Origin of the sequence: Natronococcus sp. CG52, from assembly GCF_023913515.1 — an archaeon.
GTDB classification, from domain to species: domain Archaea; phylum Halobacteriota; class Halobacteria; order Halobacteriales; family Natrialbaceae; genus Natronococcus; species Natronococcus zhouii.
Genome location: NZ_CP099391.1, coordinates 1,112,582 through 1,167,940 on the forward strand (window position 1 = coordinate 1,112,582; position 55,359 = coordinate 1,167,940).

Sequence of the window (55,359 nt, forward strand, 5' to 3'; positions counted from 1 at the left end):
GGCGAACCGATCCCGCAACTGGGGCCGGAGGTCGCCTTCCTCCGGATTCATCGTCCCGATCAGCGTGAAGTTCGCGGGGTGGGAGACGCTCACCCCGTCTCGCTCGACCGTGTTGACGCCGCTCGCGGCCGAATCGAGAACGACGTCGACGAGGTGGTCGTCGAGGAGGTTGACCTCGTCGACGTAGAGGATTCCGCGGTTCGCGCGGGCCAGCAGGCCGGGATCGAAATCGGCCTCGCCGGCCAGCGCGTCCTCGACCGAGAGGGCCCCGACGACCCGGTCTCGAGTCGCCCCCAGGGGGAGGGTGACGAGCGGAACGGGACGCGTCTCGATCGGCAACGCTTCGAAGTCGCGCTCGCGGCAGTCCTCGCACTGCAGGCTCGAGTCGTCGGGCGCACAGCCGTACCGACAGTCCGCGACGGCCCGCTGGGTAGGCAGTAGATCGACGAGTCCGCGGACGGCGGTCGACTTCGCGGTTCCCTTCTCGCCGACGATCAGCGCGCCGTCGAGGCCGTCGTTGGCCGCGACGGTCAACAGGACTCGCTTCAGTTCTGACTGCCCGACGATCGCCGGAAAGGGGATCGACGACAGTTTTTTGCCCCCGGCGTTTGCAACCATACTTGCGCTAATACAATAGAGGTTTAAAAAATCGATGACACGCATCGGGATCTACACCGCGACGGAGAACGAACTCGGCTCGCTCGGCGAGGCCGCCGAGCGACTCGAGGGTATCGAACTGGTCGTCCGATCGGAGAGCGACCTCGAGGACGAAGCCGAAATCGAGGCGTTCGTCGAGGAACTGCGCGACGCCGCGGCGGCGATCTTCTGGCTGCACGGCGCCGAGGACAGCATGCCGGGTTACGACTACGCGACGGGGGCGCTCGAGGAGGCGAACGTCCCCCTGATCGTGAAGTCGACCGGCGACGCCTTCGCCTTCGAGGACACGACGGTCTCGGCGGACCACCGCGAGCAGGTCTACGACTACCTCGAGAGGGGCGGCACGATCAACGTCGAGAACTGCTGTCGGTTTCTCGCGAGCGAGTACGAGGGCCGCGACCTCGAGTACGCCGACCCGACCGAACTCCCGACGGAGGGCGTCTACCACCCCGACTACCCCGGGGCGGGGTACGAGGAACTGCTCGAGAGCCACGACCCCGAGAAGCCGACGGTCGCGGTCTGGTTCTACGAGTCCCACTGGACCCACGAGAACACGCGGTACGTCGACGCCCAGGTCCGGGCGCTCGAGGAGCAGGGCGCGAACGCGCTGCCGATCTTCTGCAATCCGGCCACCGATACGGAGGAACAGGAGGATGCCGAGTGGGTAACGGAGAACTGGCTGCTGGATGACGCCGGACGATCGGTCGTCGACGCCGTCCTCTCCTCGTTCATGTTCTCGCTCTCGATGGACGAGCGCGGCCGATCGGCGAGCGACGAGGGCAACTCGGCCGAGGACGTCTTCCTCGATCGCCTCGGAGTCCCGGTGCTTCAGACGATCACCACGATGCGCTCCCGGTCGCGGTACGAATCAAGCGATACGGGCGTGATGGGCTTCGAACTCGCGCTCTCGGTCGCGCTGCCGGAGTTCGACGGGAACGTGATCACGCATCCGATCTCGGGCAAGGAACGCACCGACGACGAAGCCGGCATCGGCTCCGCGCCGAAGCACCACTACCCGATCGAGGAGCGGGTCGACCACGCGACCCGACTCGCGGTCAACTGGGCGAAACTGCGGCACACGCCCAATCGGGAGAAGCGGGTCGCCGTCGTGCTCCACAACTACCCGCCGAGCGACGACGGAATCGGGACCGCGTTCGGGCTCGACTCGCCGGAATCGACGGTCAACCTGCTCGAGGAACTCGAGGCTCGGAACTACGACTTAGGCGGCGAGACGCCGGACGACGGCCAGACGCTCGTCGAGAAGCTCACCTCGCAGCTCACTCTCGAGGACCGCTGGGTGGCACCCGAAGACGTCCGCGACCTGTCGGTCGACGTGGTCTCCTCCGACACCTACGCGGACTGGTTCGCGAAGGCCGACGAGCGATTTCGGGAGCGCGTGATCGAGGAGTGGGGAGAGGTCCCCGACCGTCCGTTTGCGATTCCGGGCGTCGAGTTCGGCAACGTCCTCGTCACCGTCCAGCCCCCGCGCGGGTTCGGGATGGATCCCTCGAAGGTCTACCACGACTCCGACCTGCAGCCGCCTCACGACTACTACGCCTTCTACGGCTGGCTCCGGAACGAGTTCGGGGCCGACGGCGTCGTCCATCTGGGCACCCACGGCAGCCTCGAGTGGCTCCCCGGCAAGACCGTCGGCCTGAACGGCGAGAGCGCGCCGGATCAGCTGATCGACGACCTGCCGAACGTCTACCCCTACATCGTCAACAACCCCGGCGAGGGGACCCAGGCGAAACGGCGCTCCTACGCGGCGATCGTCGACTACCTCACGCCCGTCATGCGAAACGCGGGGACGTACGACGAGCTTTCGGAACTCGAGGAACTCGCGAACCAGTATCGCGAGGCCGGGATGGAAGATGCGCGCGCTGACAGTGGCGAGCACCTTGAGGATCTCGTGCGCGAGACGGTCGAGGAACTGGATCTTGCGGTCGAGCTGGGTATCGAAGGCTCCATCGACGAGAAGGCGGACGTTCGCGGCCCTGACGAGGCTGGGTCGACGCTCGCCGAAGGGGACATCGATGGCGACGAGGTCGATATCGACGAACTCGTCGAGCGGATTCACGAGTACCTCACGGACGTGAAGACGACCCAGATTCGACTGGGGCTGCACACGATGTCGGAGCCGCCGGCCGACGAGCGCCTCGTGGAGTATCTCGTCGCGCTCACCCGGCTCGAGAACCCCGGCGCGCCGAGCCTCCGGGAGAGCGTCGCCGGCGCGCTGGGCGTCGATTATCAGACGATGCTCGACTCCCCGGGAACCTCCGACGACGACCTGGGAATGACCTACGCCGAGGCCGCCGACGAGGTCCACGAGACGAGCCTCGAGCTGGTGGAGGCCCTCGCCGAGCACGAGTTCGACGTTCCCGAATCGGAGCGAGACGCCGGTCCCGAGGACGAGGTCAACATGAACCTGCTCGTCGTCGACCTCGAGACGATCGGCGACGGGCGCGCGAAATCCGGCGCCCACGACGACCTTCGGAAGGCCCTCGCGTACATCTGCGAGGAGGCTCAGCCCCGCGTCCAGGGTGCCGAGGACGAGATTCCCCGCACCGCCGACGCGCTCTCGGGCGAGTACGTGCCGCCCGGCGGCTCCGGTGCCCCCACCCGCGGCGGCGTCGACCTGCTGCCCACGGCGCGGAACTTCTACACGCTGGACCCGCGCAAGGTACCCGCGAAGGCCGCCTGGCAGGTCGGGAGCGAGGTCGCGGAGGGCGTGCTCGAGCGCCACCAGAACGAAAACGGAGAGTACCCCGAGGAGATCGGCGTGGTCGCGTGGGGCACTCCCACGGTGCGGACCCGCGGCGAGACGATCGCGCAAGTGCTCGCGATGCTCGGCGTGGAGCCACGGTGGACCGACGCCGGCCGGATCGACGACGTCGAACCGATCCCGCTCGAGGAACTCGATCGTCCGCGGATCGACGTGACGACGCGCGTCTCCGGGCTGTTCCGGGACGCCTTCCCGGCCGCGGCAGGCGTCATCCACGACGCCGTGGATGCGGTCGTCGACCTCGACGAACCCCACGAGATGAACTACGTGAAGAAGCACGTCGAGGAGGAGCAGGCGGAACTCGAGGCGGACGGGCTCGACGAATCGGACGCCCGGAAGGCCGCCAAACACCGCGTCTTCACCACGAAGCCCGGCGGCTACGGCGCCGGGACGAACAAGGCCGTCGACGAGGGCAACTGGGACGACCGATCCGACCTGGCGTCGGTCTACGTCCAGTGGGGCGGCTACGCGATGGGCTCCCGCGGTCGGGTTTCCGACGCCCACGATGCCTTCGAGCGCCGCCTCTCGAGCGTGGACGCCACCGTCAAGATCGAGGACACGATGGAGCAGGACGAGTTCGACTCCTCGGACTGGTACGCCTTCCACGGCGGCTTCATCTCCGCGGTCTCCGAAATTTCGGGCGAGGAGCCCGCCTCCTACGTCGGCGACTCCTCGGACCCGGACAACGTCGACGTCTACACGAACGAGGAGAAGGTCCGCAAGGCGATGCGTTCCCGGGTGCTGAATCCCGACTGGCTCGAGTCGATGGAGGAACACGGCTACAAGGGTGCCGGGGACCTCTCGACGACCGTCGACGTGACGCTCGGCTGGGACGCGACGACCGGCGTCGTGAGCGGCACGCTCTGGGAAGACGTCGCCGAGAAGTTCGCCTTCGACGAGGATCGACAGGGGTGGATGCGCGACGTCAACCCGTGGGCGCTCGAGTCCATCACGGACGCGCTGCTCGAGGCGATCGAGCGTGACCTGTGGGACGCCGACGCGGAGACGGTCGACCGACTGCGGGACCTGAACCTCGAGGTCGAGGGCGATCTCGAGGCGCGGTCGACCAACCCCGCGGTGGAGGTGACGAACGATGACTGACGGCGAGCAGACCTTCGAGGAGGAGTACGCCGATCTCGGCGCGACGACGCAGAACGCGATGGACATCGCGGAGACGAGCATGGACATCGTCCGGCAGTTCGTCCCCGACGAGACGCTGGCCGACCGGATTCGACAGAAGTCGGTCCACTCGATGGGCGACATCGAGTTCCAACACTTGCTCGAGTTCACCGGCGGGGACGACCTCGGCGACGACGAGGACGCGCCGGTCCGCGCCGGCGCCCGCGCGGTGCTCGACGAGGCGACCATCGTGACGGACATCACGATGTCCGAGGCCGGGATCACCGGCCGCGGCCACGACTGCGAGAAGCGCAAGGCGATCGGCAACGGCGCCGAACTCGCGAAGGAGACGGGGATGACCCGGACCGCCGCCTCGGTGCTCGAACTCGACAAGCGGGGCGTCTACGACGGCGCGATCGCCGTGATCGGAAACGCACCGACGGCGGCGTTCGCGCTCGCGGACTGCGTCGAGAACGGCACCCGACCGGCCGCGATCGTCGCGACCCCCGTCGGCTTCGTCAAGGCCGAGGAGAGCCGCCAGCGCATCCGCGAGATCAGCGAGGCGTACGACGTCCCGGCCATCACCAACGTCGGCCGGCGCGGCGGCAGCGGACTCGCAGCCGCGCTGACGAACGAGCTGATCCACGTCGCGAAGGACGTTCGGACCGACGACCTCGAGTTGGATCTCACGGCCGAGACTCGAGCGGCAAACAGTAGTGACGGAGACGGCGAGGACCGATGAGCGGCGAGTACGACCTCGACGCGGGGCCGGATCCGGCGACGTTCGCGGCGGGGAGTCCGGAGCGGGACGTCGACGAAGAGACCGACGAGCCGGTCTACGCCGTCGGCGTCGGTCCGGGGAACCTCGAGTACCTCACCCCTCGAGGCGAGCGAGCCATTCGGGAGGCCGACGTCGTCGTCGGCTTCACCACGGTCGTCGAGTTCGTCGAGGACCTGACGGACGCCGACCTGCTGACCTGCGGCTACAGGGACGAGGCCGAGGCGCTCGAGGAGTTCGGCGAGCGCGTCGCCGCCGGCGAGTCGGGAACCGCCGTCGCGATGGGCGATCCCAACCACTCCGGCTACCAGTTCGTCGGAAAGGTGCAGGACGCCGTCGAGCACGGCTCGACGAGCCCTGACTCGCACGCTCGTCAGGACGCCGGAAGACGCGACGCGTCTTCCGAGCCCTCGGTCGCTGGCGCTCCCGAGGATGCGGTCGAGCGTGCGGCCCCCGATCGGCCGGTCCGAATCGTCCCCGGAATCTCGTCGCTCCAGATGGCCGCGAGTCGGGCCCGAACGCCGATGGAGGACGCCGAGTTCGTCACGCTCCACAAGAGCGGCGACCTCGCAGCCGACATGGACCGCCTCGCCTCCGCCGTCCACGACCGGCACCTCCTCGTGTTGCCCCGGCCCTACGATCGGATGCCAGGCGATGTCGCCGCGTTCCTGCTCGAGAACGGTGCGGAGCCGGACCTCGAGGCGTTGGTACTCGAGAAGCTGACCCACGAGGACGAGGAGATTCATCGGTTCACGCTGGCCGAGCTATCGGAGCACGCCGGCGGGGACGGACGAGCGGAGACGCCGTTCTCCGATCTGGTGGTGCTCGCGGTGCGACAGCCGGTGTAAGTTTCACTGCCGCTCGACTCGGCTCGTGTTACCCGTTCGAAATCGGTTCGACGTGGAAGACGTAGTCGTCGTAGGCACCCTCGAGGTTCGCCGGACTCTCCTCGTCGGTGTGGTCCCGGCACAGGGCGGCTTCGGCCTCGACGGCACCCTTTCCGGTCTCCTCCTGGTATCGCTCGAGGACGACGAACTGCGCGCGTTCGTCGCAGCCGCGACGGTGGCACTCGCGTGTCGACCCCGGGACGTCGCCCCTCTGCTGGTCGCCACCGTCCGCATATTCTCGCTCCCCGTGGCTGCCCTGATTTCGGCGCTCTTGCTCGTCGGTCATATCGTGGTAGAGGGGAAGGGTCCGGATAACGCTGTGGCCGACGATCCCGGGTCCGACGGACGGTGTGCAGTCGACGAGCGGCGCCGCACCTGCGGCGAAAAGAACGGACCGTCGCTATTCGTCCTCGGTGTGTTCACGAAGGACCGTCGAAACGGTGTTGAGAACCTCTTCGATGGCGGCGGCGTTCGTCTTCCTGAGGTCGCCCTCCTGTGCCTCACTGAGGTGTCGAATCGCCTCCCGAAGGTGGTACTCGGTCCGGTCATCGGTTTCCTCAGTCATGGGAACCAGCGGAGACGACGTAGCGGATTGCGTCTATTAAGTTCGTCGGTGGTTGCGGTCGACCCGATTACTCGAGCGCGCTCCGGATCGCCGCCCGGCGCTCGGCGAAGGCCACGTCGTCCAGCACCGGCGTTGCCGACGCGCGATCGACCTCGACGTCGTCGACCAGTTCGATCCAGGCGCGACAGCCGCGGTACTCCCCTCGCTCCTCGACGAGCCGCGGCGACTCGAGTTCGGCGACCCGGAGCAACAGCACGCGCAGTTCGCCGTCCGGATCGTACTTCTCTCGCAGTCCGTCGGGGCTGTAGACGTAGTGTCGGGCGAGCGCCTCGAGGTCGTCGCTCGAGACACGGTACTCCTCGCGGACCTCTGCGACGGCACGGATCGGAACGCCGCCGTCGGGTTTGGTGCTCGACCGGTGGTAGTACGCCTCGCGGTCGGGCCGATAGCGGTCGGGCTCCTGGTGGCTGTAGGCCGGATAGAGGACGAACCGGTCGTCGATCGTACCCGGGTCGAGGGTCGGATGGCGAACGAGCGCCGTCTGTGTACCGTCGGCGAGCGCGTTGACGACGCCGGCGCGTTCCTTCAGTGCGGGTATCGCAGCCGCGTCCGCGGCCTCCGTAGCTTCGCTCACGGTTGTCGTTCGAGCCGACGCGAGCGATCCCCAACTTGGTTTCCCTTCGCGCGGACGCGGCCGGCTACCACCGATGTCTTCAAGTCGCGGTGTTCGAATCCCTACGCATGAACGGGTTCGTCCTCGGCGGCGTCAGCTCCGGCGTCGGGAAGACCGTGGCGACGCTGTCGATCGTACAGGCGCTCGAGGACGCCGGATACGCCGTCCAGCCCGCGAAGGCGGGACCGGACTTCATCGATCCGAGCCACCACGAGGCGATCGCGGGTCGACCATCTCGCACTCTCGATCTCTGGCTCTGCGGTGAGGAGGGCCTCCGCCGTAACTACGCACGCGGTGAGGGAGATATCTGCGTCGTCGAGGGAGTCATGGGCCTGTACGACGGCGACGGCTCGAGCACGGCGATGGTCGCGGAGGCGCTCGACCTCCCGGTCGTCCTCGTCGTCGACGCGAAGGCCGGCATGGAGAGCGTCGCGGCGACGGCGCTGGGCTTTCGCGAGTACGCCGATGCGATCGGACGTGACGTCGACGTCGCGGGGATCGTCGCCCAGCGCGCCCACGGCGGCCGCCACGAGCAGGGAATCCGGGACGCGCTCCCCGACGACCTCGAGTACTTCGGCCGGATCCCGCCCAACGGCGACCTCGAGATTCCCGACCGCCACCTCGGCCTCGAGATGGGCGAGGAGGCAGCACTCCCGCGAGAGGCGCTGCGAGAAGCGGCCGAGACGCTCGAGGCCGAACGGCTGGCCGCGGTCGCGAGCGAACCGCCGACCGCGGAACTGACGGACGCCGAATCGGAGCCGGTCGACGCTCGAATCGCCGTCGCCAGCGACGCGGCCTTCTGCTTCCGGTATCCGGCGACGATCGAACGGTTCCGCGAGCGGGCCGAACTGGTGACGTTCTCGCCCGTTTCCGGCGATCCGGTACCCGACTGCGACGGCGTCTACCTTCCCGGAGGGTACCCGGAACTGCACGTCGCCGACCTCGAGGCCGGCGGAACCCTGTCGGAACTCGGCGAGCGCGCGATCGAGGGGCTGCCGGTGTTCGGCGAGTGCGGCGGCCTGATGGCCATGTCCCGGTCGCTGACGACCGCCGACGGCGAGCGCGGGGAGATGGCAGGCATCCTCCCGGCCGACGTGACCATGCACGACCGCTACCGGGCGCTCGATCACGCCGAACTCGAGGCGGTCGACGGGACGCTGACCGCCCGCGCCGGCGAGTCGATCCGCGGCCACGAGTTCCACTACTCGAGCGCGGACGTCGACGACGACGCCAGATTCGCCTTCGAAACCGTTCGCGGCGACGGCATCGACGGCGAACACGACGGGCTGGTCGAGCACGAGTCGCTCGGCACCTACGTCCACGTCCACCCCGAGAGCGGGGCGTTCAATCGGTTCCTCGAGGAGATACGTCGCTGACCGAGCCGACCGATCGCTATCGGGATGCCGACCGCGGAGCTGCCGCTTCGACCGAGATCGGTAGCGGCCTATCGTTTGATCGTTACGGAGCGAATGTAGGTGGTATGGGAGGTGTCACGCCAGCAACCGTTATCCTGCCGACCACGGGGTGGAACGACGCTTGCGAGGAGGTCGCCGAACAGCTCCGACCGAGGGACGTACTCCTCGTCGTCTGCGACGGGCCGATCGAGTCGGTCGTCGAGCGCGTCGACGACTATCCCGACAACGTCAGGCTGGTCGTCGCCGGCGAGCCCGAGGGTTGTTCCGGGAAGGCGAACGCGATCGCGGCCGGGATGGAAGCGGCCGAAACCGATCGGATCGTCTGGACGGACGACGACTTTCACCATCCGTCGGACTGGCTCGAGGGGTTGCGCGCCGATTACGACCGGCGCGGTCCGACCTCCGAGCTTCCGGTTTTCATCGGTCAGGACCCCCTCGCCGCGGTGCTCGAGCCGACGTACGCCATCAGCGGAACGCTCGCCGTCTACCTCGCGGACATTCCGTGGGGTGGATCTCTCGTCTTCGAACGCGTCGATCTCGACGACGAGGCGGCGTTCCTCGCGGACCTTCGCCGAACGGTGAGCGACGACGGCCTCCTCATGGAGTACGTCGATTTCACGACCGTCAAGCGGACCCGACGCGTCGAAATCGGCGGCTCGATTCGCGATACGCTCGAAAATCAGGTCCGGTTCGCGCAGATCATCCGCCGACACGACCCGACGGGCACCGCCGTTCAGGCGGCCATCGGAGCCGTACTGGCCGTCGGATGCGTCCTGTTTCCGCTCCCTGCGTTGACACTGACAACGTTTTGGATGGCCGGCGTCTACGCCGCGTTCGGCATTCGGCGGTGGACGTTCCTCGCGGCGTACCCGGTGGTGTTGGCGGCGATCCCCCTTCTGGTGTACGGGCTGACCCGCCACTCGTTCGTCTGGGGCGGCCGACGGTACCGGTGGGACGATAAGTTCGACGTCACCGTCGAATCCGAGTAGGCATCCGAAAGCGACTCGGCCGATTTCTCGAGCGGACTCCAGACGTATCGTCCAGTCGATCTGAAACTCCTGTCGGACTCTACAAGCTCTGTTTCTCTACTACAACCAAAAATGGGCAATAGTACTTGATCTAACCCAACCAAAATTGTTTTAGTGGATGCGACAGTCATCCTCGGGTGATGCCACCCATCGCGCTGCCACACGACGCGAAGGCCGGGCCGACCAAGCCGGAGGTCCGCGCCGTCGTCCTTTCGAAACTCGCGCTCACCGGGGACGACCACTTCGCGGAGGTCGGCTCCTGTACCGGCGCCGTCACGATCGAGGCCGCACAGCGGGTCGGCCGCGTCACCGCGCTCGAGCGGAAAGGCGAACGACTCGAGACGACCGAGAAGAACCTCGCCGCGAACGAGGACGCGGTTCGAGCCGACGTCGAACTTCGCAACGCGGAGGCGCCCGAGGGGCTGCCCGCAGACGCCGACGCGCTCTTCCTCGGCGGCAGCCGCAACTTCGAGGCCGTACTCGACCACGCCGCGGAGACGGGCGTCGACCGCATCGTGATGAACGTCTCCCGGATCGAGGTCGCCGGCAGGGCGACCGAGGCGTTCCGCGAGCGGGACCTGCTCGAGGACGTCGTCCAGTTCCAGGTGAGCCACGGCTACGAACTGGCCGGCGCGACGAGTTTCGACTCCGACAACCCGGTCTACATGCTGGTCGGCAGTGCGACGCCGGCGGGAGACGACGACGAAGATGGCGGCGCGACGGTCGCCGCAGGCGGAACCGGAGGGGTCGACGGGTGACCCTTTACGGCGTCGGACTCGGACCCGGCGAGGCCGACCTCGTGACGGTCCGCGGGAAACGGGTACTCGAGGAGGCCGACGTGGTCTACTCGCCGGGCCGACTCTCCCGGACCGTCGCGCTCGAGCACGTTTCCGAGGAGCGCATCGGGGATCTCGACTTCCCGATGACGAAAGACGAGGAGAAGCTGCGAAGCGCGTGGAAGGAGGCTGCGGCGGAGATCGCACCGAACGCTCGCGACGGCGACGTCGCCTTCGTCACGCTGGGCGATCCGAACGTCTACTCCACGTTCGGCCACCTGCGCCGGACGATCGACGCCTTCCACCCCGACGTGGACCTCGAGATCGTCCCCGGCGTCAGCGCCGTGACGGCGTTCGCGACCGCGCTGGACGTCGAGATCGAGGCCGGCGCGGGCCTCTCGCTTCGGGAGGCCGCGAACGGCCACAGCCCGACGGGGCCGGACCGGATGATCCTCTTCAAGGTCACCGACGCGCCGGCGACCCACGAGGGGCTCGTCGACGCCGGCTACGAGGTGACCTACGGCCGACGGCTGTTCATGGAACAGGGTGAGACCCTGGTGACGGACGACCCCGCGGAGATCGACGAGCGCGACTACTACACGCTGGCCTACGCCGAGAAGGCGGATCTCGAGGTCGAGCAGGCGACGGCGGCGTTCAGGACGGACGACGACGACGCGGACGGCAGTTCGAGCGGTGGGAAGTCGAACGGGAGCGAGCCGGTCGCCGACGGTGGTGAGCCGAGTGAAACGAGGCGAACGTCGGAAGACCCGCGGTCTTCCGGAAGTGACCGGAGCGCGGACCTCGAGCGCGCCGAGGGCTGCGAACACGGCGACTGCGGAGGACACGATCATGAGTGACGAGACGACGGAGACGGACGGCGGCACCGGGGAGAACGATCCGCAGGACGCGATCGACGCGCAGGGGGATCGCCGCCGGGAGGAACTGGACGATCGAATATTCGAGCACAGCGCCGGCGACGAACAGGAGGGGGTCCCGTTCGTCGGCGCCGGTCCCGGCAACCCGCGGCTGCTGACGGTCGCCGGGAAGGAGCTTCTCGAGGAGGCCGACCTCGTGGTCCACGCCGGCTCGCTGGTCAACAGCGAACTCCTGGACGAGTACTGCGACCACGCCGAACTCGTCAACTCCGTGGGGAAAGACCTCGAGGAGCTGATTCCCCTCATGCGGGACGCCTACGAGGAGGGCCAGAACGTGGTTCGGCTCCACAGCGGCGACCCCGCCATCTACGGGGCGGCCCTCGAGCAGATGGACGCCTTAGAGTACGAGGGCGTCCCGACCCACTTCGTTCCGGGCGTCACCTCGGCGTTCGCGGCCAGCGCGACGCTGCGGACGCAGCTGACGCTCAACGAGGTCTCGAACCACGTCGCGTTCACCCGGCCGCAGGGCAAGACTCTGAGCCCGGAGGAGGACCACATCTCCGACTTCGTCGAGATGGGCGACGTGACGACCTGCATCTACCTCGGGACCCACGCGGTCCGGGACACGATGGATCGCCTGCTCGAGGACGGCCACGACCCCGAGACGCCGGTCGCGGTGATCTACCACGCCTCCTGGCCGGACGAGGACGTCATCGTCGGCTCGATCGGCGACATCGCGGACAGGGTCGAGGAGGCGGGCTACCGCGCCTCGGCGCTGGTCGTCATCGGCGACGCCGTGACCGGCGCGGGCTACGAGCGATCCTACCTCTACGGCGACTGGGCCAATCGCGGTTCTTCGGGAAGTTCGGGCGAGACGGAGGCCAGCGATGACTGAGATGTGGCGTAGTCGATACCGCGAACACGGTGAAAGCCCCTGCCTCGCTCGACCGGTTGCGACTCGCTGCGGTCCTCGCTCCGCTACGGTCCTTGCATCGCCTCACCGGATCGACCGAGGCAGCCCCTTTCAGTCCCACCCGGTCGGTGGACTGATCGGGTCGATAGAACGTGGACAGGACGATTTCGCTACGAGAGAGGTTTCACAATGAGTTCAGGCAGCAAGAACGCGGACGGGACGGACGACTCGAGCACAGATTCGGACGGCGGACACTGCTCCACGCCGGATTCGGACGGCGAGGTGGCCGAAGAGATCGCGATCGTCTCCTTCGGACGGAAGATGGACACCGCCGAGGAGATCAAAGCGGAGATCGGCGATCGCTACGAGGCGATCGAGATCCTCGAGTACCACGGCGACGTCTTCGAGGAGCACTGGGGCGAGTACGACTGCTTCATCGGTCTGATGGCCTCGGGAATCGCGATGCGCAAGACGGCCCACCTGCTCGACGACAAGTGGGACGATCCCGCGATCTGCGTGGTCGACGAGGAACTGACGTGGGCCATCCCGATCACGGGCGGTCACCACGGTGCGAACCAGGTCGCACAGGACCTGGCGACGATGGGTGCCGTGCCGGCGATGACGACCGCCTCCGAGGCCGCGGGCAAGCAGGGCGTCGAGTCCCGAGCGAAGGCGATGGACACCCACGTCGTCAACGGCGACTCGACCGTGAAGACGAACCTCGCCGTCCTCGACGACAACCTCGGTCCCGTCGCCCGTCTCGACGGACCGCGTGCGGTGCTCGTCGGCGACGACGTAACCGTTCTCAAACGCAACAAGGACGACGGCATCGTGCTCGGAACGGGCAGCGTCTCCGGGGCGAGCAAGGAGTCGTTCCTCGCCGCCTGGGAGGAAGCGCTCGAGGAGACGGAGTACGACTTCGACGACGTCGAGTTCGTCGGTACCGCGACCCGGAAGGAAGAGGAGGAGGGACTGCTTGAGGCAGCCCGGGAACTCGACCTCGGCGTCGTCGCCTTCGACAAGGAGACCCTGCTCGCACACGAGGGGCCGACGCCCTCGAAGTCCAAGGAGTTGATCGGCTGGCCGGGCGTCTCCGAGGCCTCCGCCATCGCCGGCGGAGCCGAGCGGGAGCTGGTGCTCGAAAAGATCGGGTACGAGAACGAGGTTACGGTGGCGATCGGTCGATGAGTTCCGACGCCGAACCTGCGGAGACGAGTGCGAACGCCGACCCGACGACCGGGGGCACTCCCGACGATCACGGGACCCTCTACGTCGTCGGCATCGGCCCCGGTCTGCCGGATCACATGACGGTGAAGGCCAAACGAGTTATCGAGTCCGCCGACGTCGTCATCGCCTCGAGTCTCTATCAGACGTTCCTCCGGGACGACGGCACGCTCCCCTCCGAGGAACGGACCGACGACGAGGGTATCGCCACCCGCGAGGACGGCTTCGAACAGGAGATCGTTCGCTCAACGATGGGACGCCAGATCGAACTCGCTCAAGCGGCGTTCGACTTCGTCCGCGAGGGGAAAGACGTCGCCCACGTCTCCGGCGGCGACCCGTCGGTGTACGGTAAGTCCGACCTCGTCTTCAAAATGGCCGAGGAGGAGGACGCAACGGATGTGCCGATCGAGATCGTTCCCGGCCTAACCGCAGCACTCGGCGGGTCAGCGAACGTCGGCGCGCCGCTGTGTAACGACTTCTGTACGATCTCGCTGTCGGACAAGTGGCGCGGCTGGGACGAGATCGAGGAGAAGCTGCGCGCGGCGGCGATCTCGGACTTCGTGATCGTCCTCTACAACTGCTGGCGCAACTACGAGCAGGCGGTCGAGATCGTCCGCGAGGAGCGGACCGACGACGCCCGCGTGGCGATCGTCAACGACGCCGGCCGCGCCGACGCCGGCCGGAACGGCGAGAGCGAGTTCATCACCACGCTCGGCGAGGCCGCCGACCACGACGACAGGGTGTCGGGGATGGGTACCTCGCTCATCATCGGCAACCACGAGACCGAGACCTGGAGCAACGACGACCGAACGTACCTCGTCACCCCCCGCGGCGGGCGTGACGTCGACGACTTCTAACGAGCCACAACCATGAGTACGGATACCAATGCAGACACGGACGCCGAATCGAGTTCGAAGTGCGGCGCATCGACGAGCGAAACCGAAACCGAACCTGAGACCGGGACGAACGCCTCCTCGGGATCGAAGTGCGGGGCCTCGAGTTCGTCGTCTTCCGGTTCCAAGTGCGGCGCGTCGAACTCCGACGACGAGAGCGACTCCCACGAGCAGGAGGTCGGCGCGACCGTCGCCGACTTCGACGCCGAGCCGGGACAGCTGACCGCCGTCGGGCTCGGTCCCGGCCACCCGGAGGGGATGACCGAGCGCGCCAAGACGGCGCTGCTCGAGGCCGACCACATCGTCGGCTACACGACGTACATCGAGCTGATTCCCGACGAGATCACCGAGCAGGCCGACGAGATCTACGACACGCCGATGTGCGGCGAGGTCTCCCGCACCGAGGAGTCGATCGACCGCACGCTCGCGGGCAACGACGTCGCCATCGTCGGCAGCGGCGATCCCAACGTCTACGCGCTGGCCGGCCTCGCACTGGAGATCCTCGAGTCCAAGGGCGCGACCGCGTCGATGGTCGAGTTCGACGTCGTGCCGGGCGTCCCGGCCGCCCAGTCCTGCGCGGCGCGGCTGGGCGCGCCGCTGGTCAACGACACCGTCTCGGTTTCGCTGTCGGATCACCTCGTCCCGATGCCCGAGATCGAGTCGCGGCTCCACTCCGTCGCGAGCGAGAACTTCACGATCACGGTCTACAACCCGTGGAGCCGCAAGCGCCGGGAGAACTTCCAGAAGTGTTGTGAGATCCTGCTGACTCACCGCGACGCCGACACGCCGGTCGGCATCGTCCACGGCGCCGGCCGCGAGGACGAACAGGTGATGATCACCGAACTCGGCGAACTCGAGGAACTCGGCGAGAGCGAGATAATCGACATGACGACGACGATCGTCGTCGGCACCGAGGACACCTACGTCTGGGACGACCGGATGGTCACGCCGCGGGGCTACGAGACGAAGTACGACTACTGATCATGCCGGCCTACCGGATCACCATCGAGAAGGACGCCTGCGACGGCATCTTCGCCTGCCTGACCCGCGACCCGCGGTTCGTCGAGGGAGAGGACGGCCTCGCGACGATCGACCCCGACGCGGACCCCGTCTACGACTGCGAGGGCGACGTTACGGATACCGAACAGCAGGTCGTCGCGACGTTCGACGACGACCGCATCGACGAGGCGAAGCAGGCCGCCGCGGCCTGTCCGACGGACGCGATTATCGTCGAAGAGGTGGACGAATGAGCGAAGCTAACCCCTCGCTCGAGATCGAGGTTCCCGCGGATCCGCTCGGGGGCCACCCTGCGAGCGCGTACCTCTGGGGTCACGTCGCCGGCAGCGGCGACGTCGGCGATACCGGTATCGAGGTCGTTACCAACGACGAGACCTCCGCACAGGTGCTGGCGGCCGTCGCAGGCGGCGACGTCGAGCACGACACGAGCAGTCGCGACTACGCCCACGACACCTCGATCACCCGGACGGAGGACGAGTACACGCTCTCGATCGGCGGTGACGAAAGCGAGGGCGGTGAGAGCGATGGAAACGGCGCTACGGGGCTGCTCGGCCGCAGCAGTGCCCTCGGCCTCCCCGTCGACGGCCGCGGCAACTACCGCTTCGGAGCCTTCTCGAGCCACGACCGAGAACTGCTTCGGGGGCTACTCGAGGGCTGTGGCACGATCTGCTTCAAGTCCAAGAGCGGCACCGTCGGCATCTCGTTCGTCCACGACGACCGGGACCTGCTCGAGCTAACCCGGGAGCTGATCGCCGACTGTCCGGTAGACGCACCCCTCGGCGAGCTTTCCGAGACCTCCTCCGGCGGCTACTGGTTCGGCGTCGACGACGACGCCGCACCCGCCTTCGGAACGTGGCTCTACGAGAACTGCGAGGAGACCGGCTGCTTCGCCCCGAGCCGCCGCCGAAAGCTCGAGCGAAGCCTCGAGCAGGCGGAGTCGTACGACTAGCGCACCACACCACGCGAATCGAGGACCCACCAATGCATCACACGACCGACGCCGACTCCGGGACCGACGCGCTCGCGGCCTTCGACGACGAGGCCGTTCTGCTGATCGGCCACGGCTCCAGGCGCGAGAAGTCGAACGAACAGGTGCGGGAACTGGCCGCCGACCTCGAGTCCCGGCTCGGGGTTCCGGTCGACGCCGCGTTCCTCGAACTCGCCGAGCCGTCGATCGACGAGGCGTTCGCCGAACTGGCGACGCTCGTCTCCCGGGTAACGGTCGTCCACTGCTCGCTGTTCGCCGCGAGCCACGTCAAGAACGACGTCCCGCTGGCAATCGAGCGGGGTCGCGCCGCGTACGATCTCGAGATCGATAACGGCGCACACCTCGGGATCCATCCGGCGATCCTCGACCTGCTGGACGACCGGGCGGCCGCGGTCGAGCGAGAACTCGGCGTCGACCGCGAGCGCGACGACGTCGCCGTCGTCGTCTGCGGCCGGGGCTCGAGCGATCCGGACGCCAACGGCGACGTGCACAAGCTGGCCCGATTACTTTACGAGGGTCGCGAGTTCGACCGGGTCGAGGCGTCGTTCGTCGGCGTCACGGAACCGACGCTCGAGGACACCCTCCACGGGCTCTCGAAGCACCGCCCGGAGGCCGTCGTCGTCCTCCCGTACATGCTCGGCGACGGCGTCCTCACCCAGCGGATCCGGGACTGGACGGCCGACTTCGACGACGAGTATCCCTACGCCGACGCGCTGGCCGGGGACCCGCTCGGCACGGACTCGCGGCTGCTCGACGTCTTCGCCGATCGCTGGCAGGAAGCGCGGACGGAAAGCGTCGAGATGTCCTGTGACACGTGCAAGTACAAGGTCGACCTCGAGGGCTACGAGGAGGACGTCGGCGGCGCGCGAGCCATGCTCCGCGCGCTGGCTCACCGGGATGCACACGCCGACCGCGAGGCAGTCGACGACGAGCCCCACAGCCACGACGCGCCGGGAAAGCACGTTTCGGTCTGTACGAACCGGACCTGCGCCGACACGGGTTCTCCCGCGGTGCTCGAGCGACTCCGTCAGGAGGCTCGCGACTCCGACCACTGCGACGCGCGCATCACGCGCTCGTCGTGTCTCGGGCGCTGCGGCGACGGGCCGATGGTCGCCGTCTACCCCGACGGCGTCTGGTACGGCGATGTCGGCGCGGACGACGCCGAGCGAATCGTCGCCGACCACCTCGACAGGGACCGCGTCGTCAGCGACCTCGTCGATCAGATCCTGTAGCGTAGTACCGTGCGGCAACCGACCGATCACCATCCGACCAACGACAACGAATCACTATGAGCTGTCACGAGATAGAAGCGGTACGACTCGGACTGATGAACGTCCTCGGCGTCGGGGACCGGAGCACCCGCGAACACGCGGAGAAGGAACTCGAGGGACACCTCGAGGGGCCGATCGAAGGCCTCGCCGAGGCCGAGAGTCTCTCCGGGATCGAACGCCACCTGGACGCCGCGCTGGTCGATCTCGAGGAGGAGGTCGCGGCGATGGACGCGGACGACCCCGAGTACGATTACACGCGAGGGCGTCTCCTCGAGGTACGAAACGCCGAACGGGCGATCCAGCGCCTGCGCGTCCAGGGCGAGAGCGTCGTCGACGGACTCGGCGAGTCCCACGACGCGCTCCACGAGACGTTCCCCGTAGAGGAGTAAGTATGGCAGAGGCAGACACCAAGCACGAACGGGATGCAGCGTTTCGACGGCACCCCCTCGGCGAAATCGAGAGCGCCCGCAGCCGACACATGTGGACTCGGTCGGCCGTCCACGCGACCGACGACGCCGTCGTCACCGGCCAGTGGAACGGGTCGGTAACGTCGTTCGATGCCAACTCGCTCGAGCCTCGGTGGTCCGTCGAGCATCCGGATCACCCGGTCGGGATCGCGACGATCGGAAACGGCGATGACGGAAGCGAGGACACGGTGGTCGTCGCCGGACGCGGCGAGACGGGATCGATCGCGGCTCTCGACTTCGAGACGGGCGAGACCCGCTGGCGCTACGAGGCGGCCGAAGACGTCGGAACTCCGGTCAAGGACTCCGTCTTCTACCTGCCCTACGTCGTCGCGCTCGAGACCGACGGTGGAGCGGACGACGACCGACTGTACGCGGCGGCCCGCCGCTACGAGCGCGACGGTGAAACGCGGCGGTGGTACAGCACGGTCCTCGCGTTCGACGCGGACGGGACGGTCCGCTGGCGCTACGAGACGGACGCCTCACCCATCGCACTCGACCTGAGCGACGACGGCGAACGGCTGGCGGTCGGCTACAACCGCTGTATGGGCGAGCACGACAACGGACTGGTCGTTCTCGAGGCCGACACCGGAGACCTCGCGTGGACCTGGGACCCCGGAACCGAAGGCGACCGCCGCGTCGGCGACGTCTCGTTCGACGGCGACTCGATCGCGGTCTCGAGTCACGGCGACAAGCGGGGCTACCTGCTCGGACCCGGCGGCGCCGAGCGGTGGGCCGTCGATCTGGCAGTCAAGACCGAGATCGACGGCGAGACGCTGTACGCCTACCCGAACCACGCGTACGCGAACGATGGGCGGGTCGTGTTCGTCACGGGGAACACCTACGCCGAAGGGAGCCGCGAGACGGAGAGCCGGCATCCGAACGAGCACCGGATCGCCGCCTTCGACGACGGCGGTGACGTTCTCTGGGACGCAGCAGCAGAGGGGTTCGTCCACGAACTCGCGACCGACGGTGCGACGGTCGTCGCTCCCTGCGCGCAGAACTTCCGGGTGCGGAACCCCGACGCGCACGCGATCCGCTGGTTCGACCTCGAGGACGGAACCGTCGGACGGAAACGGCTCGAGGGGATCGCCACCGGTGCGTCGGTCGACGGCGGGACGGTCGCGGCGATCGAGGAACCCGTCGCGTATCACGACGGAGACGTGACACACGGCGAGTACGCGGTCGTCCTCGGATGCCCCGAGTAGCCGACCTCGAGTTCTGACGGATCGACGTTCCGGTAGTTCTCGATTCTTGAATTAGTGGACTGCTGTTGAACGGTCGCATACGCAAGGCAAACCACCACAACGGACACTCTCGTGTGTTCTGTCGAATAATGACTGGGAGGCGAGAACCTGGCGGATCGGAAGAACGTTCGGATCCCGCATCGGTCGGATCTGGTTCAGGTCCGCTACGAACGGACGAGGACGAGACTCGAGAGGAACGCCGGATACTGACGGACGGAGGAGAGGTACAGGAAGAAGTCGAAGACAGCGAAGAAGCCGAGGAGGAACCAGACGAAGAAGCCGAAACGGAGGACGAAGAGACTGAAGAGGACGAGGAATCCGAGGAGGAACCAGACGAGACAGACGAGGAGGCCGAAGAGGACGAGGAAGCTGAAGCTGAAGACGAGGAAGCCGAAGAGGACGAGGAAGCCGAAGCTGAAGACGAAGACGAGGAAGCCGAAGCTGAAGACGAAGACGAGGAAGCCGAAGCTGAAGCTGAAGACGAGGAAGCTGAAGAGGGGGAAGAAACCAGCGAGCACGTCGAGGACGCGGAAGACGTCTACGAGGGCGACGACACCTCGAACGTGTTGCACCTCGACCTCGACGGGCTCTTCCTCGATCTGCTCGGCCTCGAGGTCAACCTGAATCCGGTCACGCTCGACGTGTCGGCTCGACCGGGCGAGGGAAATCTGGTCGGAAACCTGCTGTCGGCAGTCACCGGACTGCTCGACGGCTCGCAGGCGCTTCTGGGCGGCGTCAAGTCGCTGCTCGAGAAGCCCAAGGAGGCGATCAGTTCGGTGCTGGGCAAGTCCAAGGAAGCGCTTACGTCTCTGGTGAGCAAGCCCCGCGAGTTCGTCAGCGAACTGCTCGGTGGCGACGAGGGTGAGGAAGAGGAAGCCGAGGACGAAGGAGACGAAAGCGAGGAGGACGGCGAGGGCCGGATCGCCTCCGGACTCGGTTCGGCAAAGGACCGAATCGCCTCCGCGCTCGGCTCGATGAAGGAGAGCCTCCGCGGACTCCTCCCGAGCTTACCCGTCGAGGAGTTCGTCGCGACGGTGGTCCGGGAAATCCTCCAGGCACTGATCGAACAGCTTGAGCCGGACGAAGAGACTCCCGAAGAAACGTCGCAGTCTGAAGCATAACAATGAGTGAAGAATCTAAATCCCTGACACAGCAGATCGACTACGAAAAGATCACCGAGAACCTCGAACTCGAGGAACTCATCGAGGGGACCCAGTGGGAGGGCGAGATCGACGAGGACGAGCCACTCGGCGAGACCCTCGGCGGACTGATCGGCGCGGTCATCGGCCGAAAGATCGGTGAAAGTCTCGGGAAAACTATCGGCGGACTCGTCGTCGAGGAGCTGCTCAGTCCCGGCAAGGACGAAGACGAGGAAGACGAAAGCGAGGGTGAGGACGAGGCGGAAGCTGAGGACGAGGACGAAGAAGACGAAAGCGAAGATGAGGAAGCGGAGGGCGACGACGGAGCCGACGAGTCCGAGAGCGAGGAGTCGGACTCGGACGAGAGCGACGACGAAGCCGACGGGGCGGACGACGAATCCGAAAGCGAGAACTCCGTAGAGGACGAAGACGAGGACGAGGGTGGAGACTAGCCATGCAACCGAGTTCTCTCGTACGACCGGCTCGAGGTGGAGCCGATGAGTGAGGACTCCGGACTGAAAGAAATGGTCACCGACGAGGTCACCGAACAGGTCGACGTCGCGGATCTGCTCGGCGACGGCAGTCTCAAGGACAATCTCGACGGCGGCGACGTCGGTGCGGCCGTCGGTCGCAAGTTCGGCGAGCAATTCGGACGCGAGATCGGCGCCCAGATCGGCGGAGAGATTCAGGCAACGCTCAAACAGGGTATCGAGGAGGGCAAGAACCTCCGCGAAATCCTCTCGGAACTCGTGTCGGCGATTCGGACGGCGATCACCGAGGCGATCAGCAGCGTCGTCGGCGAGGACGCCCTCTCGTCGGTGGCCGGCAGCCTCACCGACGGCGAATCGGAAGAAGCCGAGGAAGCCGAAGATGAGGAAGCCGAGGAGGAGGACGAAACCGAGGCCGAAGACGAGCAGGAGACCGAAGCCGAGGAAGAAGACGAAGCGGCCGACTCCGCGGAGGAACCCGACGAGCCGTCCGTCGAGGAACTCGAGGATCTCCGACGCGGGACGCTCGAGGACTTCCTGGGCGTAATGTCGTACCAGGACCTGCAGTCGGTCGCCAAGGACGTCGGCGTCAAAGCGAACCTCAGCCGCGAGGAAATGACCGAACAGATCATCGAGACGGTTGCGGACGAGAAGGGCGACGAGTCCGACGGGGACGACGGAAACGAGGCGGAAGCCGAGTCGGCGTAACCCTCTCGACTACTCCGACCACCACCGAAACGGTATCGAACCATGACCGAACAACTCCACGACCGAATCACGGAACTCCTGGACGCAGCTAGCACCGAAAGCGGCTCGCTAGCGGTTCCGGACGAAAACGACGGCGATGACCGCGAACTTCTCAAACTCGCCGACGAGGCGGCCGACATCATCGAGTCGACCGACCCCGGCGAACTGCTCGAGGCGGTCGGCCTCGGAACGCTTTCTGACGGGACCGAGCCCGAGACGCTCCCGGAGGCGATCACCAAGGGCGAACCGGAGCACGTCGAGGAGCTCCAGCGACTGGTACGCCTCGCGAGGCTCACAGATCGGTCGGAGGAGGACGAACTCGAGGACGTGATCGACGAACTTCGAGAGACGACAACTGAGGAGGACGAGACGATGACGGAGGATACCGACGACGAAACCGACGAGACCGACGAGGCCGAACGGGACTCGACGAGCGATGACGAAGCCGGCGGTGAGGCGGGCGAGGATGCGACCGGCGAACTCGAGGACCGCCTTCGGTCGGCGATGAGTTCGTCGTTCGAGGAGTTCGGCGACGAGATCGAATCGATGAAAGACCGGCTCGAGGAGGCGACCGCCTCGGACGACGAGAGCGACGCCGGCGAACACGACGAGGAAGAGGAGGACGGAGAAGGCGAGACCGGGGAAGGAGACGACGATGACGGCGGACTCCTCGGATCCGGCGACGGAGGTGGACTCGGCGGCTCGAGCGGCTCGTCTCGCCACTCGACGATGGCGCCGCCGCCCTCCGAACGGGCGGATATGCGGGCGGTGAAGCGACACTCGACGATGCCGAAGAAGAACGAGTAGTCGCGGCGACCCGGAATCGGATCAGGGCCGCCCCGATCGGCGGTCCGCGTTCAATTTGCAGGCTGGGGCACGCTGAAGCCTTATTCGGGCAGCCGTGGACGGGTCCGTATGCTGACCCACGTGAGCGAAACGCAGGTGCGAGAGTGGCTGGACGACACGGCGATCAGTACCGTAACTCGTCACAGTGACGAGGAGACCGCGTTCAACTTCCAGGTCGAACTCTCACAGCTCCCGGTACACGTTATCAAAGAAACCGAGTTCGGGCCGGTCCGGATCGTCGGCCGGAGCGGATTCGACACTGACGCAGCCAGAACCCTGCTCCGGGACGACCAGCGCCGCAGCGAACTGCTCCAGTACGTCGGACCGATGCTCGCCGCGACGCCGGGGTTCTACACGTTTCTCGACGAGGAGGAGACGTCCTGCGAACTGCGGGACGCGGAGACGATTCAGGTCGAGTACCGCATCTATCCGGACGGAGCGAGCCAGCAGACACTGATGGACGGTATTATGTCGATCGCAACGAGTATGCGGTATATCCAGAACGTCATCGCAGCGGTGTCGGCTCGAGATCCGGTCACCGACGAGTGACGACTCGGTCGGCCCAGTAGCAACGACTGGGTGTAACTCTTTGCTGGGGTGGCCCGTAGGTCCGCGTATGTACGACTCGCTTCTCGTCGCGACGGACGGCAGCGACGCCGCGGTGCTGGCCACAGAGCATGCGATCGGTCTCGCGGAACGGCTCGACGCAACCCTCGAGGGAATCGCCGTCGTCGAGACGCGGACGGCCTACGACAACCACATCGTCGATCCGGACGAGACCGAACGGCGGCTTCGAGAGCGCGCCGAGGCGTCGCTGGCCCGACTCGAGGAGGCGGTCGACGACGCCGGGATCCCCGTCGAGACGGTTCTCCGCGCCGGCGTTCCACACGAGGAGATCGTCGCCTACGCGGACGAACGCGACGTCGACGCCATCGTCGTCGGTTCTCGAGGCCGTTCGGGGTTCAAGCGCGCGCTGCTCGGCAGTACGGTCGACGGGGTCACCAGACTCGCGACGCGGCCGGTGCTGGTCGTCGGGGACGGGTGAGAGGTTTTATTTCTTCTCCGAGTCCTCTTTCGACAGATGCACGACTGGATCGACACCTACGAGGAGCGGGACTGGCAGACCACGGAGGACGGAACCGTCCGCTACGCACTGATCGGACTCGGCTGGTGGACGGTCGACGTCGCTATCCCGGCCATCGAATCTTCGGACCTCGGCAAGGTTTCGGTGCTGGTGAGCAGTTCGACCGAGAAGGCAGCGGATATCGCCGAGGAGAACGGGGTCGAGCACGGGATCAGCTACGATCAGTTCCACGGCGGGGAGGCCAGCGACGCCTACGACGCCGTCTACATCGGCACCCCGAACGCGTTCCACCTCGAGTACGCCGAGACGGCCGCGGAACTGGGGAAGGCAGTCCTCTGTGAGAAGCCGATGGAGGCGACGGTCGACCGCGCCGAGCAGATGGTCGAGACCTGCGAGGACGAGAACGTCCCCCTGATGGTCGCCTATCGAATGCAGACGGAACCGGCCGTTCGGCGAGCGCGGGAGCTCGTCGAATCGGGCTTCATCGGCGACCCCGTCAGCGTCTACGGCGCCAACAGTCAGCCGCTACTCGAGATGATCCCCGACCACGATCAGTGGCGGCTCGATCCGGATATCACGGGGTACGGGACGTCGGTGATGGACCTCGGAATCTACTCGATCAACACCGCTCGATACCTGCTCCGGCGGGATCCGGTCACCGTCCACTCGCAGATGACCTCACACCACGAGGCGTTCGACGACGTGCCGGACGAACGGGCGTCGTCGACGCTGCTGTTCGAGGACGACGTCCACATGATCTCGACTGCGAGCCAGCGCGCCCACGAGGATACGCACCTGAAGGTCACCGGGACCGAGGGAACGATCGAACTCGATCCGGCGTTTCACGGCGAGGCCGCGCTGCGACTCTCCCGCGGAGAGCTCTCCGTCGACGTCGAACACGGGACGTTCGACGCGGAGCAGGAAGTACGGGAAGTGTTCGACTACTTCGCGGACCGCGTACTCACGGACGGTGAAATCTATCCCGACGGTCGGCACGGACTCGTCGACATGCGGGTCATCGAGGCGATCCACCGGGCTGCCGACGAGGGTGAGCCGGTCGACCTCTATAGTACCGACTGAAACGGTTTCCACACCGATCGCACGGACCGCGGTTCTCGCCCGTCGGACTCCGAACCGCGCTCCCGTCGTGCGATCGGGTGTGCACTGACGTTCAGTGGCTACTACAGCTGTCCTGTCGGCCACTTCTGCGACTTTCGACCAGTTCGAGTCCCCGCTCGAGGAGTCAATCGATCGCCTGCGACCGTCGCAGTTGACCTGACTCGATCGACGAACATCTCGAAAGACGAGTGACTAGCATCGGCTGGAATAGATGTACCAACCGTATACACTAGTCTGAATACGTATGTGTGGGTGATCTGTAGATCTCTCCTGTCGGTTCTTCCCTTTTCGAGACGGGTAATTCTCGCATCTATCGACCGCTGATTGTTGACAGACTTGTCCACTGAGTCCCTTTGAGGGCGCCCACTCCGCACCTTTCGGAAAAATTGCGGTGTATCAATGTTCCGCCGTTTGCGCCGTTCGAGCGGACTGTCAGTTAATCGTTCGACCAAGTCTGTTGCTTCACTACCTATTTGATATCTTTTGCTTCCGGATACGTATCGGAGTTCTGATTAATATCTGATCGGTACTGTTCGTCCGTCTCGGAGCATCGGCAAACTATTGTAAGAAAAATACATATGGAACCGCGGTCTCGAGAACTGTATGGGTTCTCCACCGGTGCTCGACGAACCGCGGGCGATCGATACGCACGCGCATCAGCCGACCAGCGAATTCCTCCACGACGCCGGCGGGCAGATGATGGAGGACGCCGCCGACCGGTTCGGCGCCGACCTCGAGACCGACACCTACGAGAACATGATCGCGGAGTATCTCGAGGCCGGCGTCGGACGGGCCGTGCTGCTCGGCTGGGACGCCGAGACGAATACCGGCAATCCGCCGGTTCCGAACGACTACGTCGCCGACGTTCGCGACGAGTACGCGGATTTCTTCGTCGGGTTCGGCTCCGTCGATCCGCTCAAAGAGGACTGCGTTGAGGAGGCGATTCGCTGCGTCGAGGACCTCGACCTCAGCGGATTCAAGTTCCAGCAGATCGCACAGGGGTTCGATCCGTCCGACCCCGAACACGAGGAGCTCTGGGCGACGATCGAGGACCTCGGCGTTCCGGTCGTGTTCCACGGCGGGAACTCGACGCTCGGCGCGTGCTCGCCCGGCGGCCGCGGCCTGAAGATCAAGTACGGTAATCCGATGCTGATCGACGACGTGGCTGCCGAGTACCCCGACCTGCAGATCCTCATCGCCCATCCCGCCTATCCCTGGGAGAAAGAACAGCTCGCCATCTGCCAGCAGAAGGGGAACGTCTACATGGACCTCTCTGGGTGGATGCCTCGGTATATCGACGATCAGGTGCTCCACTACGCGAAGTCGCTCCTCTCGGACAAGGTGATGTTCGGCACCGATTACCCGATGCTCGAGCCAGGGCCGTGGCTCGAGCAGTTCGCCGAACTGGGCTTCGACGAGGAGATTCAACGCAAAATCCTCTGGGAGAACGCGGAGGAGTTCCTCGACCTGTAAGGCCTCCCTCACAGACCGTACGCGTTCCGTACCGTTCCCTCTCCGTTCGAGCCACGGGAACGATGATTGAGCGAGAATTTCGACGGAGTATCGGTCGCATACGCGTAACCGTTCCCAATACATTACAGAGGTATGTTTGTAATACTGATCGAGAGAAGTCGATAATCTCGCGCGGAAGGCGATTCAGCCGCCGATTACGCGAATTTCGAGTGTTCGAATAACACGAACAGATACTCGTCTCGTTGTAGCCCGATCGCGACAGCTACGAGTGAGCGAGGTTGATCTCGACCTCGTTAGTCGCGCCCAGCAGCAGCGTCGGAAGTTCCTCGGCCAACGCCGTCTCGCGCAATCGGTTGGCCGGTCCCGCGACGCTGATCGCTCCGATCGCCGTTCCCGACTGGTTTCTGATCGGCGCGCCGACGGCGTGCACGCCGCGGACCGACTCCTCGCGGTTGAACGCGTATCCTCTCTCGCGAATCTCCTCGAGTTGTTCGTTCAGTTCGTCGCGGTCGGTGATCGTCTGGGACGTCTTCGCGGCGAGTCCGTGCTCGGCCACGACCTCGTCGACCCGCTCGTCAGGGAGATGAGCGAGGATAGCCTTGCCGGCGGCGAACTGGTGAAGCGGCGTTCGCTTTCCGATCCGGGCGTGCGTCTTCACGGAGTGGCGGCCCTCGGCGCCGTAGATGTGGACGCCCATCCCGTGCTCCTCGATGACGCACCAGACCTTCTCGTCGGTTTCGGCGGCGAGTTCGTCCACCTTGGGTTTGACGACGTCGAACAGCGGATGGCGGTTACGCACGTGAATTCCGTAATCCAGAAACCACGTGCTGATTCGGTAGCTGTTCCCCTCCTGGAGCAGGAGCCCGCGCGCCTCGAGGGTCTTCACGTGCCGGTGAACCGTGCTCTTCGCGAGTCCGAGTTCGTCGGCGATTTCGGTGATCCCGGCGCCGTCCCGGCGCTTGAGAACGTCGACAATCTCGAAGGCCGTATCGACGGTTTCGACCGGTCTGTGTCTCGAGTCGTTTGCCATATCCTCACAGAGAGAGCGAACTGGCAAAAACGTTGTTCCCGCTGTTCGAACGAGACTCGACTTCGTTCGCACACTTCGAACGATGAGGCAGGAGTTTCGGCGTTTTAGCCGAATCTCGTTAGAGCGGATTACCGTCTACGAACAGTCGAGTTCCCGCCGCCCGCGTCTGAGCGTAGCCGTCCTCGTACTCCATCAGCTGGAACAGCGCGCCGGTCGGATTGCTCGGGGGAAGAAACGCCTCTTTCCAGTGGTCGAACTCGACGCGATCGACGACGGAGACCTCCTGCGCCTCCAGTGCGTCGATAGCGGCGTCGAGGTCGGCGACCTCGAGCGTAACGTGGTGGAGGCCGGGTCCGTTTCGCTCGAGGAAGTCGGTCAGAAAGGAGTCGGCACCCGCCGGTGCGATGAGTTCGAGTCGAGAGGCGCCGCCCAGGACGTACGTCGCCCAGGTGAACGTTCCGTACTCGCCGCGTTCCTCGTGGATCTTCTCGCAGCCGAGCGCGAACAGCAGTCCCTCGGCGTCCTCGATCGACTCGACGGCGATACCCACGTGATCGACCCGGATCGCTGGCATCTCGGTCATAGTTCCTGGGCCGTGCGCATCGACCATAGGCATTTGGAACGCGCAAACACGAGCCGCGGTAAACGGCAACAGGGTGCACCGACAGAACAAAGTCGGGGGAGGTCAACAGTGCAGTCGTATGATAAAAATGGTCCAGACTCTCGTCCGGGAGGACGAGTACGGCCACGAGGAGTTCGTCGACTGGTGGCGGGGAGACCACGCGGAACTCGCACGCGAACTTCCGGGACTGCAGCGCTACAGCACATCCGTCCCGACGAACCCCGACGCTGCCGAGTACGACGGCGTCCTCGAACTCTCCTTCGAGAGCGCGGCGGCGCTCGACGAGGCCTTCGAATCCGAGGTCGGGCGGGAGGTCCGGGCCGACGCGTCCGACTACGTCGACTTCGGCGCCGGGTCGCGGATGATCGTCGAAGAAACGGTTCACGTCGACGAGGGATGACGACGACGGCCGCTGCACTCGTCGATACCCTCGAGGAACTCGGCGTCGAGTACGTCTTCGGGTATCCCGGCGGGCGCGTGATCGAGTTGCTCGAGCACCTCCCGGAGTCGGAGGTGGACCTCGTTCGCCCGCGCGACGAGCGCGAGGCGAGCGTCATGGCGGAAATGCACGGTCGACTCACCGGCACGCCCGGGGTGCTCGCCGGCCAGGGGCCGTGGATCGGTAGCCTGGGGATGATCGGCCAGATGGAGGCTCGACTCTCCTCGTCGCCGATGGTCGTGCTCACGGAGGCCTCGGAGCGCGGCGAGTACTCGACGCTGGCACCGTACCAGCAGGCTCGAGGCGACTACGGCGGGTTCAGCCTGCCGAGCATCTTAGACGGCGTGACCAAGGAGTGGTGGTTCCCGCGCACGCCGATCGAAACCGTCCGATCGACACAGCTGGCCTTCAAACACGCCGTCGCCGACCGTCCCGGCCCGACCGCGATCATCCTGGACGGCGACGCGATCACCGCCGACGTTCCCGACGATCCGACGCCGCCCGCCTGGGACGCGCGCGAACAGACCCGGACCTGGGACGCCGCGCCGACGGCCGCGGACGTCGCGAAAGCGGTCGAGGCGCTCGAGGCCGCCGACCGGCCGGTGATCGTCGCGGGCAACGGCGTCCACGCCGCGCAGGCCTACGACCAGCTCACGGCAGTGGCCGACGCCTACGACTGCGCCGTCGTCACCTCGTACCTCGGCAAATCGACGTACCCCGAGACCGACGACCGCGCCGCGGGAGTCGTGGGTTCGTTCGGCCACGAGGGCGCGAACCGGGTCGTCAGCGAGGCCGACGCGCTGCTGGTCGTCGGCTGCCGGCTGAACCCGATGGACACCAACTGGCAGGCCCCCGACTTCATCCGTCCCGACGAGCAGACGATCGTCCACGCCGATATCGACACCCGCAACGCCGGTTGGGTCTACCCCGCGGACGTGGGACTGATCGGCGACGCGACGGAGAGCCTCGAGGCGCTCGCCGAGACCGGCGGCGCCTCGAACGAGTGGGCGCTCGAGCGCGCGGCGGAGGCTCGAGAGTGGTTCACAGCTCCCGACTGCGAGAGCGACGCGTCGCCGATCAAGCCCCAGCGCGCGGCGAAAGAGATCGAAGCGGTCGTCGACGACGAGACCATCGTCACCGCCGACTCCGGGAACAACCGGTTCTGGCTGCTGTACTACCTCCGGACGCCGGCCGTCCGCACCTACTTCGGGAGCGGCGGCGTCGGCGGGATGGGGTGGGCGAACCCGGCCGCGGTGTCGGCGGCGCTGACGACGGGCAAGGACGTGATCGCGGTCGCCGGCGACGGCGGCTTCGCGATGACGATGAACAGCGTTGAAACGGCGGTCGAGTACGGCGTCGCGCCGACGTTCGTCGTGCTCAACGACACCAGCCTCGGGATGGTCCGTCAGATGCAACACGAGGACGGCGATATCGCCGGCGTCGAGTTCCACGACACCGACTTCGTGAAGGTCGCCGAGGCGTTCGGCGCGGTCGGGACGCGCGTGACCGCGCCCGACGAGTTCGCCGACGCGCTCGCGGAGGGGAAGGCCGCTGACACTCCACACGTCATCGACGTCCGGATCGACCGCGAGGAGGACATGGCCGAGTCGCTCGCCTCCTCGTTCTACGAGTCGGTCGGGGGGCTCCACGAGTGACGACGACACCCGACGACCGCCCACGCGGACGATCCGAACGATCACAACCTATACGTGACTGATCCGCACACTACTCAGACATGAACGACGACAACGCGACCGTACTGGTAACCGGCGGAACCGGCTTCATCGGTTCCTACGTGGTACAGGATCTGCTCGAGCACGGCCACGACGTCGTGGCCTACGACCTCTCGACGGACACCAAAATTCTCGAGAACCTCGGCGTCACCGACGACGTCGAGGTGCGACGGGGCGACGTTTCCGAGTCGACCGACGTCATTCGTGCGGTCAAGGAGACGGACTCGACGCATATCATCCACCTCGCGGCGCTGCTGACGACGACCGCCCGGGAGAACCCGCGTGCGGCGGCCGACGTGAACGTCATGGGCACGAACAACGTCTTCGAGGCGGCCCGCACGCTCGACGACCAGGTCGAGCGCGTCGCGTGGGCCTCCTCGGCGGCGGCGTACGCGCCGCCGCACAACTACGACGCGGAGTGGGTCGACGAGGACGAACTCGTCTATCCCGATACGCTGTACGGCGCGACCAAGGAGTACAACGAACACCAGGCCCGGGTCTACCACGAGGACTACGGACTGGACCACGTCGCGCTCCGGCCGACGGTCGCCTACGGCCCGTACCGCGAGACCGGAGGCTCGGCCTTCCTCGCGAACATCATCGAAAAGCCCGCGCTCGGCGAGCCCTACAGCGTCGAGTACGGCGACCAGGAGATCGACTGGCAACACGTCGAGGACATCGCCCAGGCGTTCCGGAAGGCGGCCTTTACGCCGTCGTCGGCGCTGACCCAGCGCGTCTACAACGTCCGCGGCGTGCTGGCGACGGTTCGAGAGGCCGCCGAGGCCGTCGAATCCGTCATGCCCGACGCCGACATCGACGTCTCAGACGAGGGTGAACTCCCCTGGACCCAGAACCTCGACATGACGAAGGCCCAGGAGGACCTCGGCTACGAACCCGAGTACGACCTCGAATCCGGCTTCCGGAAGTACATCAACGTACTGCGCGAGGAGGAGGGGCTCGAGCCCGTCTGAACCCCGAAAACCGTCGCCCGATTCTCAGTCGGGCGCGTCGACCGGCCCGTCCTTCCGCTCGAGAATCCGGTGGATCTCGTCTCCCTCGAGGAGATCGATCAGGTCTTCGTCGCCGTTCCGGTAGGCCTCGAGTTCCGTCTCGCTCAGGTACTGTTCGATCTCGTCGTCCTCGAGGAGCGACTCGAGGGTGTCGTCGATGTCTTCCGGATCGTATCCTGGTACTGGCACGCGGTACCGTACGACGCAGAGAACCATATACGATGGCCATGGACGCGGACCGTCGCTCGCCGACAGCGGTACGATTTAGTAGGTTCCCCTGATACGCCAGCACATGACGTTCCACGAGCGCGATTACATGGAGGGCACGCTCGGCACGCAGGCCGTCGACTGGGAGGAGCGAATCAACACCCGGCGGCTGCGGACCGAGCGCAAGGAAAAGGCGCTCTCTCGACTCCGGGATACCGATCTCGGCGCGATGTTGCTCGTCTCGGATCCGAACATCCGGTACGTGACGGGGCTTGCGATGACCGGCGGCAGCGGCGCGGACCACTACACGCTGCTGACCGAGAACGGCGATATCGTCCACTGGGACACCGCCGACCACGCGAGCAACCAGCGGGCGAACTGTCCCTGGCTTCACGACATCCGGTACGCCTGCCCGGGCCTCGGGAACGTGCCGCGGGCCTCGGGCAGCGCGTCGGCGCGGCAGTTCCTGCTGTCGACGATGGCCGAGACCGTCCACGAGGCGATGGAGGAGTACGGCGTCGCCGACGAGAAACTGGGGATCGACGTCGGCAATCAGGGGCTTCTCGAGGCCTTTGCGGACCGCAGCGTCGAGGTCGATCCCGAGACGGCCCAGTCGGTGATGGAGGACGCCCGCAAGACCAAGACCGAAGACGAGATCGAGTGCCTGCGGCAGGTCGCCGCGATCTGCGAGGCCGGCTTCCAGACGATCAAAGACGCCGCGAAGCCGGGGATGCGAGAGAACGAGGTGTGGGGCGAGGCCGTCAACGAACTGTGGCGCCACGGTGCCTTCGTCGGCGGCGGCTACCTCACCTCGGGGCCGAACACCTGGCCGAAACACCAGGCCAACACGACCGACCGGATGATCCGCCCGAACGACCTCGTCTACGCCGACTTCTACAACATCGGCTACCTCGGCTACCGGTCGTGTTATTACCGCACCTTCTCGATGGGCGAACCGACGGATGAACAGCGGGAGGCCTACGAGACCGCGCGAGACAACCTCTACGACGTGCTCGAGCGGATCGAACCCGGCGCGACGACCGACGAGATCGCGCAGGGCTTTCCCGATATGGAAGGCGAGCACGCCGACTACTACGACGCGGACGAACACTGGCAGCTGACGACGAACCACTGGGCGCACGGGCTGGGACTCCAGCTGTACGAGGTGCCGCTGATCTGGCGGGGACTCTCGCCGGAGCACCCCATCGAGATCGAGGAGGGGATGACGATGGCCGTCGAGACCCAGGAACCTGCGGGTCGGCAGGGCGTCCGCGTCGAGGAGATGGTCGTCGTCCGCGAGAACGGCGTCGAGATCCTGAGCGAGTGGCCCGTCGAGGAGATCACCGTTATCGATCACTGACCGCTCGAGTCCACAGGAGGATTCTGCCGGTCGCTATGACTCGATCGTCGTGGAAGAGGAAGCAGTGATTGTGCCTTACCGACACGGAACCATTGAAAACACCTGACACCGTCCAGTCGAGGGACTCGTTGCGCGCTCCCTTCGGTCGCGTGCTTACGTCGTCCTCTTCCCGGACGGTGCCAGCCCCTTTCATTCCCACCCGCGGTGGCCTGCCCGATCAGCCGATACGGGCGGGAATGAAAGGGGCTGCCGCGGTGGACGAACCCGGCCGACGTAAGCACCGCAGGACGAAGTCCGAGGCGCGCAGCGAGTCCTGGGAGTCCACCGTAGCAGGGGCTTTCGTGGTGTTTCCAACGATGGTAGTACAACAGAACAGATATCAACTTATGCTAAAGCTGGCTAATAGCTGGTTCGCCAACCATTAAGCCGATTCCGCGTGTACCGGGAGTATGAAACTCGGGACTGGTCTGTTCACCGCCCAGCGGCGGCCCGGCGACGACCGCGAGCCGAGCGACCTGTACGACGAGATTCTGACGCTGACCCGCGAGATCGAGGACGCGGGCCTGGACAGCGCGTGGGTCTCCGAACATCACTTCGAAGCAGACGGCTACCTCTCCGGGACGATGCCCGCGCTGGGGGCGATGGCCGCCGAGAGCGACGACCTCGAGATCGGGAGCTGCGTCGCCCTCGGCCCGCTGTACGACCCGATCCGGCTCGCCGAGGACGCGGCGACGGTCGACCTGCTCTCGGACGGCCGACTCACCCTCGGACTCGCCATCGGCTCGAACCCGCGGGAGTTCGACGTCTTCGGCGTCCCGCGCGAGGAGCGCGCCGAGCGTCTCACGGATCTCGTCCCGTTCCTCCGCGGCGCCTGGAGCGAGGGCCCCCTCGAGTACGACTCCGAATTCCACGACGTGCCGGCGGACGTCTCAATCACCCCGAAGCCGACCGACGGGAACGTGCCGGTCATGCTCGGCGGCGCGGCCAAACCCGCGGTCCGCCGAGCGGCGCGAACTGCGGACGGCTGGTGCGCCCCCTCGGCGCTGTCACTCGAGGGCGTCAGGAAACGGGTCGAGGACATTCACCGGGTCCGCGAGGAAGAGGGCCTCGAGGACGTTGACGAGAATCCGTCGTCAGCCCGTGAGACCTCGTCTCACGATGACTTTACGATCTACGTTCTCCAGCACGGCTGGGTCGGCGACTCCCGCGAGGATGCCTGGGAGGCGATGCGCGACGGCTACTTCTACCTCCAGCGCCGGTACGCGGAGATCTTCTCCGGCGAATCGGTGGACGAACTCGAGGACGAACGCAAGCGGGAGCTGAAAGAGCAGGCGATCTTCGGCACGCCCGACCAGGTCGTCGACGAACTCGAGACCTACCGCGAGGCCCTCGGCGACGACGTGCACTTCATCCTCCGGACGTACTACCCCGGCGTCGACGCTGACGAGACGGTCGACTGCGTCCACCGGCTCGGCGACGAGGTTGCGCCCGAACTCCGGTAACTCGAGCTAAATTCCGACAGAACGATTCTATCCCGTCTTGTACACGCCGCGGGCGTCCGCGATCAGCGTTCCGACGGCGTCGCCGTCTCCACGGGACTCCGTCGGAGTCTCGCCGTCGTCCGCGGCGTAGACCTCGACGTCGACGGTCCCGACGTCGCTGCCACAGCGCACGACGTCGGCCTCCGCGTAGAGGTCGCCCGTTCCGGCCGACAGGTAGTCGATCCGCATGTCGATCGTCGGGACCGGTTGATCCACCAGCGAGACCAGCGCCGCGCCGCCGACGGTGTCCGCCAGCGTGAACGTGACGCCGCCGTGGGCCATCAGCTGATCCTCGTTCCACGAGAGGTCCTCGGTCATCTCGAGGCGACCCTCGGCGTGACCGTCGGCACACTCGGTGACCTCGATTCCCAGCAGGGACGCGAAGGGCATCCCCTCGAAGAACGCTTCGGTGTCCATGCAACACGGTGACGCACGAACGGTAATAAAAGTAGCAGGTGGGTCGTGATTCCCGTCGCGAGCGCGTCAGCGATGATCGTAGACGCGTTTGACCTTCCCCACTTCCGTCCGTTCGATCGTCCCGTACTCGACCAACTCGAGCGCGTCGGGCCGGAACGACAGCGCGTTCTGCAACCGCTCGAGGACCGCCTCGCGAAGTCCCTCGCGGTCGCCGTCGAACGCCTCCGTCAGTTCGACCGTCAACTCGAGCGTATCCATCTCGCCCTCGCGGAAGAGGTCCACGCGGTAGTAGGGGGCAACCGCGTCGAACTCGAGAACGACGTCCTCGATCTGGCTGGGGTACAAATTCACGCCGCGAACGATGAGCAGGTCGTCGGCGCGGCCCGTGACGCTGTCCATCCGAACCATCGTCCGGCCGCAGGCACACTCCTCGTACGTGAGCGTCGTGAGGTCTCCCGTCCGGTAGCGCAGGACCGGCAGGGCTTCCTTCGAGAGCGACGTCAGGACGAGTTCGCCCTCCTCGCCCTCCGGGAGCGGCTCGCCGGTCTGCGGATCGACGATTTCGGGGTAGAAGTGATCCTCCCAGATGTGCATCCCGTCCTGGGCTTCGTGACACTCGACGGCGACGCCGGGACCGATCAGTTCGGAGAGTCCGTAGTTTTCGATTCCGGTCGCGTCGAGTCGCTCCTCGATCTCCTCGCGCATCGGCTCCGTGCAGGGTTCGGCGCCGTAGAGCACCGTCGAGACCGGCAACCCGCGAGGATCGACGCCCATCTCTTCGGCCGTCTCGGCGAAGTAGAGGGCGTACGACGGCGTACACCCGATGGCGTCGCTCTCGAGGTCGCGTGCGAGATCAACCTGTCGCTGGGTGTTGCCGCTGCCCGACGGGATCACCGTCGCGCCGAGCGCTTCGGCGCCGCCGTGAAAGCCGAGTCCGCCCGTAAAGAGGCCGTAGCCGTAGGCGTTCTGAAAGGTATCGCCCGATTCGATCCCCGCCGCAGCCATCGAGCGAGCCATCACGTCGCGCCATAGCTCGAGATCGCTCTCGGTGTAGCCGACGATCTTGGGTTTCCCCGTGGTCCCGGAGGACGCGTGAACGCGCCGGATCTCGTCGTCGTCGACGGCGAAGAGGCCGTCGGGGTACTCGGCGCGGAAGTCCTCCTTCGTCGTGAACGGTAGTTTCTCGACGTCGTCAATGCTCTCGATATCTTCCGGCGAGACGCCAGCGTCGTCCAACCGCTGTCGGTAGAGCTCGACGTTCTCGTAGGCGTGCTCGACGGTATCGCGGAGCCGTTCGGACTGCAGCTCCCGCAGTTCGTCGCGAGATGCACGTTCGATACTCTCCACCATGGGTTCGTACTCGTATACACGGAACAGAGTGTCAAAGCTCTTGGTCCATTCGTCACTCTCACGGAAGATAGTCGGTCGACGGACCGTCCTACTCGAACTTCTCGAACGGCTGCTCGCAGGCGTTACAGTAGTGCATCGACCGGCAGAGCGACGGCCCCTTCGGGTGCTCGCGGACGGTGTTGGTCGACTCGCAGTAGGGGCACTCCGCGCCCGCCGCGTCGCCGCTGGTCGTCACGCTGGGATCGGGTTTTCTCATATGCTTAGCCCGAACTCCCGCAGATCCTCCTTCCCCGGTTCGGTCACCATCTCGACGGTCCACTCCGGACTCCAGACGAGTCGCAGTTCCGCGTCCTCGACGCCCTCGACCGCGGCGGCCGCCTCCTCGACCTGGTCCGTGAGCATGTCTCGAGCCGGACAGCCCGAGTAGGTGAGCGTCATGTCGACGGTCGCGACGCCGTCCTCGACGCTGACGCCGTAGATCAGCCCCAGGTCGACGATGCTGATCGGCATCTCGGGGTCCTCGATCTCGTAGAGGGCGTCCCACACGTCGGTCTCGAGGCCGGTCGCGTCCTCGCCGGTCGCGGGAAGGTCGTCGGCACCCTCACCCTCGCGGTAGTCGGTGTACGCGCAGGGCGCGGCGTCGGTCTCGGAGTCCGGAGTGTTGCTGCTCATTCTGGTTTGTCCATGATTTTGGTCGTCTCGCTGCGCCCGAGTTCGCGGTAGGTGCGGGTAAACTCGTCGTAGAGGTCGAACCACGCGTCGGTGTGCGAGCCGTCCCGTCCGCGCTCCTCGGGGAGCATCTCCTCGGTGATCTCGAACGTCTCGTCGTCCACCTGCGCGTCGACCGGCAGTTCGAGGTCGAGCGATTCGAGGTAGGGAACGACGTTCGAGAGCCACTCCTCGCCCAGCTCCTCGAGGGTCGCGTCGCGAAGCCCGAGGTCGACGATATCGGCCTCGACGTTCGGATCGACCGGCTCGAAGATAGTGAGTGCGTACGGGAACAGCCGGTCGAGCGCGTCCTGCAGGCGCTCGTGGCCCTCGTCGCCGTCGGCGAGCCGTTCCAGCCAGCTCTGGGCGTGCTCTAAGTGGTACCCCTCCTCGCTCCGGATCTTGCCGACGCGGTCGGCAATCTTCGGGTACGTCGACTCCTCGAGCGCCTCGAGGCGAAGCTTTTCGGCGACGTCGTAGAGGTACGACCGAAGGATCGGGTCGGCCCAGTCACCGTCCTCGAACGGGAGTTCGACGAGCGTGCTGTGGCGGAAGTCCGCAGGGTCGCGCTCGTACACCAGATCCTGCTCCTCGAAGCCGAGGTCCCCCAGGACGTCGTACCACAGGCGAGCGTGACCGAGTTCGTCCTGGGCATTGTTCGCCAGCGCGAGGTCGGACTCGAGGCTGGGTGCCCGGACCTGCCACTCGGTGTACCGTTCGGCCAGCACGAACTCGTCGTCGCCCAGCCGCTTCAGCAGGGTCTCGAGGGCGTCGCGTTCGCGCCCGTCGAGTTCGTCGGGATTCTCGAGGGACGCCGCCATCAGTCGTCACCCCGCTGTCTCTCGGCGGTGGCCTGCTCGCCTTCGGATTCGACGACTTCGCGTGCGTCCTCGCCGGTGGTGTTGTACGCGGTCGCCCACCGGTAAGCCTTGTCGGTCGTCCCGCCGAAGGCGACGTCGTCCGCGTCGATCTCGCCGATTTCATCCCTGGGGACGACCCAGAGGCTGTTGGTCGGCTTACGGCGGCCGTGCTGTACGGCCGCGAACTGCTTCGCCATCTCGCGGTCCGGCGCGTGGACGTTTCCACAGTGGGCGTGGTAGCCTCCGGTTTTCTCCTGCCGGAACACTTCCCAGATCATGGTCAGTCGGCCGCCTGCGGCGCGTGGCCGCCGGCGGCTACGGTGTCGCTCTCGATCGTGTCACGAACCCACTGCACCGCCTCCTGTGCGGCCTTCCGGCCGTTGATCTGCTCGAGACCCGGCTCGTAGTCGTTCTTCGCGATCGTGAAGAACTCGTCCCAGTCGAGGTCGTCCTCCTCGACCTCGTAAGTGCCGTCGTCTCGCTCGCGAATGCGCGGCTCGTCGGGGATCTCGAGGCCGTACTTCCGCGCTTTCGGAATGTACTGATCGAGGAAGGCGTTGCGCAGCGCGTCGTTGGACTGCTGTTTCAGCCCGACCGAGGCCGCGAAGTCGTGGTGCGTGCTCTTGTCGTCGGTCGGCCCGAAGAACTGGATGATGCGGGGCCACCACTCCTCGAAGGCCTCCTGGGTCATCTGCTGTTCCTTGCGCGAGCCCGTCATAAGCTCTTTGAGGATGTCCTCGCCGTGTTTGACGTGGAACCCCTCCTCGAAGCAGACCTTGTCCATCGCGTGGGCGTAGGGCTCCCAGCTGGTCCGTCGGAGCGTCGCCTGCCGGCGCATCGCAGCCCCGTCGACGAAGAAGGCGATCATCGGCGTCTCGACCCAGTCGTTCATCTCGTAGTGGAAACAGTTGAGGAACTTCCCGTCGCCGTTGGCGAGGTCGCCTAACATCTCTTCGCGGGTCTTGACTCCGAGCGACTCCGCCGCCCGGTAGAGCAACTGGCCGTGCCCGATCTCGTCCTGTACTTTCGCCGAGAACGCCAGCTTTCGGTCGATGCTCGGCGACTGCCGGATGAACGGTCGCTCGAGATACGCACCCATGATCTCGCTGTTCGCGTGGAACTCGATCATCCGAGTCGCCGCCTTCCGGTACTCCTCCGGAAGGTCGTCCGCGGGGCTGAACTCCCGCGGCCCCGCGCGTTCTTTGACTGTGTCCAGGTCCATGGTCTCATTATAAACTACGACAGTTACGTCCTTAGCAGTTGACCGCCATATAACTTGGTTTTAAATACGGGCGGCGCGTGGGGTAATCCATAGTTCGACATGATCGACGAGTGTCTCGCCGTGGAGTTCAGGGTCCGAAACGACGACTGTCCGCTCTCGGAGGCGACGCGAGCGGTCGACGTCGAAATCGACGCCCGGGCGCCACAGCGACGCAGCGACGGCTACGACCTCCTCCAGTTCAGTTCGCCGACTGCCGACTCGCTCACGGACGTCCTCGATAACGACGATCGAATCTCGTACCTCCACGTCTCGAGAACCGACGGCCGCTCGCGGTACCGGTGCCTGTCGAAACAGCCCTGTGTCGTCCGTCGGCTGATCGACGGCGGACTCATAGTCGAGACCCTGCGCTACCGCGACGGTGCGGCGATGATCTTCGGTGCGGTCGTCGGGCGCGACGTCCTCAAGGGGGTCATGGAAGCCGCCGGCGAGACCGTCGGCGTCAAACTCGAGCGGGTTTACCCCCTCCAGTCGGAGGCAACGGAGTCGCCCGGCCAGCGGTGGGATCTCACGCCGGCCCAGGAGGAGTGCATCCGGACGGCTCTCGAGATCGGGTACTTCGAGATCCCGCGACAGGCCAGTTCCGAGGCGGTCGCCGACGAACTGGGGATCAGCAAGTCGGCGTTTCTCGAGCGGCTCCGCCGCGCCGAGGCGTCGCTGTTCCGACAGATGTTCCGCTAGATATATCCACTCGGAAGCCGCTGTGCCAAGGTATGACGGACCAGATTCGACAGCACGTCGAGGACGACGCCTACTGCGAGACGCTCGGAATCGAACTCCGCTCGCTGGAACCGGGGCTGGCGCGGACTCGACTCGAGGTCACCGACGATCTGACGAACTTCCACGGCACCCCTCACGGAGGGGCGATCTACTCGCTGGCCGATGCGGCGTTCGCCGCCGCGTCGAACTCCCGCGGAGAGACGGCAGTCGCGCTCGAGACGAACATCTCGTACCTCGAGGCGGTCGACGTCGGGACCGAACTCACCGCGACGGCGACGGAGACCCACGAGTCGGGCCGGACCGCCGAGTACCAGGTCGTCGTCACCGACGAGGACGAAGAACGGATCGCGACGTTTCGCGGACGGGTCTACAAACCGTGAGGAGCTGATCAGGCGGTGACGCCGAGGTATCTGTCGAGGATCTCCTCGTCGTCCTCGAGTTCGGCGGACGTCCCCTCGTAGACGATCTCGCCCTGGTTGATGAGGTAGTTCCGGTCGGCGAGTTCGAGACAGACGTGGACGTTCTGCTCGACCAGCAGGACGGTGATGCCCCGCTCGTTGAGGTCCTCGACGATGTCCATCACGTCCCGGACGATGTAGGGGGCGAGCCCCTCCGTCGGTTCGTCGAGCAGGATGAGGTCGGCGCCGCCGACGAGTGCGCGCGCGATGGCGAGCATCTGTTGTTCGCCGCCCGAGAGCGACGAGCCGGGATTCGAGGCCCGCTCCTGCAGATTCTCGAACATCTCGAGCGCCTCCCCCACCGAGAGGGAATCGACGTCCGGCGACCCGCCGTAGTCGGCGAGTTCGAGGTTCTCCTTCACGGTGAGCTCCGGGAAGATCCGGCGCTCCTCCGGCACGAGCGCGAGCCCCCGTTGAACGGTCTCCGTGGCCTCGAGAGCCGTGATATCCGTGCCGCGATAGGTAACGGTCCCGCTCGTCGGGGTGAGGATGCCGACGATGGAGCGCAGCGTCGTCGTCTTGCCGGCCCCGTTGCGGCCGACCAGCGAGACGACCTCGCCCTCGCCGACCGACAGCGACAGGTCCCGAAGTACCCGGGTCTCGCCGTACCCCGCGTCGACGTTCTCGAGGTCGAGCAGCGGATCGGCGCTCATTCGACCATCCCTCCGAGGTAGGCGTCCTGTACGTCTCGGTTCTCGGCGATCTCCTCCGGCGTCCCCTCCGCGAGGATCTCGCCCCGGTTCAACACGGTGATGCGGTCTGAGAGTTCCATGACGAGTTCGATATCGTGTTCGATGAGCAACAGCGTCTGGTCGACCAGCACGTCCTCGATCAGTTCGATCGTTCCCTGCGTCTCCTCGACGCTCATGCCGGCCGTCGGTTCGTCGAACAGCACCAGATCGGGATCGGTCGCGAGGACGACGCCGATCTCGAGCCGCCGCTTGTCGCCGTAGGCGAGCGCGCTCGCCGTCTCGTCGGCGACGTCGAGGAGGCCGATCTGCTGAAGGACGTGATCCGTCCGTTCGTTCATCTCGTCGTACCGATCGGTCGGTTTGAACAGCGACTCGAGGAAGTTGTAGCGATCTCGGTTGATCGACTGGGCGGCCAGCCGAACGTTTTCGCGGACGGTGAGCCCGCCAAAAATATTCGAGATCTGGAACGATCGTCCCATCCCCAGTCGAACCCGTTCGGCGGGCGAGCGGCCGGAGACCTCCTCGCCGTCGAAGTAGATCGAACCGTCCGTAATCGGTAACGCGCCGGTGATCAGGTTGAACAGCGTGGTCTTGCCGGCGCCGTTCGGACCGATGATGCTCCGGAACTCCCTCTGCTCGACGGTCAGATCGATCCGGTCGATGGCCGTAAACTGACCGAACTGCTTGACCAACCCCTCCGTTCGAAGGATCGTACGGTCGTCGGACCGTCGGTCGGCTGCTGACGTTTCCATCGCCATCAGTCGTCACCTCTGACGCTCGAGTCGTCGGACACGGGTTTCGGCCCCGGACCCGACCCGCCGGTCAGGTAGGGCGCGAGCTGACCCGGTAGCGAGACCAGCCCTTGCGGGAGGAAGATGACGAACAGGACGAAGATCGTCCCGAGCACCAGCCGCCACCGAGCGGTGAATCCGGTGAGGACCTCCTCGAGGCCGAAGAAGACGGCCGAACCGATGATCGGCCCGTAGAGCGTCCCCATTCCGCCGAGGATGACCATAACGATCACCTCGCCGGAGTGCAGCCAGTAGGCGAACGACGGCGTCGCGTACCCCGAGTTGAGCGTGAACAACGCCCCGGCCAGCCCGGCTAACGCGCCGCTGATGACGAACGCACGACGCTTGTAGATCGTCGTCCTGTAGCCGATGAACGTGGCCCGCTGCTCGTTCTCGCGGATGGACTTCAGAACGGTTCCGAACGGGGAGTTGAGCATCCGTCGGGTGAGCAGGAACGAGACGACGAGCGCCGCCAGTGCGACGTAGTAGAACAGCGACTGACCGGTTAGCGCCACCGGACCGACGAAGACGCCGATGTCGGAGAGACTGACGCCCATCCCGGCGAGTCCGTAGTACGTCGACATGCCGAACAGCCCCTCGGATCCGCCGGTAACGTCGAGCCGGTACAGCATGTTGTAGAAGAGCTCGGCGAAGGCGAGGGTGATCATCGCGAAGTAGACTCCCGAGACGCGGATCGAGAGGTAGCCGACGATCCACGCGATCGCGGCGGAGATGACGATCGCGAGTCCGACCGCAACGAACGCGGACTGGCTCACGTGCGACAGCGTGATCGCGACCGCGTACGCGCCGAGTCCGTAGAACAGGGCGTGACCGAGCGACACCAGCCCGGTGTATCCCATCACGAAGTCCAGACTGAGGGCGAACAGCCCCCAGATGATGATCTCGACCATGAACGTGACGGCGTACGCCGAGTACAGCGTGCCCGCTCCGAGGGGAATCAGCGCGAGCAAACCGACCATCGCGAGTCCCAGTCGTCTCCGGGTCTGCGATTCGAGTATCCCGCCGCCGGAGCCGGTGAGGAGTTCACCGCTTCCCTCCCCTTCGTGCGTTTCGGTCCCGAACAGCCCGTGTGGACGGAGCAGGAGCACCGCGATCATCAGCAGGAAGATCACCATCCCCTCGAAGATCGGCGCGTACGTCCGCAGCAGCGTCTGGATGAGTCCGACGAGGAGCCCGACGACGACGGCGCCCTTGAAGCTACCGAGCCCGCCGATGACGACGATGACGAACGCCGGAATGATGACGGACATTCCCATTCCGGGACTGACCGTCTGGTACCCCCCGAGGATGATCCCGGCGACTGCGGCGAGGGCCGCGCCGCCGCCGAAGACGAGCGAATAGTACCGATCGATGTCGATTCCGAGGTTCCGGACCATCTGCCTGTCCTGCGACCCCGCGCGGATGATCAGTCCGTACCTGGTGTATTCGAGCATCGCCCAGACGGCAAACGCCATGACGCTGCCGAAGACGATGATGAACATGTTGTACACGCTGGCGTTGAGTCCGAAGACGCCGACCGTCCCCGACAGCGCCGCGGGGACGGCGAGGCTGACGTTCCCCGTCCCCCAGACGAGGTATATCAGGTCGTTTATCACCAGCACGAGGCCGAACGTGAGCAGGATGTGATAGAGCGGGTTCCTGCCGTACAGCGGTTGGACCGTGTACCGTTCGATCGCGACCCCGATGACGCCGACCAGAAGCGGAGCGACGAACAACGCGATCAGGAACCCGGTACCACCGAACGGAACGACCAGCGCCAGCGCGAAGTACGCACCGAGCGCGAACAGTTCCCCGTGGGCGAAGTTGATAACGTGCATGACGCCGAAAATGACCGAGAGCCCGGCGGCCAGCAGCACGTAGACGATGCCGATCGTCAGGCCATCGAACAGCGCCTGTGGAAGTCCTCCGACCATTGTTATAGGAATCGTCGCCTCGTGTGCTCGTTACAGGTCACAGCCCGTCTCCTCGCAGTCCGGTGCGGCGTCCGCTCCGGAGAGCTCCGTCAGGAGTTCGACGTCGGCGAGTTCGCCGTCGTCCGGTTCGATGCACTCGCCCATCCAGACGGGATTCATCGCCTGGTGATCGCACTCCCTGAACTCGTTCGGGCCGAAGATGGTGTCGTGTTCCATCCCCGAGAGCGTCTCTCCGACCTCCGTCGGGTCGTCCGATCCGGCCTCGCGGATCCCGTTCGCGACCATCCGGATCGACTCGTAGCCGACGCGAGAGAAGTTGTCCGGCGAGTCGTCGTACTCGCCTTCGTAGGCTTCGACGAACTCCTGGTTGTCGCCGGTCTCGATGTCGGGGATGTACCGGACGCCGCTGTAAGTGTTGTACGCTCCCTCTCCGGCACCGGCCCGTACGGCCCGAAACGAGCCGGTGGTCGTCACGATCGGAATCTCGTCCTGTAGCCCGCGTGCGCCGGCCTGTGAGAGGAAGATCGCGAGGTCGGCCCCGGTCATCCCCACGATGAGCGCATCGGCCTCGTCGCTCGCGTCGGCAATCTGGCTGACGAACGCCTCGAAGTCCGTCGAACCCGGATCAGAACGGGTGACGCCGATCTGCTCGTAGGAGTCGCTGATCGACTCCATTCGCGTCTCGACCTCGTTCAGGACCGATTGGCCGTAGGCGTAGTCCGCGATGTGATAGACGATCCGATCGCCGAACTCGTCAGCGGTCCACTGGGCCATCACCTCCGCGATCTGTGCCGTGTTCGTCTCGAACCGGAACACGTACTCGTTGCAGTTCTCCCCCGTGATCGAGACGTCCGCCGCACCCGGCGTGTAGAGAACCTCGTTCTCCGCGGCGAAGTCGTTGATCGCCAGCGCCGCCGAACTCGAGATGCAGCCGGTGATGAACCGTGCCTCGTCGGACTGGACCGCCTCCTGGGCTCGCTGTGTCGCTGTCGCCGGATCGAGCTGCGTGTCGTACTCGCTGTACTCGATCTCGAACTCGTACTCGTCGCTCTCGTTGATCTGCTGGATCGCGAGTTCGGTCCCCCGGTGTCGCTCTTTGGCGAGATCGCTGAACTCACCCGTGAACGGCTCGAGGACGCCGAACTGGACCGTCTCGAATTCCCCGTCACCATCGTCTATCTCGTTCGGATCTCCCACACAGCCGGCCAGACCGGTCAGTCCGGCAACGCCCCCTGCCGTGACGGCTCTGAGAATGTGCCGTCTACTCCCACGGTGTTTGCCATCTCTACTCATAGACTCAGTTGAGTACAGTAGATCATAAAAACCGATACCCCTATATGGGGGTTTTATATTATAATTCGCCACGGCGCTGATACTGTTGAATGGAGAAACCGCCGCTATTCGGCCTTTGTGCGGCCGTTTCATCGGACCGAGAACGATCACTAAAAAACGAGTTGTCGATTCGGTGATCGTCACTCGGCGTTCGCTCCCGGTCGTGCTGTCGTCTCTCTCCTCGGGCCGCAGTCGCAGGGGTGCTTCGCAGCGGCGGTCGAGGGTACTGTATTCACCCCGGAAATTATGGTGATCGGACACGGTCGACACAGTATGTATCGAGTACTGGTCGCGCTCGACACCGACAGGAGCCGGGCGATGGCACAGGCAGCCATGGTGAAGTCGCTTCCGGCCGCAACCGAAGCGGTGTCGGCGATTCTCGCCCACGTGTTCCAGGAGAATCCGGAGGGACAATCGACACCGCAACTCGAGGGTGTCCGCCACGCGGCGGACGCGTTCGACGAGGGCGGCGTCGATTACGAGTACTACGAAACGAGCGGCGATCCGGCGAGCGAAATCATCCGGGCCGCCGACGAACGGGACGTCGATCTGATCTGTCTCTCGGGTCGCAAGCGGACGCCGACGGGGAAAGTCATCTTCGGCAGCGTGACCCAATCCGTCATTCTCGGTACCGACAGACCGGTCGTCACCGTCAGCCCCGAGCAGTAGTCGCCGCTTGCGGTTCTCCCGCGACGTTCACCGGACTGCTTTCAACCGGTAGCAGTCGACCGGCTCCGGAAAGGTCACGAGGCCCTCGTGCTGGACGTCGACACCGAAAACGAACGCGCGATCCACGTTGACCGGCGAACGGACTTCGAGACGGTCGAACCGCGCGGTAGCGACCTCCGGATGCGACTCCCGTTCGACGAGCCGATCGCCGAGGCGGTCCAGCTACCGCCGTCCGAGATTCCATCGAGCGCGGGCGGTCGTGAGCCCCATTATTTTTGGTGTATGAATTCGGAGTGAGGTATGAGGATGAGTTACAATCAGATCGAGGAAGCCCCTCGAGACGAACTCCGCGAGCTCCAGACCGAACGACTCCGCGAGACGGTGCGAGCCGCCTACGAGAACGTCGAGTACTACCGGGAAGCGCTCGACGAGGTGGGGGTCTCGCCGGACGACATTCGATCGCTCGAGGACGTCGAGAAACTGCCGTTCACGACGAAGGAGGACTTCCGCGCCGAGTACCCCGACGGCCTCTTCGCCGTCGACGACGACCAGATCGTCCGCATTCACGCGTCCTCCGGGACCACCGGGAAGCCCAAGATCGTCTCCTACACGCAGGGAGACATCGACGTGTGGAGCGAGGTCGTCGCCCGCTCGCTGGTCGCCGCCGGAACCGAACCCGGGGACACCGTCCAGAACGGCTACGGCTACGGCCTCTTTACGGGTGGACTCGGGCTTCACTACGGGATCGAAGAGATGGGTGCGACGGTCATCCCGATCGGCGGCGGACAGACCCAGCGACAGGTCGAACTCCTCGAGGACCTCGAGAGCGACGTCCTGAGCTGTACGCCCTCGTACTCGCTGTACCTCGCGGAGACCGCCCAGGAGATGGGCGTCGACCTCCGCGAGCTTCCGGTGTCGACGGTGCTTTTCGGCGCGGAGCCGTGTACGGACCCGATGCGCGAGGAGATCGAGGAACGACTCGGCGTGACCGGGATCGACATCTACGGGCTCTCGGAGATCATCGGTCCGGGCGTCTCGAACGAGTGCCACGAGGCACAGGACGGCCTGCACATCTGGGAAGATCACTTCTATCCCGAGGTCGTCGATCCCCAGACCGGCGACCCCCTGCCCGAGGGCGAAGAGGGAGAACTCGTGTTGACGACGCTGACCAAGGAGGCCCTGCCGGTCCTGCGCTACCGGACGGGAGACCTCACGTCGCTCACCTCCGAGACGTGCGAGTGCGGTCGAACGATGGTCCGGATGGACAACGTGACCGGTCGCGCCGACGACCTGCTCATCGTTCGCGGCGTCAACCTCTATCCCAGCGAGATCGAGGACGTCGTCCTCGAGTTCGACGCGGTCGCCCCCTACTACCGGATCGACCTCTCCCGGGAGGACGAACTGGATCGGATGGAGCTCACGATCGAGCGCGAGGAGGAGTTCGGTGGCGACCTCGAGGCCCTGCGAGATCGAGTTCTCACGCGACTCTCGAACGTGCTCTCGTTCACGCCGGACGAACTGACGATCGCCGACCCCGGCGGCATCGAGCGAACCGAGGTCGGGAAAGTCAAACGAGTGTACGATCACCGGTAGCGGGCGATCACCGTTCGAGGTGGAGACCGGAGTTCGGTTCGCGGCAGCGAGACGGCCGACGGTGTACCGATCAGTGACCGCTGTGGCTCGGCGGATCGACGTGCCGTCGTTCCCCGTGCCCGCTCCCGATTTCCGAAGTAAATTATTTATGCTGCGATTTTGATGACTACCCCATGGCATACAGTTACGAGCCGCACTACTTCGAGGACTTCGAGGAGGGCCAGACCTTCGAGAGCGTCGGCCGAACGGTGACCGAGGCCGACTTCGTCGTGCACTCGGCGCTCTCCGGCGACTGGACGGAACTGCACACGAACAAGGAGTACGCGGAGGACGGCCCCTTCGGCGAGCGGATCGCCCACGGGCCGATGACGTTCGTCCAGGCGACGGGCTTCGTCTATCGCACCGGGATCGTCGAGCGGACCGCGTTCGCGTTCCTCGGGATGAACTACATGGACCTGCCGAACCCCGTCCACATCGGCGACACGCTCTCGCTCGACATCGAGGTCACCGAAACGAAGGACATCGGGAGCCGCGACGACGCGGGGCTGGTCGTTCTCGACACCGAAATGACCAACCAGGACGACACCGTCGTCTTCCAGGGCGACATGAAGTTCCTCATCAAGACGAAAGAGTAGCCGGTCGGTCCCGCCGCGTTCACTCGGTCGTCTTCTCGTCGATTTTGTGTCCCCAGTACCCCGGGTGTTGCTCGACGACGAGATCGTTCTCGATCGTCACCTGACACGAGAGCCGGAGTCCGGCGTCCGGACGGTGCGGCGGCAGCGTGAGACGGCGGCGTTCCTTGCTCGTCGGTTCGTCGACTTCTCCCTCGACGATTTCCACGGCACAGGTCCCGCACATCGCGTTTCCGCGGCAGTTCATCAACCGCGCCTTTCCGTTGTGGGGAGGGAGGCCGGCGTCCAGAAGCGTCCGACGGAGGTTGTCACCGGTGTCGGCCTCGATCGTTTCGCCCTCGAATTCGACCGTTGGCATGCGTGATACTAGCACGACGACGTACAAATACCTCCGACCTATTCGGTTCGGCGTAGTTCTAAGTGGGAACGCGGTCCATCTCCGCTATGCAGACGCGTACCGAGGACTCCGTCCTGTATCTCACGTTCGACAGACCCGGCGCTCGAAACGCGTTTACCGAAGACGTTGCCCGCGACCTCGCGCACGAACTCGAGGAACTCGATCCGTCGGCGCTCGACGCGGTAGTCCTCACCGGAGCGGGCGATGCGTTCAGCGCCGGGGGTGACATCGAGGCGATGGCCGAGCGCGACGAGACGGCGGCGGAGGCCTACGACCGCGTCCGCGCGACGCTCGGCCTGGTCGCCGAACGGATCCTGACCGCTCCGGTCCCGGTCGTCGCGAAGGTCAACGGCGACGCGGTCGGGGCCGGCCTCTCGGTGGTCGCCGCCGCGGACTTCGCCTACGCCGCGGACTCCGCCCGGTTCGGCGCGTCGTTCATCAACGTCGGACTCGTGCCGGATCTGGGCGGGACGGTGACGCTCCCTCGACTCGTCGGCCTGCGGACGGCGAAGGAACTGGTGTTCACCGGCCGACTCGTCGACGCCGCGGAAGCCGAGGCCCTCGACCTCGTCAACGAGACGGTCCCCGACGAGGGTCTCGACGCGCGAGTCGCCGACCTCCTCGAGACGCTCGCATCCAAACCGACCGCAAACGTCGACCTGGCGAAGCGGGCGATCCACGAGAACCTCGGTCAGTCGTGGCGCGACGGCCTCGAGCGGGAAGCGCACTTCCAGTCGCTGGCGTACGGAACGCCGGCCCACACTGAGGGTGTCGATGCCTTCCTGGAAGGACGGTCGCCGAAGTTCGACTGACGTTTGGATCGCGCTCTCTCGAGACGAATCGCTTCGAGACTAGATCGGATGTGACATCTGACTGTTTTCTAGTCCTATAAGAATACGTATAATAGCTGGGCGGCAAGTGTCTTTCACCAAATAACCGCTTCTACGCGTTCTGCTAGCTGACCACGGCGAATTGGAGAGTAACTCGAAGACCGGTTCGAATAGAAGATGGAATCCCAGAGCCTGCAGATAACGGTTTATCGGCTCGTCTGTATCCGTATTGGCGAACCGTTCGATGAGATCGTCGATATGTAACCACCATTATTCTTTATAGTATCTCAAAACGATAGCTCGGGGTGCTACACCGCTCACCAGAGGTTGGTGGCAGCCCGGCTCGAAACCGACGACCGCTCCGCTGGAACTGGACTGCATGAATGCGAGCCGAACATTTACCTCTGCGCTCGGTGTGGATAACTGGTATGTCACTGCTCGTCCCCTTCGACGGATCACCCCTCGCAGTGAAGGCCCTCGAGCGGGCCTCGACGTTCGGCGACTTCCTCGAGGAGGAGGTCGTCGTGCTGACGGTCGTTCCGGACGACGACGAGTACGCTCGCGCCCGGAGCTGGATCACCGAGGGCGAACCGTTCGACCCCGAAACGATTGCCGAAGGGATGCAATCCCGCGTCGCGGACGTCGATCCGGAGGCGACGTTCCGGGTCGAACGCGTCACCTGCGACGAACCGACCGCGACGGCGACGATAAACGTGGTCCGCGAGATCCGCCGCGTGGCAGGCGAGGTGGGGGCAAGCGTCGTCTTCATCGGGTCGGAAAACGCGGGATCCGTGATCTCTCCGCAGTCAAGCGTCGGCAGCCCCGTCGCGAACGACCAGCGGTACGACGTCTACGTCGTCCGTCAGTCCGAGCGAGAATCCGGCGAGATCACCGACGTCGATTCGATGTCGTCGTAGCGCCACCGGTTGCCCAGCGCGACGGACGAACCGACGTCATCCACCGATACGTCCCCTCGTTCGACCGATTACCGTCTCCGGTCGAGCACCGGTACTGCTCGCCGGGAGCGATCCCGATGGGCCGTGTTCGGAGGAACGTTTATTCCGCTAAGCACCCTCGAGTCGAATAGGACATGGTCGACCGCAACGGGTGGGAAGAAGGCGCGTCCGTGCCGACGGGGTCGCCACACAACCCGCCCGCCTCGTTCGTCGAGCAGGCGAACGTCACGAACGAGGCCATCTACGAGGAGTTCGAGGAGCACTGGCCCGAGTGCTGGGAGCGAGCAGCCGATCTGCTTTCCTGGGATCGCCCGTACGAGACCGTCCTCGAGGACGCGAACGCCCCGTTTTACGAGTGGTTTACCGGCGGGAAACTCAACGCGTCCTACAACTGTCTCGACAGACACCTCGAGGCGGGCCGGAAGACCCACGCGGCCATCAGATGGGAGGGGAAGCGCGGCGAGCGCGAGACCTACACCTACCAGGATCTCGCCACCGCGGTCAACGAGTTCGCGGCGGCCCTGCGAGAACTCGGCGTCGAGGAAGACGACGTCGTCACGCTCTACCTGCCGATGATTCCCGAACTGCCGATCGCGATGCTCGCGTGTGCCCGCATCGGTGCGCCCCACTCGGTCGTCTTCGCCGGGCTCTCCGCGGACGCGCTCGCGACGCGGATGGACGCCGCCGACAGCGAGTACCTCGTCACCTGCGACGGCTACTACCGCCGCGGCGACGCGTTCAACCAGAAGAGCAAGGCCGACAACGCACGGATTACGCTCGAGCAGGACGTCGAGACCGTCGTCGTCGATCGGCTCGGCGAGGATCTGCCACACGTCCTCGGCGATGAGGAGCACGATTACGACGAACTGGTCGAACGACACGCCGGCGAGACCGTCGAACCGGTTTCGCGAGACGCGGAAGATATGCTGTTCCTGATGTACACGTCGGGGACGACGGGCGAACCGAAGGGCGTCGTCCACACGACGGGCGGCTACCTCGCACACGTCGCCTGGACCTCCCGCGCGGTACTGGACGTCAAACCCGAGGATACGTACTGGTGTGCGGCCGACATCGGCTGGATCACGGGCCACTCCTACATCGTCTACGGACCGCTCGCGCTCGGGACGACGTCGGTCATGTACGAGGGGACGCCGGACTACCCGGATCGAGATCGGCTCTGGGAGATCGTCGATCGGAACGCGGTCGACGTCTTCTACACGGCGCCGACGGCGATCCGCGCGTTCATGAAGTGGGGCAAGGAGTACCCTGCCCGGCACGACCTCTCCTCGCTGCGCCTGCTCGGGACCGTCGGCGAGGCGATCAGTTCGCGACCCTGGAACTGGTATCGCGAGCACGTCGGCGGCGGAGAGTGTCCGATCGTCGACACCTGGTGGCAGACCGAGACGGGTGCGATAACCATCTCGACGCTCCCCGGCATCGACGAGATGAAACCCGGCTCCGCCGGACCGGCCCTGCCCGGTATCGACGCACGCGTCGTCGACGCCGAGGGTGAGGACGTCGACCCCGGCGAGACCGGCTATCTCACTATCGCCCAACCCTGGCCGGGAATGGCGCGGACGCTGTACGACGGCGAAGAGCAGTACCGATCCGAGTACTGGGAACAGTTCTCCGAACCCGACCGCGACCGCTGGTGGTACTTCAGCGGCGACGCCGCGACCGTCGACGAGGACGGCTACGTCACCGTTCTCGGCCGGGTCGACGACGTGATCAACGTCGCCGGCCGGCGCCTGAGTACGATGGAAATCGAGAGCGTGATCGCCGACGTCGACGGCGTCGTGGAGGCCGCCGTCGTCGGCCGCTCGAGCGACACCGAGGGTACCGAGATCTACGCGTACGTGAGCACCGAGGGAGACTGCGAACCGGGCGAGACCGTTCGCGAATCGATCACCGAGCGCATCGAGACGGCCATCGGATCGATCGCCAGCCCCGAAGTGGTGATCTTCACGCCGGAACTACCCAAGACCCGCTCGGGGAAGATCGTGCGGCGGTTGCTCGAGGACGTCGCGAACGGCAACCAGCTGGGTGACACGAGCGCGCTCCGAAATCCGGAGATCATCGGCGAGATCCAGACCGAAATCGGGCAGGAGTGATCCCGTTTCGGATTTCCAAGCAGGACGAAACGGCCTACTGACCAACACCATCCACCACTGATGGGATTTTCCTTCAGATCCCCGACCGATGCCGACACAGTTATTTTCGTGAATTCAAAATAGGCGAAACGTGAGCCTCGAGGAGTCCGAGCCGTCGGAGTCGTTCGAATCGTCGGAGCCGTCCGAACCGGCCGAACCGTCGGTGTTGTCCCGCCAGCAGTACGAGTCGCTCCTCGACGCCGCCGAGACGTACCGCGAGGCGCTCGTCGTTCGCTGCTGTGGCGACGTCGGACTGCGTCCGAGCGAGATCGCGCGTCTCAGCACCGACGCCATCGACCAGGTGCAGACCGAGCCACCTCGATACCTTCTCCGGCTTCCCGCCGGTGAGGACGGCAATCGTCGAACCGCCTACCTCCCGACGGCCGTCGAACGAAAGCTGCGCCGATACGCGCGAAGCAACGGCCTGTCTAGCGACGAGCCGATCTTTTCCGTGACGCCGCGGCGCCTCCAGATGCTCGTCGCCGACGTCGCCGAGCGGGCCGGCGACCTGTTCGACGACCCGGTTCTCGAGGCCGTCTCGACGAGCGACCTCCGCCGGTACTTCGCCCACACCGCACTCGTCGACCACGACGTCAACCCGCGAGTCGTCAAGACCGTCGGCGGCTGGCGGAGTTTCGAGGCTCTCGAGTCCTACCTTTCGGAACCGACCGACGCGGAGATCGTCGACGCCTTCGCCACGATCGAAACGGGATCCGGGAATCGATTTCCGGCGGAGCGAGACGTGAGCGACGAGAGCGTCGTTCGGTCGCTGCTCGCCGCGAGCGACCGATATGCGCTGGTCCGACTCGACGCGGACGGCTACGTCGAACGCTGGAACCGGAGCGCCGAGTCGATCTTCGGCTACCGGGCGGGCGAGATCGTCGGCACGCACGTCTCCGCGTTCTACGACGACGACGCGGTCGAGCGCGGCGCGCCCGAACGAACGCTGTCACGGGCGCTCGAGGAGTCGGGGTACGAAGACAGCGGCTGGCGGGTTCGAAGGGACGGCTCGCAGTTCCGCGCGACGGAGGTCGTCACGCCGCTTCGCGACGAGGCGCGCGAGATCCGCGGCTTCGCCCTCCTCGTTCGGGACGTCTCGACCCAGTACGAACGACTCGAGGGGCTCCGCTCGGCCCGCGACGACCTCGACCGACTCTACGGCGTTGCCGAGCGCCATCGGGCCGTAACGGATGCTCTGCTCGAGGCGACGGGCCACGGCGAAGCCGAGACGGCGACCTGTACGGAACTGACCGAGGGGTCGGCGTACGACGTCGCCTGGATCGATCGAACGGCCCACGCGGATCGCCGCCGGGAGTGGCGGACCGCGAGCGGACTCGAGCACGACCAGATCGATCGGCTCGTTCCCGAGGAGTGGCCGGAACCGCAGCCCCGGGCGTCTTTCGGGTCCGGTTCGGTGACCGACGAGGAACGCGGGACCGCTCCAACCCCCCTCGATTCCACCGCGGACGACGCAGTGGTGACTGAATCGCAGTCGGTGACGGTCGCGAGCGACGTTCGAGCGGGGTTCGACGACGGAGACGGGACCTTCGAAGGTCACGTCGCGACGGTGCCGCTGTGCTACGGTGACACCGTCTACGGCACGCTCTCGGTCGCGACCGAGCGATCGAACGCGTTCGACGGAGCCGAACGCGCGTGGCTCGAGACGATCGGCAGTCAGGTCGGCTACGCCATCGCGGCGATCCGCCGGCGCAATCTCCTGCTGTCCGACCGGGTGGTCGAGCTCGAGTTCACCTGTCGCGACGAGGGGTCGTTCTTCGTCGACGCAACCCGTCGGCTCGGGTGCCGGTTCGAACTCGACTCGCTCGTCCCGCTCTCGGAGTCGACGCAGCTGTACTACGTCCGTCTCGAGGGCGCCTCGCCGGCCGACGTCTTCGAACTCGCCGACGTGGACCCGGGGATCGACGACTGTCGGTTGATCGAGACCTACGAGGACGCCTGTCGAATCGAGTTCGTCGTCGAGGGCTCCTCGCCGACGCTGACGCTCACCGAGTACGCCGTTACCGTCCGGGAGGCGGTCTTCGAGGACGGCACCGCGACGATCACGGCCGAGTGTGCGGCGGACGCCGACCTTCGGACGATCGTCTCCGGACTGCGATCGGCCTTCCCGGACTCCGAACTCGTCGGAAAACGCGAGGCCGAGCGGGCCGTACAGACCGGCCGGGAGTTTCGAGAAGGGCTCGAGGAACGACTCACCGACCGCCAGGAGGCCGCGCTCAGGGCGGCCTACTCCGGGGGGTACTACGACTGGCCCCGCGAGAGCACGGCCGAGGAGATCGCGGACGCGATGGGTGTCTCGTCGCCGACGCTGCACAGTCACCTTCGCAAGGGACAACACGAGTTGCTTCGGACGTTCTTCGACGATCCGTCGACCGACGAGTGAGGGGCCGATTTCCTCGCCGGATGGCTCGCTCGGGTTCGACGATCGGCGTGATTCGGGACGACGAGAGGCTAGCGGTCTAGGCTCGGGCCGTTCTCCAGCCGTCGAGCGATCGTCGACGCCCCGATCGGTCTCGTTTCGGTACCGTCGGCGTCGCGAGACCGTCCGTAAATCGGTGATAAACCGGTCGCTTCCGGGATCAAATGTCAAATAGGTATCAACGCAGCTTCCGGTAGATGGCCGCCGTTTTGTACACCTAGAGGGAGGCTTTACTATGACGGTTGTTCATTGAGTGGTTGTACCATGACAGAGGACGACGTCAATCTCGAGGCACGGCTCGAGCAACAGGACACGTTCGAGCCGTCCGAGTCGTTCGTCGAGCAGGCGAACGTCACGGACGAGGGGATTTACGAGGAGTTCGAGGAGAACTGGCCCGAGTGCTGGGAACAGGCAGCCGACTTGCTCTCGTGGGACCGGGAGTACGACACCGTCCTCGAGGACGGGAACGCGCCGTTCTACGAGTGGTTCACCGACGGGGAGCTCAACGCGTCCTACAACTGTCTGGACCGGCACGTAGCGGAGGGAACCGAGGACCGCACCGCGATCAAGTGGGAGGGTGAATTGGGCGAGACTCGCACCTACACCTACAGCGAGCTCTTAGAGGAGGTCGAGGCCTTCGCCGCGACGCTCCTGGAACTCGGGGTCGAGGAGGACGACGTCGTCACGCTCTACATGCCGATGATTCCCGAGTTGCCGGTCGCGATGCTCGCGTGTGCCCGCATC

The 55,359-nt window shown here is 65.6% G+C and carries 59 protein-coding genes (2 of these 59 only partly in view); 40 read left to right on the forward strand and 19 right to left on the reverse strand.

Going from position 1 to position 55,359, the window contains the following annotated elements; genetic code table 11:
* Positions 1-618, reverse strand: partial view of a VWA domain-containing protein gene (locus tag NED97_RS05770; protein ID WP_252489767.1) — the start only. The gene continues 1,596 nt to the left of window position 1, outside the view; the window shows 618 of its 2,214 coding nt (coding positions 1-618); its start codon is at positions 616-618; the stop codon falls past the left edge of the window.
* A 34-nt stretch (positions 619-652) separates the two neighbouring features.
* Between NED97_RS05770 and cobN the strand changes: the two genes are divergently transcribed.
* From cobN to NED97_RS05785, 3 genes are read left to right on the forward strand one after another with little or no spacing between them, the layout of a single operon-like run.
* A complete protein-coding gene (gene cobN / locus NED97_RS05775; protein WP_252489768.1) occupies positions 653-4,540 on the forward strand; it encodes a cobaltochelatase subunit CobN in 3,888 nt (1,295 codons plus the stop codon).
* Positions 4,533-5,300 carry a precorrin-8X methylmutase gene (locus NED97_RS05780; RefSeq protein WP_252489769.1) on the forward strand — a complete coding sequence of 256 codons (768 nt, stop codon included), beginning with the start codon at positions 4,533-4,535 and terminating at the stop codon, positions 5,298-5,300. The genes cobN and NED97_RS05780 overlap by 8 nt, the downstream gene beginning before the upstream one ends.
* Positions 5,297-6,184 (forward strand): cobalt-precorrin-7 (C(5))-methyltransferase, encoded by an 888-nt coding sequence (locus tag NED97_RS05785; protein ID WP_252489770.1) that lies wholly within the window; start codon positions 5,297-5,299, stop codon positions 6,182-6,184. The genes NED97_RS05780 and NED97_RS05785 overlap by 4 nt, the downstream gene beginning before the upstream one ends.
* A gap of 28 nt (positions 6,185-6,212) precedes the next feature.
* Here the strand turns inward: NED97_RS05785 and NED97_RS05790 are convergent, their stop codons facing one another.
* The 3 genes from NED97_RS05790 to NED97_RS05800 form a co-directional block, all read right to left on the reverse strand.
* Complete coding sequence (locus NED97_RS05790) at positions 6,213-6,509, reverse strand: hypothetical protein (RefSeq protein ID WP_252489771.1); 297 nt, start codon at positions 6,507-6,509, stop codon at positions 6,213-6,215.
* Between the two features lie 114 nt (positions 6,510-6,623).
* Positions 6,624-6,788, reverse strand: a complete 165-nt coding sequence (locus tag NED97_RS05795; protein WP_252489772.1) for a hypothetical protein — start codon at positions 6,786-6,788, stop codon at positions 6,624-6,626.
* A 67-nt stretch (positions 6,789-6,855) separates the two neighbouring features.
* The gene (locus NED97_RS05800) at positions 6,856-7,422 is read right to left on the reverse strand and encodes a DUF1802 family protein (protein WP_252489773.1); all 567 of its coding nucleotides are present in this window, start codon (positions 7,420-7,422) and stop codon (positions 6,856-6,858) included.
* Positions 7,423-7,529: 107 nt separating this feature from the next.
* Here NED97_RS05800 and NED97_RS05805 point away from each other — a divergent pair, with 107 nt between their 5' ends.
* The 21 genes from NED97_RS05805 (at position 7,530) to NED97_RS05905 (ending at position 26,468) form a co-directional block, all read left to right on the forward strand.
* On the forward strand, positions 7,530-8,837 hold the full coding sequence (locus NED97_RS05805; protein ID WP_252489774.1) for a cobyrinic acid a,c-diamide synthase: 1,308 nt from the start codon (positions 7,530-7,532) through the stop codon (positions 8,835-8,837).
* A gap of 104 nt (positions 8,838-8,941) precedes the next feature.
* Positions 8,942-9,865: a glycosyltransferase gene (locus NED97_RS05810; protein ID WP_252489775.1), complete on the forward strand. Its 924-nt coding sequence runs from the start codon at positions 8,942-8,944 to the stop codon at positions 9,863-9,865.
* 179 nt (positions 9,866-10,044) lie between these two features.
* The gene (cbiT, locus tag NED97_RS05815; RefSeq protein ID WP_252489776.1) at positions 10,045-10,662 is read left to right on the forward strand and encodes a precorrin-6Y C5,15-methyltransferase (decarboxylating) subunit CbiT; all 618 of its coding nucleotides are present in this window, start codon (positions 10,045-10,047) and stop codon (positions 10,660-10,662) included.
* On the forward strand, positions 10,659-11,537 hold the full coding sequence (locus NED97_RS05820; protein WP_252489777.1) for a cobalt-factor II C(20)-methyltransferase: 879 nt from the start codon (positions 10,659-10,661) through the stop codon (positions 11,535-11,537). The genes cbiT and NED97_RS05820 overlap by 4 nt, the downstream gene beginning before the upstream one ends.
* Entirely contained in the window at positions 11,530-12,450 is a 921-nt protein-coding gene (locus NED97_RS05825; protein WP_252489778.1) for a cobalt-precorrin-4/precorrin-4 C(11)-methyltransferase, read from the forward strand. Before NED97_RS05820 ends, NED97_RS05825 begins: the two co-directional genes overlap by 8 nt.
* A 207-nt stretch (positions 12,451-12,657) precedes the next feature.
* Positions 12,658-13,656, forward strand: coding sequence for a cobalt-precorrin 5A hydrolase (cbiG, locus tag NED97_RS05830; protein ID WP_252489779.1), 999 nt, complete (start codon positions 12,658-12,660; stop codon positions 13,654-13,656).
* Positions 13,653-14,549: a precorrin-3B C(17)-methyltransferase gene (locus NED97_RS05835; protein WP_252489780.1), complete on the forward strand. Its 897-nt coding sequence runs from the start codon at positions 13,653-13,655 to the stop codon at positions 14,547-14,549. The genes cbiG and NED97_RS05835 overlap by 4 nt, the downstream gene beginning before the upstream one ends.
* A gap of 12 nt (positions 14,550-14,561) precedes the next feature.
* Entirely contained in the window at positions 14,562-15,566 is a 1,005-nt protein-coding gene (gene cobJ / locus NED97_RS05840) for a precorrin-3B C(17)-methyltransferase (protein ID WP_252489781.1), read from the forward strand.
* 2 nt (positions 15,567-15,568) lie between these two features.
* A complete protein-coding gene (locus tag NED97_RS05845) occupies positions 15,569-15,835 on the forward strand; it encodes a ferredoxin (protein ID WP_252489782.1) in 267 nt (88 codons plus the stop codon).
* On the forward strand, positions 15,832-16,551 hold the full coding sequence (locus tag NED97_RS05850) for a cobalamin biosynthesis protein (RefSeq protein ID WP_252489783.1): 720 nt from the start codon (positions 15,832-15,834) through the stop codon (positions 16,549-16,551). The genes NED97_RS05845 and NED97_RS05850 overlap by 4 nt, the downstream gene beginning before the upstream one ends.
* Before the next feature lie 32 nt (positions 16,552-16,583).
* Entirely contained in the window at positions 16,584-17,822 is a 1,239-nt protein-coding gene (locus NED97_RS05855; protein WP_252489784.1) for a CbiX/SirB N-terminal domain-containing protein, read from the forward strand.
* Positions 17,823-17,878: 56 nt separating this feature from the next.
* Positions 17,879-18,250, forward strand: coding sequence for a DUF3209 family protein (locus NED97_RS05860; protein ID WP_252489785.1), 372 nt, complete (start codon positions 17,879-17,881; stop codon positions 18,248-18,250).
* Positions 18,251-18,252: 2 nt separating this feature from the next.
* A complete protein-coding gene (locus NED97_RS05865) occupies positions 18,253-19,533 on the forward strand; it encodes an outer membrane protein assembly factor BamB family protein (protein ID WP_252489786.1) in 1,281 nt (426 codons plus the stop codon).
* 128 nt (positions 19,534-19,661) lie between these two features.
* Positions 19,662-20,693, forward strand: a complete 1,032-nt coding sequence (locus tag NED97_RS05870) for a hypothetical protein (RefSeq protein WP_252489787.1) — start codon at positions 19,662-19,664, stop codon at positions 20,691-20,693.
* 2 nt (positions 20,694-20,695) lie between these two features.
* On the forward strand, positions 20,696-21,163 hold the full coding sequence (locus tag NED97_RS05875) for a hypothetical protein (protein WP_252489788.1): 468 nt from the start codon (positions 20,696-20,698) through the stop codon (positions 21,161-21,163).
* Positions 21,164-21,208: 45 nt separating this feature from the next.
* Positions 21,209-21,907, forward strand: coding sequence for a hypothetical protein (locus NED97_RS05880; RefSeq protein ID WP_252489789.1), 699 nt, complete (start codon positions 21,209-21,211; stop codon positions 21,905-21,907).
* 42 nt (positions 21,908-21,949) lie between these two features.
* Positions 21,950-22,753, forward strand: a complete 804-nt coding sequence (locus NED97_RS05885; RefSeq protein ID WP_252489790.1) for a peroxisomal biogenesis factor 3 — start codon at positions 21,950-21,952, stop codon at positions 22,751-22,753.
* A gap of 108 nt (positions 22,754-22,861) precedes the next feature.
* Complete coding sequence (locus tag NED97_RS05890; protein ID WP_252489791.1) at positions 22,862-23,341, forward strand: hypothetical protein; 480 nt, start codon at positions 22,862-22,864, stop codon at positions 23,339-23,341.
* A gap of 67 nt (positions 23,342-23,408) precedes the next feature.
* Complete coding sequence (locus NED97_RS05895; RefSeq protein ID WP_252489792.1) at positions 23,409-23,837, forward strand: universal stress protein; 429 nt, start codon at positions 23,409-23,411, stop codon at positions 23,835-23,837.
* Positions 23,838-23,873: 36 nt separating this feature from the next.
* The gene (gfo6, locus tag NED97_RS05900) at positions 23,874-24,956 is read left to right on the forward strand and encodes a D-xylose 1-dehydrogenase Gfo6 (protein WP_252489793.1); all 1,083 of its coding nucleotides are present in this window, start codon (positions 23,874-23,876) and stop codon (positions 24,954-24,956) included.
* Between the two features lie 642 nt (positions 24,957-25,598).
* A complete protein-coding gene (locus NED97_RS05905) occupies positions 25,599-26,468 on the forward strand; it encodes an amidohydrolase family protein (RefSeq protein WP_252489794.1) in 870 nt (289 codons plus the stop codon).
* A gap of 262 nt (positions 26,469-26,730) precedes the next feature.
* On the opposite strand, the gene NED97_RS05910 is transcribed toward NED97_RS05905, so the two are convergent.
* Positions 26,731-27,498, reverse strand: a complete 768-nt coding sequence (locus NED97_RS05910) for an IclR family transcriptional regulator (protein ID WP_252489795.1) — start codon at positions 27,496-27,498, stop codon at positions 26,731-26,733.
* Positions 27,499-27,616: 118 nt separating this feature from the next.
* A complete protein-coding gene (locus tag NED97_RS05915) occupies positions 27,617-28,081 on the reverse strand; it encodes a VOC family protein (protein WP_252489796.1) in 465 nt (154 codons plus the stop codon).
* A 118-nt stretch (positions 28,082-28,199) separates the two neighbouring features.
* On the opposite strand from NED97_RS05915, the gene NED97_RS05920 reads away from it, so the two are divergent.
* The 3 genes from NED97_RS05920 to NED97_RS05930 all read left to right on the forward strand — a co-directional run bounded on the left by NED97_RS05920 (position 28,200) and on the right by NED97_RS05930 (position 31,263).
* Positions 28,200-28,520: an EthD family reductase gene (locus tag NED97_RS05920; RefSeq protein ID WP_252489797.1), complete on the forward strand. Its 321-nt coding sequence runs from the start codon at positions 28,200-28,202 to the stop codon at positions 28,518-28,520.
* Positions 28,517-30,214 (forward strand): thiamine pyrophosphate-binding protein, encoded by a 1,698-nt coding sequence (locus tag NED97_RS05925; RefSeq protein ID WP_252489798.1) that lies wholly within the window; start codon positions 28,517-28,519, stop codon positions 30,212-30,214. Before NED97_RS05920 ends, NED97_RS05925 begins: the two co-directional genes overlap by 4 nt.
* An 80-nt stretch (positions 30,215-30,294) precedes the next feature.
* A complete protein-coding gene (locus NED97_RS05930; RefSeq protein ID WP_252489799.1) occupies positions 30,295-31,263 on the forward strand; it encodes an NAD-dependent epimerase/dehydratase family protein in 969 nt (322 codons plus the stop codon).
* A gap of 24 nt (positions 31,264-31,287) precedes the next feature.
* On the opposite strand, the gene NED97_RS05935 is transcribed toward NED97_RS05930, so the two are convergent.
* Entirely contained in the window at positions 31,288-31,491 is a 204-nt protein-coding gene (locus NED97_RS05935) for a hypothetical protein (RefSeq protein ID WP_252489800.1), read from the reverse strand.
* Between the two features lie 103 nt (positions 31,492-31,594).
* Here NED97_RS05935 and NED97_RS05940 point away from each other — a divergent pair, with 103 nt between their 5' ends.
* Complete coding sequence (locus tag NED97_RS05940) at positions 31,595-32,869, forward strand: M24 family metallopeptidase (RefSeq protein ID WP_252489801.1); 1,275 nt, start codon at positions 31,595-31,597, stop codon at positions 32,867-32,869.
* A 449-nt stretch (positions 32,870-33,318) separates the two neighbouring features.
* Positions 33,319-34,371 (forward strand): LLM class flavin-dependent oxidoreductase, encoded by a 1,053-nt coding sequence (locus NED97_RS05945; protein WP_252489802.1) that lies wholly within the window; start codon positions 33,319-33,321, stop codon positions 34,369-34,371.
* Positions 34,372-34,398: 27 nt separating this feature from the next.
* Here the strand turns inward: NED97_RS05945 and NED97_RS05950 are convergent, their stop codons facing one another.
* The 7 genes from NED97_RS05950 to paaA all read right to left on the reverse strand — a co-directional run bounded on the left by NED97_RS05950 (position 34,399) and on the right by paaA (position 38,967).
* Entirely contained in the window at positions 34,399-34,827 is a 429-nt protein-coding gene (locus NED97_RS05950; protein ID WP_252489803.1) for a PaaI family thioesterase, read from the reverse strand.
* Between the two features lie 66 nt (positions 34,828-34,893).
* Positions 34,894-36,177 carry a phenylacetate--CoA ligase PaaK gene (gene paaK / locus NED97_RS05955; protein WP_252489804.1) on the reverse strand — a complete coding sequence of 428 codons (1,284 nt, stop codon included), beginning with the start codon at positions 36,175-36,177 and terminating at the stop codon, positions 34,894-34,896.
* A gap of 88 nt (positions 36,178-36,265) precedes the next feature.
* Positions 36,266-36,433, reverse strand: coding sequence for a 1,2-phenylacetyl-CoA epoxidase subunit PaaE (paaE, locus tag NED97_RS05960; RefSeq protein ID WP_252489805.1), 168 nt, complete (start codon positions 36,431-36,433; stop codon positions 36,266-36,268).
* The gene (gene paaD, locus NED97_RS05965) at positions 36,430-36,849 is read right to left on the reverse strand and encodes a 1,2-phenylacetyl-CoA epoxidase subunit PaaD (RefSeq protein ID WP_252489806.1); all 420 of its coding nucleotides are present in this window, start codon (positions 36,847-36,849) and stop codon (positions 36,430-36,432) included. Before paaD ends, paaE begins: the two co-directional genes overlap by 4 nt.
* A complete protein-coding gene (gene paaC / locus NED97_RS05970) occupies positions 36,846-37,706 on the reverse strand; it encodes a 1,2-phenylacetyl-CoA epoxidase subunit PaaC (RefSeq protein WP_252489807.1) in 861 nt (286 codons plus the stop codon). Before paaC ends, paaD begins: the two co-directional genes overlap by 4 nt.
* The gene (gene paaB, locus NED97_RS05975; RefSeq protein ID WP_252489808.1) at positions 37,706-38,023 is read right to left on the reverse strand and encodes a 1,2-phenylacetyl-CoA epoxidase subunit PaaB; all 318 of its coding nucleotides are present in this window, start codon (positions 38,021-38,023) and stop codon (positions 37,706-37,708) included. The genes paaC and paaB overlap by 1 nt, the downstream gene beginning before the upstream one ends.
* 2 nt (positions 38,024-38,025) lie before the next feature.
* The gene (gene paaA / locus NED97_RS05980) at positions 38,026-38,967 is read right to left on the reverse strand and encodes a 1,2-phenylacetyl-CoA epoxidase subunit PaaA (protein ID WP_252489809.1); all 942 of its coding nucleotides are present in this window, start codon (positions 38,965-38,967) and stop codon (positions 38,026-38,028) included.
* A 99-nt stretch (positions 38,968-39,066) separates the two neighbouring features.
* Between paaA and NED97_RS05985 the strand changes: the two genes are divergently transcribed.
* Positions 39,067-39,705: a helix-turn-helix domain-containing protein gene (locus NED97_RS05985; protein WP_252489810.1), complete on the forward strand. Its 639-nt coding sequence runs from the start codon at positions 39,067-39,069 to the stop codon at positions 39,703-39,705.
* A gap of 32 nt (positions 39,706-39,737) precedes the next feature.
* A complete protein-coding gene (paaI, locus tag NED97_RS05990) occupies positions 39,738-40,124 on the forward strand; it encodes a hydroxyphenylacetyl-CoA thioesterase PaaI (protein ID WP_252489811.1) in 387 nt (128 codons plus the stop codon).
* A gap of 8 nt (positions 40,125-40,132) precedes the next feature.
* Here the strand turns inward: paaI and NED97_RS05995 are convergent, their stop codons facing one another.
* Genes NED97_RS05995 through NED97_RS06010 form a run of 4 tightly spaced genes read right to left on the reverse strand, consistent with a single transcriptional unit; the run spans position 40,133 to position 44,912 of the window.
* Positions 40,133-40,855, reverse strand: coding sequence for an ABC transporter ATP-binding protein (locus NED97_RS05995; RefSeq protein ID WP_252489812.1), 723 nt, complete (start codon positions 40,853-40,855; stop codon positions 40,133-40,135).
* Positions 40,852-41,652, reverse strand: coding sequence for an ABC transporter ATP-binding protein (locus NED97_RS06000; RefSeq protein ID WP_252489813.1), 801 nt, complete (start codon positions 41,650-41,652; stop codon positions 40,852-40,854). Before NED97_RS06000 ends, NED97_RS05995 begins: the two co-directional genes overlap by 4 nt.
* Entirely contained in the window at positions 41,652-43,619 is a 1,968-nt protein-coding gene (locus NED97_RS06005; protein ID WP_252489814.1) for an ABC transporter permease, read from the reverse strand. The genes NED97_RS06000 and NED97_RS06005 overlap by 1 nt, the downstream gene beginning before the upstream one ends.
* 30 nt (positions 43,620-43,649) lie before the next feature.
* Positions 43,650-44,912, reverse strand: coding sequence for an ABC transporter substrate-binding protein (locus NED97_RS06010; RefSeq protein ID WP_252489815.1), 1,263 nt, complete (start codon positions 44,910-44,912; stop codon positions 43,650-43,652).
* A 312-nt stretch (positions 44,913-45,224) separates the two neighbouring features.
* On the opposite strand from NED97_RS06010, the gene NED97_RS06015 reads away from it, so the two are divergent.
* The 4 genes from NED97_RS06015 (at position 45,225) to NED97_RS06030 (ending at position 47,848) form a co-directional block, all read left to right on the forward strand.
* Positions 45,225-45,620, forward strand: coding sequence for a universal stress protein (locus NED97_RS06015; RefSeq protein ID WP_252489816.1), 396 nt, complete (start codon positions 45,225-45,227; stop codon positions 45,618-45,620).
* Between the two features lie 87 nt (positions 45,621-45,707).
* Positions 45,708-45,917 (forward strand): hypothetical protein, encoded by a 210-nt coding sequence (locus NED97_RS06020; RefSeq protein ID WP_252489817.1) that lies wholly within the window; start codon positions 45,708-45,710, stop codon positions 45,915-45,917.
* A gap of 9 nt (positions 45,918-45,926) precedes the next feature.
* Positions 45,927-47,213 carry a phenylacetate--CoA ligase PaaK gene (gene paaK, locus NED97_RS06025; RefSeq protein WP_252489818.1) on the forward strand — a complete coding sequence of 429 codons (1,287 nt, stop codon included), beginning with the start codon at positions 45,927-45,929 and terminating at the stop codon, positions 47,211-47,213.
* A 173-nt stretch (positions 47,214-47,386) separates the two neighbouring features.
* Positions 47,387-47,848: a MaoC family dehydratase gene (locus NED97_RS06030; RefSeq protein WP_252489819.1), complete on the forward strand. Its 462-nt coding sequence runs from the start codon at positions 47,387-47,389 to the stop codon at positions 47,846-47,848.
* A gap of 19 nt (positions 47,849-47,867) precedes the next feature.
* Here the strand turns inward: NED97_RS06030 and NED97_RS06035 are convergent, their stop codons facing one another.
* Entirely contained in the window at positions 47,868-48,203 is a 336-nt protein-coding gene (locus NED97_RS06035; RefSeq protein WP_252489820.1) for a 2Fe-2S iron-sulfur cluster-binding protein, read from the reverse strand.
* A gap of 86 nt (positions 48,204-48,289) precedes the next feature.
* On the opposite strand from NED97_RS06035, the gene NED97_RS06040 reads away from it, so the two are divergent.
* From NED97_RS06040 to acs (NED97_RS06060), 5 genes are all read left to right on the forward strand, one after another.
* Positions 48,290-49,054 carry an enoyl-CoA hydratase/isomerase family protein gene (locus NED97_RS06040; protein ID WP_252489821.1) on the forward strand — a complete coding sequence of 255 codons (765 nt, stop codon included), beginning with the start codon at positions 48,290-48,292 and terminating at the stop codon, positions 49,052-49,054.
* Between the two features lie 446 nt (positions 49,055-49,500).
* Complete coding sequence (locus tag NED97_RS06045) at positions 49,501-49,989, forward strand: universal stress protein (protein WP_252489822.1); 489 nt, start codon at positions 49,501-49,503, stop codon at positions 49,987-49,989.
* Between the two features lie 173 nt (positions 49,990-50,162).
* On the forward strand, positions 50,163-52,139 hold the full coding sequence (gene acs, locus NED97_RS06050) for an acetate--CoA ligase (protein WP_252489823.1): 1,977 nt from the start codon (positions 50,163-50,165) through the stop codon (positions 52,137-52,139).
* Between the two features lie 202 nt (positions 52,140-52,341).
* Positions 52,342-54,579, forward strand: a complete 2,238-nt coding sequence (locus tag NED97_RS06055) for a bacterio-opsin activator domain-containing protein (protein WP_252490579.1) — start codon at positions 52,342-52,344, stop codon at positions 54,577-54,579.
* Between the two features lie 300 nt (positions 54,580-54,879).
* Positions 54,880-55,359 carry the start of an acetate--CoA ligase gene (gene acs, locus NED97_RS06060; RefSeq protein WP_252489824.1) on the forward strand. The gene runs 1,497 nt beyond the window's last position, so 480 of the gene's 1,977 nt are visible here — the first part of the coding sequence; the start codon lies at positions 54,880-54,882; its stop codon lies off the right edge, out of view.

What these genes read in the sequence shown, in the direction of transcription:
- NED97_RS05940 (WP_252489801.1), top strand. Translation starts at nt 31,595, where the DNA reads ATGACGTTCCACGAGCGCGATTACATGGAGGGCACGCTCGGCACGCAG.
- paaK (WP_252489818.1), top strand. Translation starts at nt 45,927, where the DNA reads ATGAGTTACAATCAGATCGAGGAAGCCCCTCGAGACGAACTCCGCGAG.
- NED97_RS05925 (WP_252489798.1), top strand. Translation starts at nt 28,517, where the DNA reads ATGACGACGACGGCCGCTGCACTCGTCGATACCCTCGAGGAACTCGGC.
- cobJ (WP_252489781.1), top strand. Translation starts at nt 14,562, where the DNA reads ATGAGTACGGATACCAATGCAGACACGGACGCCGAATCGAGTTCGAAG.
- NED97_RS05785 (WP_252489770.1), top strand. Translation starts at nt 5,297, where the DNA reads ATGAGCGGCGAGTACGACCTCGACGCGGGGCCGGATCCGGCGACGTTC.
- gfo6 (WP_252489793.1), top strand. Translation starts at nt 23,874, where the DNA reads ATGCACGACTGGATCGACACCTACGAGGAGCGGGACTGGCAGACCACG.
- NED97_RS05915 (WP_252489796.1), bottom strand. Translation starts at nt 28,081, where the DNA reads ATGACCGAGATGCCAGCGATCCGGGTCGATCACGTGGGTATCGCCGTC.
- NED97_RS05885 (WP_252489790.1), top strand. Translation starts at nt 21,950, where the DNA reads ATGACCGAACAACTCCACGACCGAATCACGGAACTCCTGGACGCAGCT.
- NED97_RS05910 (WP_252489795.1), bottom strand. Translation starts at nt 27,498, where the DNA reads ATGGCAAACGACTCGAGACACAGACCGGTCGAAACCGTCGATACGGCC.
- NED97_RS05795 (WP_252489772.1), bottom strand. Translation starts at nt 6,788, where the DNA reads ATGACTGAGGAAACCGATGACCGGACCGAGTACCACCTTCGGGAGGCG.
- cobN (WP_252489768.1), top strand. Translation starts at nt 653, where the DNA reads ATGACACGCATCGGGATCTACACCGCGACGGAGAACGAACTCGGCTCG.
- NED97_RS05950 (WP_252489803.1), bottom strand. Translation starts at nt 34,827, where the DNA reads ATGGACACCGAAGCGTTCTTCGAGGGGATGCCCTTCGCGTCCCTGCTG.
- NED97_RS05845 (WP_252489782.1), top strand. Translation starts at nt 15,569, where the DNA reads ATGCCGGCCTACCGGATCACCATCGAGAAGGACGCCTGCGACGGCATC.
- NED97_RS06035 (WP_252489820.1), bottom strand. Translation starts at nt 48,203, where the DNA reads ATGCCAACGGTCGAATTCGAGGGCGAAACGATCGAGGCCGACACCGGT.
- NED97_RS06030 (WP_252489819.1), top strand. Translation starts at nt 47,387, where the DNA reads ATGGCATACAGTTACGAGCCGCACTACTTCGAGGACTTCGAGGAGGGC.
- cbiT (WP_252489776.1), top strand. Translation starts at nt 10,045, where the DNA reads ATGCCACCCATCGCGCTGCCACACGACGCGAAGGCCGGGCCGACCAAG.
- NED97_RS06000 (WP_252489813.1), bottom strand. Translation starts at nt 41,652, where the DNA reads ATGGCGATGGAAACGTCAGCAGCCGACCGACGGTCCGACGACCGTACG.
- NED97_RS06040 (WP_252489821.1), top strand. Translation starts at nt 48,290, where the DNA reads ATGCAGACGCGTACCGAGGACTCCGTCCTGTATCTCACGTTCGACAGA.
- NED97_RS06010 (WP_252489815.1), bottom strand. Translation starts at nt 44,912, where the DNA reads ATGAGTAGAGATGGCAAACACCGTGGGAGTAGACGGCACATTCTCAGA.
- NED97_RS06045 (WP_252489822.1), top strand. Translation starts at nt 49,501, where the DNA reads ATGTCACTGCTCGTCCCCTTCGACGGATCACCCCTCGCAGTGAAGGCC.
- NED97_RS05930 (WP_252489799.1), top strand. Translation starts at nt 30,295, where the DNA reads ATGAACGACGACAACGCGACCGTACTGGTAACCGGCGGAACCGGCTTC.
- paaC (WP_252489807.1), bottom strand. Translation starts at nt 37,706, where the DNA reads ATGGCGGCGTCCCTCGAGAATCCCGACGAACTCGACGGGCGCGAACGC.
- NED97_RS05875 (WP_252489788.1), top strand. Translation starts at nt 20,696, where the DNA reads ATGAGTGAAGAATCTAAATCCCTGACACAGCAGATCGACTACGAAAAG.
- NED97_RS05895 (WP_252489792.1), top strand. Translation starts at nt 23,409, where the DNA reads ATGTACGACTCGCTTCTCGTCGCGACGGACGGCAGCGACGCCGCGGTG.
- NED97_RS05780 (WP_252489769.1), top strand. Translation starts at nt 4,533, where the DNA reads ATGACTGACGGCGAGCAGACCTTCGAGGAGGAGTACGCCGATCTCGGC.
- NED97_RS05870 (WP_252489787.1), top strand. Translation starts at nt 19,662, where the DNA reads ATGACTGGGAGGCGAGAACCTGGCGGATCGGAAGAACGTTCGGATCCC.
- paaD (WP_252489806.1), bottom strand. Translation starts at nt 36,849, where the DNA reads ATGAGCAGCAACACTCCGGACTCCGAGACCGACGCCGCGCCCTGCGCG.
- NED97_RS05945 (WP_252489802.1), top strand. Translation starts at nt 33,319, where the DNA reads ATGAAACTCGGGACTGGTCTGTTCACCGCCCAGCGGCGGCCCGGCGAC.
- NED97_RS05995 (WP_252489812.1), bottom strand. Translation starts at nt 40,855, where the DNA reads ATGAGCGCCGATCCGCTGCTCGACCTCGAGAACGTCGACGCGGGGTAC.
- NED97_RS05985 (WP_252489810.1), top strand. Translation starts at nt 39,067, where the DNA reads ATGATCGACGAGTGTCTCGCCGTGGAGTTCAGGGTCCGAAACGACGAC.
- NED97_RS05835 (WP_252489780.1), top strand. Translation starts at nt 13,653, where the DNA reads ATGAGTTCCGACGCCGAACCTGCGGAGACGAGTGCGAACGCCGACCCG.
- NED97_RS05805 (WP_252489774.1), top strand. Translation starts at nt 7,530, where the DNA reads ATGAACGGGTTCGTCCTCGGCGGCGTCAGCTCCGGCGTCGGGAAGACC.
- paaI (WP_252489811.1), top strand. Translation starts at nt 39,738, where the DNA reads ATGACGGACCAGATTCGACAGCACGTCGAGGACGACGCCTACTGCGAG.
- NED97_RS05860 (WP_252489785.1), top strand. Translation starts at nt 17,879, where the DNA reads ATGAGCTGTCACGAGATAGAAGCGGTACGACTCGGACTGATGAACGTC.
- paaE (WP_252489805.1), bottom strand. Translation starts at nt 36,433, where the DNA reads ATGAGAAAACCCGATCCCAGCGTGACGACCAGCGGCGACGCGGCGGGC.
- NED97_RS05790 (WP_252489771.1), bottom strand. Translation starts at nt 6,509, where the DNA reads ATGACCGACGAGCAAGAGCGCCGAAATCAGGGCAGCCACGGGGAGCGA.
- acs (WP_252489823.1), top strand. Translation starts at nt 50,163, where the DNA reads ATGGTCGACCGCAACGGGTGGGAAGAAGGCGCGTCCGTGCCGACGGGG.
- NED97_RS05920 (WP_252489797.1), top strand. Translation starts at nt 28,200, where the DNA reads ATGATAAAAATGGTCCAGACTCTCGTCCGGGAGGACGAGTACGGCCAC.
- paaB (WP_252489808.1), bottom strand. Translation starts at nt 38,023, where the DNA reads ATGATCTGGGAAGTGTTCCGGCAGGAGAAAACCGGAGGCTACCACGCC.
- NED97_RS05905 (WP_252489794.1), top strand. Translation starts at nt 25,599, where the DNA reads ATGGGTTCTCCACCGGTGCTCGACGAACCGCGGGCGATCGATACGCAC.
- NED97_RS06015 (WP_252489816.1), top strand. Translation starts at nt 45,225, where the DNA reads ATGTATCGAGTACTGGTCGCGCTCGACACCGACAGGAGCCGGGCGATG.
- NED97_RS05880 (WP_252489789.1), top strand. Translation starts at nt 21,209, where the DNA reads ATGAGTGAGGACTCCGGACTGAAAGAAATGGTCACCGACGAGGTCACC.
- NED97_RS05865 (WP_252489786.1), top strand. Translation starts at nt 18,253, where the DNA reads ATGGCAGAGGCAGACACCAAGCACGAACGGGATGCAGCGTTTCGACGG.
- NED97_RS05890 (WP_252489791.1), top strand. Translation starts at nt 22,862, where the DNA reads ATGCTGACCCACGTGAGCGAAACGCAGGTGCGAGAGTGGCTGGACGAC.
- cbiG (WP_252489779.1), top strand. Translation starts at nt 12,658, where the DNA reads ATGAGTTCAGGCAGCAAGAACGCGGACGGGACGGACGACTCGAGCACA.
- NED97_RS06005 (WP_252489814.1), bottom strand. Translation starts at nt 43,619, where the DNA reads ATGGTCGGAGGACTTCCACAGGCGCTGTTCGATGGCCTGACGATCGGC.
- NED97_RS05825 (WP_252489778.1), top strand. Translation starts at nt 11,530, where the DNA reads ATGAGTGACGAGACGACGGAGACGGACGGCGGCACCGGGGAGAACGAT.
- paaA (WP_252489809.1), bottom strand. Translation starts at nt 38,967, where the DNA reads ATGGACCTGGACACAGTCAAAGAACGCGCGGGGCCGCGGGAGTTCAGC.
- NED97_RS05810 (WP_252489775.1), top strand. Translation starts at nt 8,942, where the DNA reads ATGGGAGGTGTCACGCCAGCAACCGTTATCCTGCCGACCACGGGGTGG.
- NED97_RS05855 (WP_252489784.1), top strand. Translation starts at nt 16,584, where the DNA reads ATGCATCACACGACCGACGCCGACTCCGGGACCGACGCGCTCGCGGCC.
- NED97_RS05850 (WP_252489783.1), top strand. Translation starts at nt 15,832, where the DNA reads ATGAGCGAAGCTAACCCCTCGCTCGAGATCGAGGTTCCCGCGGATCCG.
- paaK (WP_252489804.1), bottom strand. Translation starts at nt 36,177, where the DNA reads ATGGTGGAGAGTATCGAACGTGCATCTCGCGACGAACTGCGGGAGCTG.